The sequence below is a fragment of the Flavonifractor sp. An82 genome (genome assembly GCF_002159265.1).
Lineage (GTDB): Bacteria > Bacillota > Clostridia > Oscillospirales > Oscillospiraceae > Flavonifractor.
In genome coordinates this window covers 168,061-225,428 of sequence record NZ_NFHG01000002.1, presented here as the reverse complement: position 1 = coordinate 225,428, position 57,368 = coordinate 168,061, and the positions used below count along the sequence as shown (strand labels likewise).

The following is a 57,368-nucleotide window of genomic DNA, read 5'->3' as shown; positions in this document are numbered from 1 at the left end:
CCTGCTGCAGATCCTCCGCCACCCCCCGGACCAGTTCCACCCGCACCTGGGGATAACGGCTGCGGTACTCCCGCATCAGCTTGGGCAGAAAGTGGCGGCAGGGGCTGTTCAGGTAGCCGATCTTCAAAGACAGGTTGTCGGTCTGCTCCGCCTGTTTCAGCCGGTCCATGGCCCGCTCCTCCAGGTCCAGCATCCGCTTGGCGTCCTCCAGAAAGAGCTCCCCCGCCCGGGTCAGGGACACGTTCCGTGTGGTGCGCAGAAAGAGCTTGACCCCCAGCTCCCGCTCCAGGGCGGAGATCTGGTGGGTAATGGCGGGCTGGGTCATATAAAATTCTCTGGCCGCCTCGGTAAAGTTCCGGTGGCGGGCCACCGAGAGAAAATAGCGCAGCTGCTCCAGATGCATGGCAGTATCCCCTCCTTTCCTGTCACCATTATAAATTGATAAACCTTTTTTATCAATGGTCCAGAAAAGCTGAATTTCTCTTTTTTGTACCAAGGTGTTACCATATCTTGCGTAAATAATTGTGCGAAGGAGCAAGAAACATGGGTTTTCAAGTCATGGGCGTTACTGCCGGCCGGAAAGACAGCAACTGCGAGATCCTGCTCAAGGAGGCCCTGCTGGCCTGTCAGGAGATGGGTGCCGAGGTGCGTATGATCAACCTGAAGGACTACGAGCTGCTGGACTGTGACGGCTGTACCTCCTGCACCATCGGCATGTCCATGGGCAAGAATGTGGGCTGCCCCCTGGACAAAAAGGACGACAAGAAGAAGATCATGGACGTGATGCTGGAGCAGGACGCGGTGATCTTCTCAGCTCCCACCTACGATCTGATGCCTTCCTCCCTGTTCCTCAAGTTCATGCACCGCAATCTGGCCTATGAGTCGGCCTTCCTCACCAAGATCGGCGCCATCGCGCCCCGGGACCGGGTGGGCGGACTGATCGCGGTGGGTGGTTCCACCCGCTCCTGGCAGTCCATGGCCCTGGAGTGTATGCAGGCCACCACCTTCACCAACAGCTTCAAGATCGTGGATATGTACATGGCCACCCAGGTGCCCGCCCCCGCCCAGGTGCTTCTCTACGAGGAGAAGCTGGCTCGTGCCCGGGAAATGGGCCAGAACATCATGAAGGCCCTCAACACCCCTGTGGCTGAGCGTAAGTGGCTGGGCGACCCCGACTACGGCTGGTGCCCCAACTGCCACTCCAACGCCCTCTGCCTGGGCGAGCCCCAGTGGAAGGGCCTCCACTACCCCATCGAGTGTGTGGTGTGCGGCGCCGGCGGTACTCTGGAGCAGACGGAGGACGGCCGCTGGAAGTTCGTCATCGCCGAAAACGGCCTGGAGCGGGACCGCACCACCGAGGAGGGCCGGGGCGTCCACTGCGATGAGATCGCCGAGACCCAGGGCGGCTTCTTTATGGACCCCGCCAAGCGTCAGCTGGTGGCCGATCGCCTGCCCAAGTACAAGAACATCCAGTTTCCCGGTATTGAGTAATTTGAAAGGAGTTCTGAATTATGAAGTTTGAGCATCTGTTTGCCCCCATGCAGGTGGGCAAGGTGACCTACCGCAACCGCATCGTCAGCGCCCCCATGGCCTTCGGCCTCATCGTGCAGAACCCCGCCGCCCGGGACTTCACCTACCGCAAGCTGGAGAGCAGCGCCAAGGGCGGCAACGGCTGCGTCATCGTGGGTGAGACCGACGTCAACTTTACCGACGCCGTTCGCATCCCCGGCTTCCGCCCCTTCGATTTCGCCAAGCCCGAGGAGGACCCCGAGACTTTCGACGCCGTGGGCGAGTACGCCCGCCGCATCAAGCGCCACGGCGCCGTTGCTCTGGCTGAGCTGGTCCACTGCGGCAAGGAGAAGGTGCCCTTCGGCCCCGGTCAGGAGGCCATCGGCCCCATCGAGACCACCAACCTGGCCGGCGTGAAGGTCCGGGCCATGAATGAGGACGACATGGTGCGGGTGGCCCATGACTTCGCCGTCTCCGCCACCTATATGCAGAAGGCCGGCTTTGACGGCGTGCTCATCCACGGCGGCCACGGCTTCATCTTCACCCAGTTCCTCTCCCCCCTGATGAACACCCGTACCGACAACTACGGCGGCTCCCTGGCCAACCGCGCCCGCTTCCCCCTGATGATCCTCAAGGCCGTCCGTGAGGCGGTGGGCCCCGACTTCCTGGTGGAGCTGCGTATCGACGGCACCGACCATCAGCCCGGCGGCATCACCCCCGAGGAGACCGGCGAGTTCATCGCCATGGCCGAGCCCTACATCACCTCCGTCCATGTGACCTGCGGCATCTATGAGGAATCCGTCAAGTCGGGCACCGAGAGCTCCATGTTCCACGCCCACGGCCTGAACATTGACAACGCCGCCATCATCAAGAAGTACACCAAGCTGCCCGTGGGCGCTGTGGGCGGCATCAACTCCCCCGAGATGTGCGACCAGGCCATCGCCGAGGGGAAGATCGACTTCGCCATTCTGGGCCGCCAGATGCTGGCCGACCCCGAGTTTGCCAACAAGGCCCGTGAGGGCAAGGAGGACCAGATCCGCCGCTGCCTGCGCTGCTACAAGTGCTTCCCCGGCTCCCCCGAGGAGGGCTACGACGATCTGCCCTTCACCAGCGAGGAGCTGGCCCTGTACGTGGGCCACTGCACCATCAACCCCCTGGCTCACCTGCCCTTCGACCCCGACACCCTGGCCCCCGCCTCCAAGTGTGAGACCGTCCTCATCGTGGGCGGCGGCGCCGCCGGCATGCAGGCCGCCATTACCGCCTGTGACCGGGGCCAGAAGGTGATCCTGGCCGAGCAGGAGGGCTATCTGGGCGGCCTGCTGCGGTTCACCGACGTGGACACCGACAAGCCCGACCTGCACAACTTCAAGGACCTGCTGGTCCGGGAGGTGGAGCGCCGTGACATCGACGTGCGGTTCAATACCACCGTCACCCCTGAAAACATCGGCTCCTTCGGCGCCGACGGCGTCATCTTTGCCACCGGCTCCCTGCCCTCCTGCCCCCCTGTGCCCGGCATTGAGCATGCCCACAAGGCCATGGATATGTACGACGGCAAGGTAAAGCCCGGCCACAAGATCGTCATGGTGGGCGGCGGTCTGGTGGGCTGTGAGGCCGGTCTGTTCCTCCAGAAAACCGGCCATGAGGTCACCGTGGTGGAGATGCTGGACCGGCTGGCCAACGAGTCCTTCGGCATGTACCGGGAGGCCCTGATCTGGGAGATGGAGAAGTGCAACATGGGCATGATGCCCAAGACCCGCTGCCTGGAGATCACCCCCACCAGCGTGAAGGTGGAGAACGCCGACGGGGTCCAGACCCTGGAGGCCGATACCGTCCTCTTTGCCCTGGGCATGAAGAGCGTGGATATCTCCGCCCTGAAGGAGGCCGCCGAAGCCAAGGGTATGAAGACCTGGGTCATCGGCGACGCCATCCAGCCCGGCAAGGTGGATCAGGCCACCCGCAGCGGCTATCTGGCCGGTATCGAGATCGGCAAGTAATCCAAACATCTGTCCGGTTTCCCTTGGAAGGCGAGCCTTCCAAGGGAAACCGTTTTATGCTAAAACCATCCGTAATATCAGAAAGGAAGGGATCATCATGCCCGAACGCAAGCCCCTCACCGCCGAAGAGCGGGCCCTGCCCTACGCCAAGTTCTATGATCTGCCCATCACCCCCATCCCTGAAGAAAAGCTGGCCGTGCTGGCCGGCGGCCCCATGGACCCCGCCCTGGCCCTGAAGATCGAGGACCGCAACGACCTGTTCCTCCCCGGCGATCTGCCCTGTGAGATGGGCTACTGCGTCATGGACAACGGCGTCGGCTTCCTGGCCAACCGCACCTTCATGCCCGGGATCACCCCCGAGATGTTCGACTGGTGGTTCGCCTGGCACAGCCTGGAGGACCTGCGCTACCGGATCTGGGACCCCGAGGATCACTTCTACGCCCGCCAGCAGAACCGGGAAAAGACCCTGGATCAGTCCCTCCCCATGCGGGAGCGCACCTGGGGCACCCAGCACGTGGTGCTGGAGGACATCGGCGGCGGCCCCGATCCCCTGATCCTCAACTTCCGTTACCCCCACGAGATGGGCTACGATGAGTCCAAGGTGAGCACCGAGGCCTGCGCCACCATGATGTGCGCCAACGGCCACGGCCCTGTTCCCGGTGAGGGCGTGGCTGCCATCATGACCCACTTCGTTCGCGAGGTGGAGGGAGGCATCGTGCTCCGCTCCCGGTTCTGGATCGGCTACGGCCTGGTAGACGGCCAGCTGGTGAAGCTGGTGCCCGACGGTGTATCCGTGCCCCTGGAGGTGGTGCAGGGGCTCTTCGCCCACAATCTGAAGGAGTTCGGCCACCTGGCCGCCATCCTGCCCCAGGTCTACGCTGAGAACAAGGACAACTGGTAATATAAAAGAAGGGCATGCTGTGCAGCACGCCCTTCTTTTATTCTGCCATAAGCTTGGCCATGTCTGCCGGAAGGGGCGCCCGCCAGTGCATGGGCTCCCCCGTGATGGGATGTGTCAGGAACAGCTCCGCTGAATGGAGGGCAGGCCGCCCAATCAGGCTTTTATCCTCCCGCCCATAGAGAAAGTCCCCGGTGAGGGGGCAGCCCAGGTGGGCCATGTGGACCCGGATCTGGTGGGTACGCCCGGTCTCCAGCTCCAGCTCCAGCAGCGCCCGGCCTCCCACCGTCTCCAACGCCCGGTAACGGGTGGCGGCCTGCTGCCCCGCAGGGTCCACCCGCCGCTCCACTAGGGAGTCCGGTACCCGGCCGATGGGGGCGTACACCCGCCCCTGCCGGGGTTTGGGCACGCCGTCACATACCGCCAGGTAGATCCGTCGGAACCCCTCCGTGTGGAGCTGACCCTTCAGCTTCTCCTGGGCCACCGGGTGCTTGGCCACCACCAGCAGACCGGAGGTCCCCCTGTCCAGCCGGTGGGCCGGATGGACCCCGGAACACTCCCCCCGCTGCCGGTACAGCCAGGCGATGTGGTTACACAGGGTATCCGTTCCATTGCCCGGCCCCGGATGGACCTGCACCCCCGGGGCCTTGTTGACCACCAGCAGGTCCCCGTCCTCATAGACCACATCCACCGGTCCCGGCGTGGGGGTGGGCAGCTCCGTCTGCGCCGGGTCGGCCACCCGGACGGTGAGGGTCTGGCCCGCCCTTACCCGCTGGCCGGTGATGGCCCGGACACCATCCAGCAGGATGCCGTCCTCCAGCCACTTGATCCGCTTGATGACGGTACCCGACAGCCCCAGCTCCCGCCGCAGCAGGGTGTCGATCTTCTCGCCGTCCCACGCCGCCGCCACCGTCAGCGTCAGCCGTCTGCCTTCATTTTCCCTCATGGCCCTCCCCCTTTCCTGTTTTTTTCAGTATAGCATGGCCGTCTATGCTTTTCAAATCACGGATTTTGTTGTATAATAAGGGTTACTGTTTTAGCTGAGGCTCAATCGAGGCTATTTCTGTATCCCGATTGCCGTACCCTTCAGGAAGCGAGGCACCGTCTATGGCAGATAAGCTGGGCATCTACATCCACATTCCCTTTTGCCGCAGCAAATGCGACTACTGCGATTTTTACTCTCTGGCCGGCCAGGAGGGGCGGATGGACGACTACCAGAAGGCCTTAATCACCCACATGAAGGAGACCGCCCCCCAGACCCGGGGGTATCAGATCGACACCGTCTATTTCGGCGGCGGCACTCCCAGCTACTATGGGGAGAAGCGGCTGCGGGAACTGCTGCGGCTCATCGCCAAGCGGTTCGATCTGGCCAAGGACGCCGAGATCACCGTGGAGTGCAACCCGGACAGCGTGGATCTGAAAATGCTCCAGTCCCTCCGCCGGGCCGGTGTGAACCGGCTATCCCTGGGGGTCCAGTCCGCCTGCGACCGGGAGCTGGAATGTCTCCACCGGCCCCATACCTTTGCCCAGGCTGTGGCGGCAGTGAGCGCCGCCCGGGCAGCCAAGTTCCAGAACATCAGTCTGGATCTGATCTACGGCCTGCCCGGCCAGACCATGGAGGGCTGGCAGGACACGGTAGAGCAGGTACTGGCCCTGAAGCCGGAGCACCTGAGCTGCTATGGGCTGAAGGTGGAGTCGGGCACCCCTCTGGACTACCGGGTCTCCCGGGGCGAGCGGCTGCCTGACGACGACCAGCAGGCCGACATGTACCTGTGGACAGTGGACCGTCTGGCGCAGGAGGGCTACCGCCAATATGAGATCTCCAATTTCGCCCGCTCGGGCTTCCAGTCCCGCCACAACCTGAAATACTGGATGGGACACCCCTATATCGGCTTCGGCCCCGGGGCCCACTCCGACTTCGGCGGCCGCCGTTACTCCTTCCTCCGGGATCTGGAGGGCTATATCTCCGGGGTGCTGGAGGGAGGCGCTGTCATCGACTCCTCCGACCTGATTCCCAGCCGGGAGCGGGGCAGCGAATACCTGATGCTCCGCCTGCGTACCACCCGCGGTATTGAGGAGTGGGAGTACCGGCGGGAGTTTTTCCTCAACTTCGACCCCATTGAGCAGAAGCTGGAGGACTATGAGCGTCACGGCTGGGCGGAGCGCCACGACCGCCGCTGGAACCTGACGCCCAAGGGCTTTCTGGTGTCCAATCAACTCATTGGCGATCTGCTTACCATCCAGGAGGAGGCCACCCTGGAAAAGACCCTGCCCCGTCTGCGTCAGGGCCGTCCGGAGGAGCCCCAACCATAACTGATCCCATATTAAAAGCCGCCGCTGGTTTACAAGCGGCGGCTTTTGTGTTAACATAACGTATGTATCGATCCGTAAACCGACTTCAGGAGGACAATGATGAAGCATTTTATCCGGCGAGGCGCCGCACTGGGTCTGGCTCTGGCCCTGACCGTCACCGCGGCGTCCGCCTCCTATGCCCTGGGCTGGGATGTACACACCGCTCAGGTCCCGCTGTCCCAGGGCGCCACCCTTGGCAAAAACATTTTCTGGAGCGACAGCTACTCCGACCTGCGCCATGAGTACTACATATCCTACAGCCCCAACGAGAATGTGGTACCCACCGTGGCCTACGGTGATAAGGTACTCAACCGTCAATCCCTGTCCACTATGGCCAAGGGCCTGGAAAATCAGGGCAAGCGGGTGGTCTCCGGCATCAACGGCGACTGGTACGTGCTGAGCACCGGCTCCACCGTGGGCCTGCTGGTCACCGACGGCGTGGTACGGGCCACCCCCTACTACAACACCGCCTGGGCCGTGGGCTTTTATGAGGACGGCACCGCCTTCATCGGCCAGCCCGCCCTTTCCACCACCGTCACCTTTGGCGGGGAGACCTTTAAGCTCAGCGGCGCCATCAACAAGGTCCGCAAAATTACCGCCAGCGACACCAGCGGCGGCCTGACCCTGCTCACCTCCGACTTTGCCACCACCACCCAGAACGCCGACGCTGGTGTGGACGTGATCCTCACCCCGGTGGACGACGGCAGCGGCAGCGCCACCCAGCCCACCATCGGCCAGCAGGTCCAGTACCAGGTGGAGCAGGTGCTGGAATCCACCGGCAGCATCGCCATTCCTGAGGGGAAGGCGGTGCTCACCATGAACGCCAAGGATAACGCCGATATTCTGGCCAAGCTCCGGGCACTTCAGCCCGGCGATACGGTGACCTTGTCCGTCACCAGCACCGACGAGCGCTGGAATACTGTGGACCAGGCCATCGGCGGCACCTACAAGATCCTCTCCGGCGGCACGGTCAACTCCGGCCTGCCCTCGGAGCGCACCGCCTGGACGGCGGTGGGTGTCAAGGCCGACGGCTCCGCCATCTTCTACACCATTGACGGCAAGCAGTCGGGCTACAGCGTGGGCTGTACTCTGACCCAGGTGGCCCAGCGGCTGGCCGAGCTGGGCTGCGTGGACGCGGTGGCCATGGACGGCGGTGGCTCCACCACCATCGGCGTCACCTATCCGGAGACCGACGGCATGCAGGTGATCAACCGGCCCTCCGACGGCTCTCAGCGCGCCAACAGCACCGCCATTTTCCTGACCACCACCCTCCAGCCCACCGGTCAGCTGGACAGCTACTATGTGACCCCCACTGACTCCATGCTGCTCTCCGGGGCCACCGTCCAGCTCTCCGCCTCCGGTCTGGACACCAATTACTACCCCACCGACAGCAACGAGGTCACCTGGTCCGTGTCAGAGGGAGGGGGCACCGTGGATCAGAACGGTCTGTTTACCGCCGGCAGCCAGAGCGGCTTCTCTCAGGTCACCGCCTCCGACGGCAGCGCCTCCGGTACCGCCTACCTGACCACCGTCTCCACCCCGGACTCCATCACCATCACCAATGAGTCCACCGGAGCCAAGGTAAGCTCCCTCAGCCTGGACCCCGGCCAGCAGGTCAGCCTGAAGGCCACCGCCATCTACCGTTCCCTGTCCCTCTCCTCCCAGGATACCTGCTTTACCTGGTCCCTGGACCCCGCGCTGGGCACGGTGGATGCCAACGGTGTGCTCACCGCCGCCTCCACCAGCGGCAGCGGTACCCTGACCGTATCGGCCGGCGGCAGGAGCGTCTCTATCCCGGTGACCATCGCCGGCCACGTCAAGACCCTGGATTCCTGCGAGGGCAGCCTGTCGTCCTTTACCAGTACGGCCACTGCCACCGCCTCCGGGGAAATTTCTTCCGACTACATCCACAACGGCAAGCAGAGCCTGAAGCTGTCCTATAACGCTTCCAGCGGCGCCGCCTCCCTGTCCACCTCCCTGTCCATCCCCTCCGGTGAGAGCTGGCTGGGTATGTGGGTGTACGGCGACGGCTCCGGCAATACCCTGATGGCCAGCGTTCTGGATTCCAGCGGACAGGTCCAGCAGTTCCTGCTCACCGGCCTGGACTTCACCGGCTGGAAGTATGTGATGGTCCAGCTGCCCGCCGGGGCCACCTCCCTGCTGAGCCTGGATGTGATCTACGGCGGCAGCAAGACCTCCGGCGCCATCTGGCTGGATCAGCTGGTCACCGCCAATCAGAAGGTCACCGACACCACCGCGCCTACGGTGAAGGTCTCTGTGAAGGGCACCCAGCTCACCGCCACCGTGCAGGACGATGTGGACGCCTCCATCCCCCAGAGCCAGGTGACCCTCACCTATGATGGCACCGTCATGACCGGTTCCTGGAATGAGGCTTCCGGCACCCTGACCGCCACCCTCCCCTCTGCCGACAACGGTTATCACCGGGTCACGGTCACTGTCTCCGACGCCAGCGGCAACCTGGGCCGGGCCTCGGCGGACATCAAGCCCGCCTCCAGCCGCACCAGCCCCTTCTCCGACATGACCGGCCACTGGGCGGAGCCCTACGCCACCTTCCTGTACGACCAGGGAGTCTCCCAGGGCACCGGCGGCGATACGCCTCTGTATCAGCCGGACAAGAACATCACCCGAGCGGAATTCTTCGCTCTGGTGGCCCGGTGGATGGATCTGGATCTGGCCAACTATGCCAGCGTGCAGCTGCCTTTCGCCGACACCGCCAGCATCCCCTCCTGGGCTCTCACTGAGGTCAAGGCCATGTACAGCCTGGGCATCCTCCAGGGCGCCTCCAGCGGCGGCCAGCTGCTGGCCAACCCCTCGGCCACCATCACCCGGGCCGAGGCCATGACCATTCTGGGCCGCACCCAGGCCAAGGGCTTTGCCCAGGCCGAGCTCACCTTCAGTGACGCCGGGCAGGTCCCCTCCTGGTCCCTCTCCTACGTCAAGACCCTGGTGGCCCAGGGCGTGGTCAGCGGCAACAACAACCAGATCCGCCCCTCCGACTCCATCACCCGGGGCGAGGTGGCCAAGCTGCTGTACGCCATGCTGTAATTCCAGCTTAGAAAAGAAAAACGTGCGCCTTACGGCGCACGTTTTTCTTTATTCCTGTTCCGGCAGGCGGCCATACAGGGCCATCTGGCGGCGTAGCCGGGCCGCCAGCTCCGGGGAGTCAAAGCCCGCCGGGGCCCGCCAGGTCCAGTTTTTGCCCCCCAGGGTGGAGGGGATATTCATACGTCCCTCCCGGCCCAGGCCAAGCACATCCTGCATCTGCACCACCGCGCAGCGGCCCACGCTGGCCCACACCGCCCGCATCATGCCCCAGTGCTCCCCCTCCCGGGGGTCCAGGCGGAGATATTCCCGGGCATGGGCCACATCCTCAGGATGTGCGGTTTCCAGCCAGCCCACGGCAGTCTCGTTGTCGTGGGTGCCCACATAGACCACGCAATTGGTGGGATAGTTATGGGGCAGATAGGCCGGTCCGCCACCGTCCCGCCGGTCGAAGGCAAACTCCAGCACCTTCATACCAGGGAAGCCCGTCTCCTCCCGGAGCCGGTGGACCGACGGGGTGAGGAAGCCCAGGTCCTCAGCGATGATCTCCTTTTTTCCCAGGGAAGCCTCCACCGCCCGGAAGAGCTTCATCCCCGGTCCCTGCCGCCAGCGCCCGTTCTGGGCGGTGGTCTCCCCGTAGGGAATGGCATAGTAGGCGTCAAAGCCGCGGAAGTGATCGATACGCAGCACGTCATAGATCTCAAACTGGTACGCGATGCGGCGCACCCACCAGGCAAAGCCGTCCCGCTCCATGGCCTCCCAATTGAAGAGGGGGTTTCCCCACAGCTGACCGTCGGCTGAGAAGCCGTCAGGCGGACAGCCCGCCACCTCGGTAGGCCGCCGGTGCTCGTCCAGCTGGAACTGCTCAGGATGGGCCCACACGTCCACGCTGTCGGCGGAGACATAGATGGGCAGGTCTCCGATGATGCGCACGTCATGCTCATTGGCATAATCCTTCAGAGCGTTCCACTGCCGGAAGAAGAGGTACTGCACACTGCGCCAGAAGGCGATATCCCCCTCCAGGGCCCGGCGTACCCGGTTGAGAGCTACCACCTCCCGGTTCTGGATGGCCTGCTCCCAGTCGGTCCAGGGCTCGCCGCCGTTGGCCTCCTTCATCGCCATAAAGAGGGCGTAATCCTCCAGCCAAAAGGCGTTTTTTTCACAAAAAGACCGGTAGTCCGCAGTGGGCGCGGCCAGCAGTGCCCGGCAGGCCTTCCGCAGCACCGGATAGCGGTTCTGGTAGAGCTTGCCGTAGTCCACCATCAGCGGGTCCCCGCCCCAGTCCAGCCCCGCATAGTCTGCCCGGTCCAGCAGCCCGTCGGCGGTCAGATCGTCCAGATCGATGAGATAGGGATTGCCCGCGAAGGTGGAAAAGCTCTGATAGGGGGAGTCCCCGTAGCTGGTAGGACAGATGGGCAGGATCTGCCACAGGGACTGCCCTGCCGCCTGCAGAAAATCCACGAAGTGGCGGGCGCTCTCCCCCATGGTGCCCACGCCGTAGGGGGAGGGCAGGGAGGTAATGTGCATCAGGATGCCGCCGGTGCGCATAATCTCAAGTCCTTTCCTTTACACTCTCTCCGTCAAGAAGGATATGGGGCAGCAGTTCATGGACGGGGCCCCCGCCATCCCGGATCTGGTGGATCAGAATGTCCACGCTCCGCTCTGCCAGCCGTTGGGCGTCCTGACGGACGGTGGTGAGCCGGGGTACGGCGTACCGCCCCAGCTCGATGCCGTCATAGCCCAGCACCGAGATGTCCTCCGGCACCCGCAGGCCCCGATCATGGAGGGCCCGCATGGCACCCAGGGCCTGCACGTCGGACATGGCAAACAGGGCAGTCATCCCGGGCAGCTTATCCAGCAGTCGCTCTACGGCGGCATAGCCGCCGGACAGGTCGAATCGGGCAGTCTCGCACTGCCGCTCCTCGTCCAGAACCAGCCCCCGGGCCCGGAAGGCCTGCCGCACTCCCTCAAGACGGGCCTGGGCGGCGTTGGACTGCTCCGCCCGGCCGCCCAGAATACCGATGGTGTGGTGGCCCAGCTCCATGAGCCGCTCCACTGCCCGGCGGGCGCCGTCGGTGTCGTCGGTACTGACGCTGGACAGGTTGGGCAGGTCCAGCCCCGCCGCTGAGTTGGTCACCAGCACACAGGGAATGGTGATCTGGGAAAAGCCGGTCTGAAACAGGCTCAGGTTGCTGCCCAGGAAGAGAATGCCCATGGGTCGCCGCTCCCGGCATACCTGAATAGCCTGCTTGATCTCATTATCATCCTCGTCGATATAGTAGATGAGGCTGGGGTGGCCGCTGTCCCTGATGCGGGTCTGAATCCGTTCCACCAGGTCGGCAAAGAGCATGTTCTGTGTGCCCTTGACGATAAGCGCCACACCGCTGCTGGCCTGCTGCTTCAGGTGCTTGGCGTTGCTGTTCAGTTTGAAGTTGTTGGCCTCCACCACCGCCAGCACCTTGGCGCGGGCCTCCTCGGACACATCCGGACGGTTATTCAGCACACGGGATACCGTACCCACCGCGTATCCGGACAGCTTTGCTATGTCCTTGATGGTCAAAGAAATTCACCCCTTGTCGTCTGCTCCGGCGCTTATCCCTTGACTGCGCCGGCAGCCACGCCTTTGATGATGTACTTCTGGCAGGACAGGTAGAACACCACTACGGGGATCACCGCCATGATGAGGGCGGCCATGATGGCGCCCATATCCACCCGGCCATAGGATCCCTTCATGTACTGGATGACAATGGAGATGGTCTTGTACTTCTTGATGTCCAGCGTCAGATAGGGCAGCAGGAAGTCATTCCAGATCCACATGGTCTCCAGAATACCCACCGAGATATAGGTGGGCTTCATAATGGGGAGCACCACAGAGAAGAAGGTACGGATAGGGGAGCAGCCGTCGATCATAGCAGCTTCTTCAATCTCAATGGGGATGGACTTGACGAAACCGCAGAACATGAATACCGCCAGGCCGGCGCCAAAGCCCAGATAAATGATGATGAGGCCCCAGGGTGTGCCCAGACCCAGCCGGTCGGTGACCAGGGACAGGGTGAACATGACCATCTGGAAGGGGACCACCATGGAAAACACACACAGGATATAGATGCCCTTGGTAAAGCGGTTTTTCACCCGGGTAATGAACCAGGCACACATGGAGGTACAGATCAGAATGACCAGCACCGAGCCCACGGTAATGAACACCGTCCAGCCCACCGCCTCCAGGAAGCCATATTGGTCGATGGCAGTGGTATAGTTGTCCAGGCCGGTGAAGGTAGTCTCATTGGGCAGCTTGAAGGGCTCCAGGTTGATGTAGGATTTTTTCTTGAAGGAGTTGAAGAGCACCACCACAATGGGCAGTATGTAGAAAATACTGATGAAGGTAAAGATACCGGTTCCCAGCCGGTTCATACGCTGTTTCCGCTTCATTACTGCTGCACCTCCTTGGAACGGGTGGCCCGCAGCTGGATCAGTCCGATGGCCACCACCAGCACAAAGAAGATCACGGCCTTGGCCTGGCCCACGCCCTCCCAGCCGGTGCGGCCGTAGAAGGTGGTGTAGATGTTCATGGCCAGCAGCTCGGACATCTTGGCGGGCTCACCGGCGGTAAGGGACAGGTTCTGGTCAAAAAGCTTGAAGCCGTTGACCACCGACAGGAAGGTGCAGATGGTGATAGAGGGCATCATCATAGGGATGGTGACCTTGAACAGGCGCTGGGGACCGCTGGCACCGTCGATGGCGGCGGCCTCCATCACGTCACCGGGGATGGACTGGAGCCCGGCGATATAGATGATCATCATATAGCCGATCTGCTGCCAGGACACCAGGATCACTAGTCCGGCAAAGCCGTACCACTCGTTGAGGTTGAGGGCGGTGGAATAGACAGCCAGAATACCGTTGAAGATGAGCTGCCAGATGTAGCCCAGCACGATACCGCCGATCAGGTTAGGCATAAAGAACACGGTACGGAAGATGTTGGTGCCCCGGATCTTCTGGGTCAGGGCCAGGGCAATGGCAAAAGCGATCACATTGATGACCACCAGGGAGACCACCGCAAAGAGGGCGGTATACCAAAAGGCGTGGCGGAAGATGGTATCCTGGAAGGCCTTAATATAGTTGCTCAGGCCCACGAAGGTGGCGTCCGTCACGGTGGTGAATTCACAAAAAGACAGCCAGATACCCATAATAAAGGGCACGATAAAGCCGATGGTAAACGCAGCAAGGGTCGGAATGAGGAAGATAGGAAAATATCGCTTGATCGCCTTTTCCAAAGCTCCGGCCTCCTCTCTCAGATTTCAAAAACAGGGGCAGCGGACGGGCAGAATGCCCGCCCGCTGCCCGATCAGCAGTTTCAGTTGCAGTTGCTCAGCTGTTGACGGCAGCAGCCTCGGCAGCCCAGCCATCCACAAAGGCGGACACCACGGCGTCCCAGTGGGCGTCGCTCTGATCGGCGGCATAGCTGGTGAGGGCGGAGCCCACACCGTTCTTCCACTCCTCAGAGGGCATGGTGGGGAAGTTCCAGGACACGGAGGTGTAACCGTCGGCCACATACTGGCTGGCGATGTTCACCAGGGGGTTGGTGGACTCCAGGTTGCCCTGGAAGGGGATCACGAAGCCCATGCCGGGCTGGCCGGAGGGCATGGCGCCCTCGCCGCCGCACATGGCCTGGACGCCGGTCTCGGAGGTGACGCACCAGTTCATGAAGTCCAGGGTGGCCTTGATATCGGCCTCGGAGGCGTTGGCGTTGACGCACCAGTAGTTTTCGCAGCCGGTGCACAGGCCCTGGCTCTCCTCGCCGTCCACACCGATGTAGATGGGCAGCATACCCAGATTCTCGTCGCCCAGCTCGGCCACGTCGTTGTAGGCCCAGGTGCCATTCTGATAGAACACGGCCTGACCGGTGACAAACTCAGCCACGGCGTCATCGCCGGTCTTGGTGGACAGCAGGGTGGGCTCGCAGGTGGCATTGTTGATGTACAGATCCCAGATCTGGCGGTAGTTGTCCAGATAGGTGCCCTTGATGGCGTCGGTGGTGCCGATACCGTCGGCCTTGTACTCATAGTAGATGGGCAGGTTGGCCAGGTGGGTCTTGAAGCGCCAGTCGGAGGAGCCGTCCATGCCGGCGGAGGTGAAGGCGGAGAAGCCCAGCTCGTCCTTGCGGGCGGTGATGTCCTCGGCCACCTTCTTCAGGTCGGCGAAGCTCTTGATGTCCTCGGCGGAGTAGCCGGCCTGCTCCAGCAGCGTCTTGTTGTAGATGATGCCGTAGGTCTCGATGACGTAGCCGATGCCGGCCATCTTGTCCCCGTCCATCAGGGCGAATTCGTCGCTGGACAGCTCGCCGGCCACAGCCGAGCCGGTCAGGTCATAGCAGTAGTCCTTCCAGGCGGCCAGACCCACGGGGCCGTTGACCTGGAAGAGGGTGGGGGCGTCGGTCTTGGCCATCTCGGACTTCAGAGTGGTCTCATAGTTGCCGGAGGCAGCAGTGAGGACGGTGACCTCCACGCCGGTCTCCTCGGTGTACAGCTCAGCCAGCTCCTGCCACTGGGCGTCCTGCTCCGGCTTGAAGTTCAGGTAATATACCTTGCCGCCGGTGGCATCTCCACCGCCGGAAGGAGAGGAATCGCCGGAGGGAGTACCACCGCCGCCGCAGCCGGTCAGCATACCAGCTACCATGGCGCCGGTCAACGCAAGCGCAAACAGACGTTTCTTCATTCTAAGTTCCTCCTGTCAAAGTTGATTCGTGGTTTGGCTGGAAACGTTTCATGGAAACGTTTCCAACTCGGTGTAACTGCATCTTACTCCTTTTGGTTTCCAATTTCAAGCATCTTTTTGGCAAACTGTCCAATTTCGGCTTTGCGCTCAATTTATACGCAGTTAATTTGTACAATATGCCAACATTCTAAACCGCTCAGTCTGTTTTTTGCAGCAATTCCAGCAGCTTCTCCCGCCGGTTGTCCTCCGGGTGCTCCAGCACATGGAGGGCCAGCCTGCGCTGGGCAGCGCCGATCTCCCTCCCCCGCAGTCCCATGGCCGCCAGTTCTCCACCGGACAGGGCCAGACGGTGCAAAACTTCCTCCTCCGGATGGCGTACACCCCGGCGCAGGGCCCGCTCCACCGGCAGCGTTTCCAGGGGAAAGCCCGTTTCTCCGCAAAAGGCACGCCACCGGGGAATGGGTTCCGGGGGCACAGCCCCCAATTTATCCAGATCCGGACAATCCGTCACCGGCCACAGGTGGGCCAGCAGGCCCCAGCGGATCAGATCCCCCGCTCGCTCCGGGTGGGGTGAGAGCAGGGTCTTCTCCAACTCCGCCTTGATCCGCTCCCCGGATACCTGGCTCACCCGCCCGGCATTCCTCAGAATGGCCCTCCCGGTCTCGGGCTCAATGGCAAAGCCCAGCTGGGCGGCAAACCGCACCGCCCGCAGCATCCGCAGCGCATCCTCTCCGAACCGCCGGTCGGGCTCCCCCACGCACCGGATCAGGCCCTCCCGCAGATCTGCCTGCCCGCCGAAGGGGTCCACCACTTCCCCCTGCTCCCCCAGAGCCATGGCATTGATGGTGAAATCCCGGCGGGCCAGATCCTCGGTCAGCCCTACGTCAAAGGTCACCGCGTCGGGATGCCGTCCGTCGGCGTAGCCCCCCTCCCGGCGGAAGGTGGTCACCTCTACCGGTCCGTCCTCCGTCAGAACGGTGACCGTCCCATGCTGAATCCCGGTGGGGATGGCCCGTTCAAACAGGTCCATGACCTGCTCCGGCCGGGCGGAGGTGCACACGTCATAGTCCCCCGGCCTCCGCCCCAGCAGCAGGTCCCGGACGCAGCCTCCCACCGGATGGGCGGCCTGCCCCACCCGCCGCAGGACCTCCAGACAGCGGTTTACCCCCGCCGGTATGGGCCATTTCCCCATTTTCTCCACCTCCTCCGGTATGTTTGGCTTGCCATTTACCTATAATGGACTATAATATAGTGTTGACCTTTTATCATTATAATCTGTAGAAAAGGGTGTGTAAACCCATGACCAATTCCAATATTCACGACTATCTGACCCCCGGCCGTACCGCCCATCTGGTGGGCATCGGCGGCGTCTCCATGTCGCCTCTGGCCGAAGTGCTCCACAAGATGGGGGTCAAAATCACCGGCTCGGATATGAACGACAGCGCCACGGTGGAGCACCTCCGCTCCCTGGGCATTCCTGTGGCCATCGGCCACCGGGCGGAGAACGTGCAGGGCGCCGACCTCATCATCCGCACCGCTGCCGTCCACGATGACAATCCGGAGATCGCCCAGGCCCACGCCCAGGGCATCCCTGTCTTTGAGCGGGCCCAGGCCTGGGGCTCCATTATGCGGGGCTACAAAAACGCCCTGTGCATCTCGGGCACCCACGGCAAAACCACCACCACCTCCATGTGCACCCACATCATCATGGCCGCCCAGATGGACCCCACCGTCATGATCGGCGGCACCCTGCCTCTGCTGGGGTCGGGCTACCGGGTGGGCCACGGGGACACCATCATTCTGGAGAGCTGCGAGTACTGCAACTCCTTCCTCTCCTTCTTCCCCACCGTGGCGGTCATCCTCAACATTGAGGCGGACCACCTTGACTTCTTCAAGGACCTGGACGACGTGGAGCACTCCTTCCGGGCCTTTGCCGACCGGGTACCGGAAAACGGCGTCATCGTGGCCAATGCCGACGACGCCAACACCATGCACACCCTGAAGGGGGAGACCCGTCCCATCCTCACCTTCGGTCTGGAGGAGGGCGACGTTCACGCCGCCAACCTGACCTGGAACCGTGGTCTGCCCACCTTTGATATCATCTACCGGGGCGAGGTCTTTACCCGGGTGGGTCTGCGGGTCCCCGGCGAGCACAATGTGAAAAACGCCCTGGCCGCCGCCGCCGCCGCTATCTCCCTGGCGGTCTCTCCCAAGGCGGTGAGCGAGGGTCTCAACGCCTTCCGGGGCGCAGGCCGCCGCTTTGAGCATAAGGGCACCTACCACGGCGCCGAGGTCTTTGACGACTACGCCCACCACCCCGGCGAGCTCCAGGCCCTGCTGGCCGCCGCCCGCACCCTGGGCTATGAGCGGATCATCTGCGCCTTCCAGCCCCACACCTATACCCGCACCAAGGCCCTCTTCGATGATTTTGTCAAGGTCCTCCGCCAGCCCGACATCACCCTGCTGGCCGAGATCTACGCCGCCCGTGAGACCAACGAGCTGGGCATCTCCTCCCAGGATCTGGCCGACCAGATCCCCGGCAGCATCTACTGCCCCACCCTGGCCGATGTGACCGACAAGCTGAAGGAGCTGGCCCGGCCCGGCGATCTGATCCTCACGGTGGGGGCCGGCAATATCTATACCGCTGGTGAGTCCCTCCTGCAGGGCTGACGATCTCTTTTGCTCGCTAAAGTAAAAAATGGATTATACCACAAATTTCCGCTGTTGACAAGGCTGATAAAGAGACGTACAATGTCTTTAGTATCCTGTCCCTTTTGTTCTCTTTTCACAAATATGAATAAGGAGTGGAATCGACATGGAAGAGAAAAAGTACACCTCGATGATCCGCCTGCGGATGTCCGCCAAGGACGCTCACTACGGCGGAAATCTGGTGGATGGCGCCCATATGGTACATCTGTTTGGCGACGTGGCCACCGAGCTGCTGATCCAGTGTGATGGCGACGAGGGCCTGTTCTGCGCCTACAACAACATTGAGTTCAAGGCGCCTGTTTACGCCGGTGATTTTATCGAGGCGTATGGTGAGATCACTCACATCGGCAACACCTCCCGCAAGATGAAGTTCGAGGCCCGCAAGGTTGCGGTGCCCCGCCCCGACATCAGCGACTCCGCTGCCGATTTCCTGGATGAGCCCATCGTGGTGGCCATCGCTGAGGGCACCTGCGTGACCCCCAAGAAGTGCCAGCGCAAGGAGCATTGATCCCCCCTTTCCTGTAAAAAAACCGCCGTGAAGCGTGGCTTCACGGCGGTTTTTTGTTTCAGTGTCCGGCGGGCGTTCCACACCGCTCGGCCAGGATGCGGGGGAAGAAGCGAAGGAACAGGATGGAGGTGACCGTGGCTGCAATGGCGTCGGCAATGGGCTCGGACAGGAAGGTGGCCTCTGCCGACACCAGGGCGGGCAGCAGCAGCAGGCAGGCCAGGAACACCGACTTACGGAACAGGGAGCAGAACAGGGCCAGCCGCACATGGCCCAGGGCGGTGGTCTCGTCCACCAGGGGATACTGGATGGCCAGGGGCAGGATCATGGCGGTAAAGACCTTGATGTAGCCCACCGACCGGTCGATGAGCTCCGGGTTCTGGGTAAACAGCCCCACAAACACCGGCGACAGGGTATAAGTCACCACCGTCATCAGACCACAGAAGGTAAGGCACAGCCCCACGATGGACTTCATGGCCCGCTTGATGCGCCCGGCATTGCCCGCTCCGTAGTTGAAGCTGATCACCGGCTGGGTACCCAGGGTCAGACCGCCCATAGGCATGGTGATGAGCAGCAGATAGCTCTGTACGATGGTGGCGCAGGTCACCAGGGTGTCTCCCAGCTCCGGGCCGCCGTAGCGCTGGAGCACGGTGTTGAGCACGATGAGCAGCACGCTGTCGGTGGCAATGATGAGGAAGGGGGACAGGCCGAAGGTGACGATGCGCATCATGATGCGCTTGTCAAAGCCGCCCCACTTCAGACGCACCGGCATCTTTTTGCGCAGCAGGGAGCAGAGCACAAAGGCACAGGAGGCCATCTGGGAGATCACTGTAGCCAGGGCGGCTCCGGCCACGTCCAGCTTCAGGCCGAAAATAAAGATGGGGTCCAGCACGATATTGAGCACCGCCCCCAGCATGACGGTGGCCATGCCCAGCCCGGAAAAGCCCTGGGCAATGAGGAAGCTGTTCATACCGGTGGCCATCAGGGCAAAAAAGGTTCCGGCGGTGTAGATAGTCAGATAGGTATCGGCGTAACCGAAGGTAGCCGGGCTGGCGCCGAACCACTGGAGCAAATGCCCTTTCAGCAGCAGAAATAGCCCCGTCAGCCCCACCGACAGCACCAGCAGCATGAAAAAGCTGTTGGACAGCACCCGGCTGGCCTCCTTCTGGTTGCCCTCCCCCATGCGCATGGCCAGAATGGGGGAACCACCCAGGCCCACCAGAGAGGCAAAGGAACTGAGCAGGGTGACGATGGGGCCGCACACACCCACTCCTGCCAGAGCCAGATCTCCGATCTGGGGAATGTTGCCGATATAAATGCGGTCTACGATACTATATAATACGCTGACCAGCTGGGCCAGCATAGTGGGAATGGCCAGCTTGCACACCAGGCGAAAAACCGGGTCGTTCCCCAAGTCGTTGGTCCGTCTCATGTCTCTCCTCCTTCAGGCAATCCACGGCATTATACCTCTTTTTTCTTCACTCGTAAAGGGGGTAAGCGCAAGCGATCCCTCCCCTACACGAAGGGTTTAGCACTCTCATGATATGAGTGCTAAAAATTCACACTCCGTTCATGATTTTTGGGGTACAGGGGACTATACTGAGGACAAACAAAAAGCTGCCCCTTGAAAGGAGTGTTTTTTATGAATGCACAGAAGTATACCCAGAAATCTCTGGAGGCCGTTCAGGCTGCCCAGAGTCTGGCTACCGAATATGGCAACCAGCAGATCGAGCAGCCCCATCTGCTGCTGGCACTGCTCAGCGACGAGGCCGGCCTGATCCCCCAGCTGCTGGGGAACATGGGCCTCACCGTGCCCTCCTTCACCGCCGCCGCCAAGGCGGAGGTGGAGAAGCTGCCCCGGGTGTCCGGCTCCGGCCGGGAGCAGGGCAAAATCTATGTGGCCCAGGACGTGGATAAGTGCCTGAACACCGCCGAGTCCATTGCCGCCTCCATGAAGGACGAGTACGTCTCGGTGGAGCACCTGCTGCTGGCCCTGATCGACACCGCCAACCGGGAACTGAAAGAACTCTTCCGCACTTATAATGTCACCAAGGAAGGGGTACTTCAGGCCCTTACTGCCGTCCGGGGCAACCAGCGGGTCACCTCCGACAACCCGGAGGAGACCTACAACGCTCTGAAGAAGTACGGCTCCGATCTGGTGGAACGGGCCCGGCAGAACAAGCTGGACCCGGTCATCGGCCGTGACGACGAGATCCGCAACGTGATCCGCATCCTGAGCCGCAAGAGCAAGAACAACCCCGTGCTCATCGGCGAGCCCGGCGTGGGCAAAACTGCCATCGCCGAGGGCCTGGCCCAGCGGATCGTCAAGGGCGATGTGCCCGGCTCCCTGAAGGACAAGACCATCTTTGCCCTGGATATGGGCTCCCTGATCGCAGGCGCCAAATACCGGGGCGAGTTTGAGGAGCGTCTGAAGGCTGTCCTCAACGAGGTCAAAAAGTCCGAGGGCCGCATTATCCTCTTTATCGACGAGCTGCACACCATTGTGGGCGCCGGCAAGACCGAGGGCGCCATGGACGCCGGTAACCTCCTGAAGCCCATGCTGGCCCGTGGTGAGCTCCACTGCATCGGCGCCACCACCCTCAACGAGTACCGCCAGTATATCGAGAAGGACGCCGCCCTGGAGCGACGGTTCCAGCCCGTCATGGTCAACGAGCCCACAGTGGAGGACACCATTGCCATCCTCCGTGGTCTGAAGGAGCGCTACGAGGTGTTCCACGGCGTGAAGATCCAGGACGGGGCCATCATCGCCGCCGCCACCCTGTCCGACCGCTATATCACCGACCGTTTCCTGCCCGACAAGGCCATCGACCTTATTGACGAGGCCTGCGCCATGATCCGCACCGAGATCGACTCCATGCCCACCGAGCTGGACATCATCCAGCGGAAAATCATCCAGCACGAAATCGAGGAGGCCGCCCTGAAGAAGGAGGACGACGCCCTGTCCCGTGAGCACCTGGCCGAGATCCAGAAGGAGCTGGCCGAGATGCGGGACGAGTTTAACGCCAAGAAGGCCCAGTGGGAGAATGAGAAGAACGCCATCGGCAAGGTCCAGAAGCTGCGGGAGGACCTGGAGGCCGCCAACGCCGAACTGGAGAAGGCTCAGCGGCAGTACGACCTGAATAAGGCCGCCGAGCTGCAGTATGGCCGCATCCCCGAGCTGCGCAAGCAACTGGAGGCGGAGGAGGCCATCGCCAACGAGAGCAAGGCCAGAAGCCTGCTGCGGGACAAGGTCACCGAGGAGGAGATCGCCCGCATCATCGAGCGCTGGACCGGCATCCCCGTGGCCAAGCTGATGGAGGGCGAGCGGGAGAAGCTGCTCCACCTGGAGGATATCCTTCACCAGCGGGTAGTGGGCCAGGACGAGGCCGTGCGCCTTGTCAGCGAGGCCATCCTGCGCAGCCGGGCCGGCATTGCCGACCCCGACCGGCCTATCGGCTCCTTCCTGTTCCTGGGCCCCACCGGCGTGGGCAAGACCGAGCTGGCCAAGACCCTGGCCGAGGCCCTGTTCGACAGCGAGAAGAATATGGTGCGTATCGATATGAGCGAATACATGGAGAAGTTCTCCGTGTCCCGCCTTATCGGCGCCCCTCCGGGATATGTGGGCTATGAGGAGGGCGGTCAGCTCACCGAGGCCGTCCGCCGCCACCCCTACTCGGTGGTCCTCTTCGACGAGGTGGAGAAGGCCCATCCCGACGTGTTCAACATTCTGCTTCAGGTGCTGGACGACGGCCGCATCACCGACAGCCAGGGCCGCACCGTGGACTTCAAGAACACCATTATCATCCTGACCTCCAACCTGGGCTCCCAGTACCTGCTGGAGGGCATCGATGCCAATGGCGAGATCACCGAGGAGGCCAAGAGCGCCGTGCAGGAGCTGCTGCGTCACTCCTTCCGGCCTGAGTTCCTGAACCGTCTGGATGAGATCGTGTTCTACAAGCCTCTTACCAAGGACAACATCACCCACATCATCGACCTGCTGGTGGGCGAGCTCAACCGCCGTCTGGAGGAGAAGCAGCTGAAGGTGGTCCTCACGGAGGAAGCCAAGCGCTTCATCATCGACAGCGCCTACGATCCCGCCTTCGGTGCCCGGCCCCTGCGCCGCTTCGTGCAGCACGGGGTGGAGACCCTCATCAGCCGGAAGATCATTGCCGACCAGGTCCAGCCCGGCGACACCCTCACCGTGGACTGCGTGGGCGGCGAGCTAACCGTGGATGCCAAAAGCGTCCTCTCCGGCCAGGTGGTGGACCAACCCTAAATAAAAAACAGCGGATGGGGATTTCCCCATCCGCTGTTTTTTGCTCTCACAGCAAGGCCAGTCCGTTGATCACCAGCTTGAACTGCAGACCCAGGTACTCCGCTGCCCGGCGGCATAGGAGCATACGCTCCAGGAAGATCTCAAAATAATCCATCACCGCGCAGAATTCCGTATTGATGGTCAGGGTGAGCGTGAAGGTCCCGGCGGCCCGGTCCAGGGCCAGGTCGGAGCGCTCAGCGGCGTAGTTCACCCGGTCGTGGATGTCAAAGCTCTGGTGCTCCTTGTTGCGTACCCGGCTGCGGCGCACATCGGTCTTATCCGCCAGAATCAGGGCAGCCGCCACCGGATTCACCGGGAAGGCGGTGGCGTCGTCGTGGTGACCGATGGCGGTGATCACCGCCGCCACATCCGCCGGCTCCATCCCCATCTTGTCCAGAATACGAAAGGCCATCACTGCCCCGGTCTGGGCGTGGTCATGGCGGTTGACCACATTGCCGATGTCATGCATGAAGCCGGCAATCCGTGCCAGCTCCTGCTGGTGAGCGTCAAAGCCCATCTGGTCCAGAATGTCCGCCGCCACCTGGGCGCAGCGGGTCACATGGGCAAAGCTGTGCTCGGTAAAGCCCAGGGCCAGCAGAGACTGGTCGGCCTGGGTAATATAGGTGCGAATCTCCTCCGACTCCCGCACCATTGGAAACGTAACGCGCATTTTTTCCGCTCCTTTCCGGCGGCGTGACCGCCTGTTTCATCATAGCCAAGGCGCTGTCTCTTTTCAAGCCTCCCCTGATCAATTTCTTTTTTATTCTTTGTAAAAAAGCGTTGACAAACCGCCCGCCATATGCTACTATATTCTGGCTGACGTACTTAGTGGTGGTCAGCGCCCATGCGGGTGTAGTTCAATGGTAGAATCCCAGCCTTCCAAGCTGGTCGCGTGGGTTCGATTCCCATCACCCGCTCCATACGCGCCTGTAGCTCAGGTGGATAGAGCAACTGCCTTCTAAGCAGTGGGTCAGGGGTTCGAGTCCCTTCAGGCGTGCCATCGTCTCCCTGTGTGAGACGCGAATCAGTTCTATGGTGGATGTAGTTCAGTTGGTAGAGCATCGGATTGTGGTTCCGAGTGTCGCGGGTTCGAGTCCCGTCATCCACCCCATAAAACGCATGGCGGAAGGGCCGGAGCGTCCGCTCCGGCCCCTTTGCTATTAACCAGCTATGTTGGGGTGTAGCCAAGTGGTAAGGCACGGGACTTTGACTCCCGCATTCGCTGGTTCGAGCCCAGCCATCCCAGCCATATGACTCGTTAGCTCAGTCGGCAGAGCAACTGCCTTTTAAGCAGTGGGTCCGGGGTTCGAATCCCCGACGGGTCACCATAAAATCAAAACGGTATAGATGCCACTGGCGAAAAGCCAGTGGCATCTACCGTTTCCGGGCTTTTTTCGCTCAGAAATTTACGAATGAATCCATAGATGCCAACCACTGTTTCCCCCTAACTGGTGGGATTCGAACCCCCTTTTTTCGGTGATTGGCAAATCCGAAACCATGTGGCGCCCTTTTTGAAGCGGTTATTTTCAAAAAGGGCGCTATTTTTCTATCAATAGAATACACAAAATTTGAGGCGTCAATTTGTTGGTCACGACGGGCCATCGAATTGGCGCCCTTTTTGTTTTCAGACAAATTCAAAAAGGGCACTGAATGTCAGGAGGTAGTAAATGAACCGAGAACAGTTTTTTCAGGAGCTTCGCACCGCTCTCCACCGCGAGGGATTCACTCCGCAGCCGGAACAGGATGAATTGCTTCCTGTGGAGTGGGATGGTCTCCCTCTCTGCCGGATCACAGCGGACGGAGGCGTTCGCTACTGGCAGGAGGATGTAGCGATGCCGGAACGGGAACGGGCCTGTGAGCGAGCCACCGATCTGGCCTGCACCGTGCGGGAGTACATGACGCTGCTTGAACAGGCTCCGCCCCTGCAAGCCCAAAGCCTGACTGGTGACTACCGCCTGCTGGCTGACTTCAATGGAGCCGTGCTGGCTGCCCATCCCACCCGGCTTGGCGTCCAATTCGTCACATGGGACTGGAGCTTCGACCGCACAGGTCTCAATCAGGGCAATTACTTTCAGGAAAACTATGTAGGTGCCAAGCAGGACTTCGCCATCCGCGCCGGCCTCATTTCCAAACAGCAAATCTTCAATCAGGAACAGCTTATCGAAATCTACCGGTGCTGCTCTGACACCTTAGACGCTGGTTTTGATTTGACTGCCGAGCAGGAAAAGTGCATCCGGGGCATTCAGGAGCAGATTGCCATTGCAGCTCCCGATGCTCTGGATCGCATAAGGGAGCAGGAGCAGCACCTCATGGAACCCTATAACCAAGAACCGATCATGTAATATTCAAGCGCCGGAGTTTTAGAAATAAGACTCCGGCGCTTTTTTGCTTTACTGAAAGGAGCACACCACTAATGACACGCTACTTCATGCGGGATACACCGCTGTGCCAGATGGAACAGCAGATGATGACCCCGCCCTATTTTAAGCCCAGAGGCCATGGCCGATACTATCCCGGTTTCCAATATAGCAGAGATGACATGGAGTGCCCATACTGCATGAACTTCAGACGCAATCATCCCTGCCCTTTGGAGCAGTGTGTCTGTCTGGATGAACGGATCGTGGCCGGTGCGATTGACCTCAACGAGTTTGTCAGGGATTGCTTCTTCCCTGAAGCGGGAGTGCAGCTTCAGGCCCGCTTAGAGAGGAGTTTCAATGGCTGCTCCATTGGATTTTTCCTGAGAGATAGTCATCGGGAGCGTTGGCAGCACTGGCGTGCGCGCTGCTATCGAATGTCAGGCCGTAATCTGGCCGCGCTGTTTCTCCTCACGGCGTATGGGGACATCTGGCGCAGGATGATCTGGAAGTTTGATGCCAGTGGGTTTGACTTCCAATCTGTCCAGCTCGCCGGCATCCAACCGGAGCTGTACAGTGTTTATCAGGCGGCCAAAGCCATCTCCACCGGCAGCCGCAATATCACTCTTGCCGATCTCGCATCCCCCGAATTGGTCACAGATGAGGCGTTCCACCTGATTGTCTGCGCTCTGCTTCTGGCCAAGTACGGAGATGCGATTTTGAATTTTGAAGGAAAGTAAGATAGCCGTTACCGAAGAACACCATAATCAGGCCAATCAGGAAACCCATGATTGCGGTCATCCCGAATTTTTTAGCCTTTGTAACATACAGCATATAAGGGATGCCGCCAATCAAAGGGCACAGCACCGCCATCAGCGGAATAAAAATGGGAATAAAGCCAATCATCGCCACCAACATAACAATGACGACATAGATAACGGTGTAGATGCCGATGGTGATTAAGTCTTTTCCCTCAAGCCGGGAAGTTTTTTTCTGGGAACTCATACCAGTCTCCTCCTTATCTCTGAGAAAATGAAAATATGGTGCAGTTAGCATTACCTAACCGCACCACATAGAATATCAGTTATCGTAGACTAATCCAACCCAAAACCTACCCGTTTTGACCCAAAAACAGTCAGGCTTCTTTTTTTGTGCTATCGAACCGGCTTTCTCGGTAATTTTTTGGCGCCACTCCATATCTCTTTTTGAAGGCGGCTGCAAAATTACTGGCTTTCCCATATCCGACTATCGTAGCAACCTCACTTACATTCCAGTTGCCTTCCAAAAGCAACTGTGCCGCCTGTGCCAAACGCTGCTCTATAATATATTGATGGATCGGCATACCGTAGAATGATGAGAACCCGCGTGTCAACTTCGTCATGCTCAAGTGTACCATACGAGATAATTCCTCACACGAAGGAGCAAATGCAAGCTGACCGTCTATAATTCTCTTGGCTTCCATAATGGCGGTCCTCTCAGTCCGAGACATCGAAATATCGTTGCCCATCAGGATGTCCAATTCAAGCACTTCGCTTAAATAAATAGAAAGCAGTTCCAGCAGCTTGCCATCTAAATATAAATAGCCAAGACCGCCGCGATACTGTGTGAACCGGCTTGTCTCCGCTAAAATTTGCTCCATAACGGGTGTTACCGGGACTTTAGAAATCCCGTTAAGAAGTTTCTTTTCATAAGCAGTTACTTCCTGCCCGTCAAAGTAATCTGCAAGAAGGCGAGAAAAATAGGAAACAGGGATTTTTATGCTCTTGAATAAGAAATTGCTGTCTTTTTTGTAGCAAATGTATTCTGTACCCCCGTGCCCAGCATAAATACAGGACTCATTCTTTTGAATAGAGACAGAACGCCGTTCATCCATGATGCCCCAGGAAATTCCGTCATTCAGGCAGAAAATAATTTGCATATACTCCTTGCTGACACATCCCTGCACATTCATATCAGAGCGGTAGTTTAATTCCCAATCAGAAAGAATCACCCCATGCTTAATTTTTGTTTGAGTAATACGTCCGCTCCCTAATTCATTGGGGATATCCAAAGCAATAGTTTGTGGAGAATTGGAAAGCAAATCATTATAGAGTTGATTGAGGTAACAATTATCATAGATCATGGGGAGATTTCACCTCTTTTCACATAAAAATTTCTATAACTTCAACTGTACCATCTTCACCATACCGAACCGGTCTGAAACCGCCATGCTGACCTTAGTGGACAGCTTCAATCCGGTTCGGGGGATATGGCGGTAATAAGGCTCCTCAGCCAGCACCCTGACCCCGCTGCCGATTTTTCCGGCCAGCACCGATGCGGAATCCACATAGAAGAACATCTGCGCATCCCCGTGGCCCACTTGCTTCATGTACTTTTTTCGCATCATGGCCATACCGCTTTTACTCACGGAGTCAAAGACGATTTCAATCTCTCCAAACCCCGTGAGCATCCGCAGGAGGCCCACAACCTTGCTTTCCTCAAAATAGTGGAACAGGCCTCCGGCGGTGACCAGAATAGGAGCATCCGGCACATCGGCACGGATCTGCCTGATCCAGTCCTCAGCAAAGGCATCTCCGGCAAGATAGGTCTCCCGCTCCGGCTCCGGCAGCAGCTCTCGCCGGTACTCCACCACATGGGGCAAATCCACGGCATACCAGCGCGACCTTCCGTTGTCGCAGCGGGAATATGTCGTCTCCAGACCGCAGCCGAGCTGAACGACCACGCCGTTCGACCTGTGCTCCAGAAACGCCCGGATGTACCGATCCATATTGGCGGACCGGGCGGCGGAGGCCAGCAGAGTATACTGGCTCTGTCCGTCCTGCTCCGGCAGGCTGGAAGGCAGTTTCTTTTTCAGTTCCAGCGCCTTTGGATCGTACAGGATCTGCGGGCAGTACTCGCTGGCATAGATCCTGCCCAGCATGGGGACAAACAGCGTGTCCTCTACAACACCCAACTTGGACATGATCAACCCTCCTATTTGGACGAATTACTTTCTGCCCACAAGCAGCCGGGAAGAGCCCAGCATCATCATGGCAGCCCGGCGGTGGGAGCCGAAGGCTTCTTCTGCGGTATCAATGAGCCGGACGTCCTGATAGCCCATCTCCCGCAGTTTTTGGGCAAAGACATCCATATCGCCGTACAGCTTGGGCTTCATGTCATCATTCAGAGCAAAGACGCCGCCTTTTTTCAGCACCCGCAGGCTCTCCAGCAACAGTTTGTGCATATCGGCTCCCATGACATTGTGGTAGACATAGTTGCTGATGACCGCGTCAAAACTCTCATCGGGGAAATCCAGATGATTGGCGTCACCATGCCGGAACACACACCGGGAGGTCACGCCTTCACTTGCGGCGTTTTTCTCACAGAGGGCCTTGCTGTAATTGTAAACAGCTCCCCAGTAGTCCATGCCAGTGACCTTTGACTCCGGCCAGGTCAGGGCCGCACGAATCGACAGGGCTCCGGAGCCGCAGCCGACTTCCAAGAGACTGCCCTGGCCGTCATAGTCCAGATGAGAGAGAACGACCCGGTGAACCTGTTCCATGATCCCGCCGCCGCCAAAGGCATACTGGCGCCTGATCCATGTGATCCAGACCAGCAGGGCTGCCAGCGCCGCCGTAACAACTGAGAGCAGAACGCCGAGAGCTGTGATGTGGAACACCGAAAAGGAGAGTATGGCCAAAACCACGGCCAGAGCCGTAATGCCGCCGATAATATAGAACACGGGATTGGACATCCAGCTCCCGTAGTCTTCGCCGTGACTGCCGAGACGAATTTCTGCTTGTTGATTACGCTTTTGCTGCATTTGATTTTCCTCCTGTTGTTCAATATTTGTGTACAATTCGTTTACGGGTGTTTCTCCTTCGCCTTCCGGCAGACAAAAGAGGCTATGCTCTGAACGGTGCGGACCTTTGTCGGCCCGAATGTTTCCTCCAGACGATGCCGCAGGCTCTCCGCCGTCTCAAAGGGCGGGGTGAACCAGCCCTTTGGCACATACAGCCTGCGGATTAGCCAGTCCGTGCGGCGGTTTTGTCCCCGCACATAGAAGCAGCCGCAGAAAACTCCGCCGGGCCGCAGTACACGAAAGATCTCCCGCCAGGCGGCCTCCTTGTCCGGAAACGCATGAAAGCCGTTGAGTGAGAGTACGATGTCGAAACTGCCGTCCCCAAAAGGCAGCCCCCCAACATCCCCCTGCTGAAAACGCACATGGGAAAGTCCCTCACCCCGGCATTTTGCCCGTTCCAGCATCTCCAGCGAGTAATCCAGGCAGGTGATCTCCGCCTCCGGCATTTCCCGGTAGAGGGGCATGGTCAGGATACCGGTACCCACGGGGACTTCCAGCAGACTCCCGGAAAACCCCTCCGGTATCCCGGCAAGGGCGGCGCAAAGGTAGTCCCGGGTTTCCGCCCGGCCCATTCCCCATACCAGGCGGCATACCGCCCGGCCTGACAGGGTGGAACAGGTGATCATGCCATCATAAAATGTCCGTTTGCCTCCCAATCCCCGGTAGGCGTTTTGAATCCGCTCTTCTTGTCCCTTTTTTTCACCTTCACTCACTCAAGCACCCAGCGCCACATCCAGCGTCATCATGAGGGCAGAGCTGGTACCAAACAGTGCGGGCCCCACATTGGAGCGCTTTTTCACTGATATCTTCGGAATCATGTCATCGAATGCCGCTGAAAGCCACACTCTTCATTCATCTTTTTTCCCTTCCTCCAGCGGCCCCTCTGGGGGTATGGGAAACAATTTTTGTACCCCATCATCTTGACTGCCGGACTGATGATTTGAAAAGGAGCAGTCATGCGGCACATCTTGTTTTCTTACCGTTCACCAAAATATATCGATGAGCAGCCCCAGCCCTGCCTGGGCTGCCGCCAGGATGGGACACATCAAAAACGGCCACTGGAGCAGGTGCTCCGGCAGAGCGTAGTCCTTCATCCAGGCGTTGAACCTGTAGCCGGGGTGCCCTTCGGTCCCCGGAATGATAAACCGTCTTTTCGCCTTCCTCTGAACCAGCCAAAAATCCAGAAAGAACAGGTCGCAGAAATTGACCATCATCCACTGGATATACCCGGTCAGAGCCAGAGGCCAGAACCCTGTTGTCCCACCCTCCATGGTACTGACCGCGCCATAAAGCAGAAGGGGCAGCAGCTCCCCAAAACAGATCCAAATCCAGTAAAAGCGGTTTTCCGCACTGGTGGGCGGATCTTTTGCCGCCTTGATGATGGCGGGCGGATAACCGGGGAACATCAGCCGAGGCTTATACAGCGCCACCAGTCCGGCAAACAGGTTAAAGTAGGCCGCCATAGCGAACCCGTCCAAAACGGTGCGCGTCCAGTTCATACACATCCCCTATCACGATCATCTGCTCGTATTCTGGGTGGAAAAAATCGGTTAGGTATCATCATTCTGCAAAGTCAATCCGGACGATCTGGAGGCGCATCGGTCCGTCGGCCAGCTTCGCCAGCAGCCGGTGGACGGGGCGAACCGCCGGATCATGAAGCGATTGATAGCCCAGCATATAGCCCCGGCTGGAAACAGAAAACAGCGGCGACCAGGGCTCCAGCTCCCCCTTGGCGTCCTTGACGGAGAAATAGGCCCCCACATCCCGGATGCCCGCCTGCTTCACCCAGGTTTTCAGCATCAGCCGGACAGCCGTTTGCCCGGCCGCGTCAAAGACCAGCCGCCCTCCTGGGAAGCGTTTTGCGATGCCTGTGACCAGAGCTTTCACCTCTTCTGTCGTGAAGTAATAGAAGACTCCGGCGGCAAACAGCACCACCCCATCATCAAGATCATTGCGGACGGCATCCATCCAGCGCGGGTCTTTCAGATCAAAGGTCAGGTTTTTCTCCCGCTCTCCGGGCGGAAGCAGGCGATCCCGCAGTTCAATCACATCCGGCAGGTCGATATTCCAGATGCTGCACCGGCCGTTGTCACAGGCCCGCCCGGTGTTGTCCAGACCGCAGCCCAGATTGATGACGGCCGCTCTGGGATGGGCATTCAGATAGTCCCGCACCTCCCAGGCGAGGTCATTCTGGCGCATGGCGACCTCCAGCGCGCCGAAGGTCTGCATCAGACCGTTTGCCCGCCGCTCCAAAGGGGAGAAGTCGTAGTCCACCTTCTCCATCAGTATGGCCGCCGCGGCATCCTGATACAGTCCGGGGAACCGCCGCGAGAAGATCCACCGGCCATACAGCGGGATGATGAGCGTCTCCTGCACGGAGTCCTTCTCGATTTTGTACTTCTCCATAGGCCCTCCTCAAAAGACACGGTACTCTACGCTTGATTATAGTTAGCAAACGCTAACCAGTCAAGTGATTTTCCATTTTCAGTATCAATTGCCCCTTCAAGCGCAATCTCCCGGACACAACAAGAGTGCCGCCGCCGGAATATATCCGGTGGCGGCACTCCTCTTTTCATGATGGTTTGGGCGTTCCTCCTCTCAGAGCTTCCACTGGCCGGACTCTTTACGGCCAGATACGAACGCTTGATACAGGCCCTCCTGGGCCATGAGCTGGCTGTGGGTGCCCCGCTGAACGATCTGTCCGCCGTCCAGCACCAGGATCTGATCCGCATTGCGGACCGTCTTCAGCCGGTGAGCGATCATCAGGATAGTCTTATCCCGGGTCAGAGCTTCGATGGCCTTTTGCAGTCGGTCCTCATTCTCCGGGTCTACATTGGCGGTGGCTTCATCCAGAATCACGATGGGAGCATCCTTCAGGATAGCCCGGGCGATGGAGATTCGCTGCTTTTCGCCGCCGGAAAGACTGGAGCCACCTTCGCCGATGACGGTGTCATAACCTTGGGGCAGGGTGAGAATGAAGTCGTGGCAACAGGCTTTCTTCGCCGCGGCCACCACTTCCTCGTGGGTGGCATTTGGGCATCCAAACTTGATGTTGTTTTCCACCGTGTCGGCAAAGAGATAGACCTTCTGGAATACCATGGAGATCTGATCCATCAGGCCCTCCAGGGTATAGTCCTTCACATTCTGACCGCCCACCAGGACGGCGCCGCTCTCCACATCCCAGAACCGGGCGATGAGATTGCACAGCGTGGTTTTCCCGGAGCCGCTGGGGCCCACGATGGCGGTGGTGGTTCTGTCCGGGATGGCGAAGGATACATCCCGCAGGATAGGCCGCTGGTCATAAGAGAACGAAACATGGTCGAAGGTAATGCCGTGCTCCCTGGGCGTGCCGGCCCGACCGGTCTCTGCCAGCTGGGGCATGGCGTCCGTCTCATCGGCATGGGCCATGCAGCTGCTGACGATACGCAGCAGGGACATGCCGCTGCCCGCCGAGGAGATCTGAGCAAAGACCAGGAAGGACATGATGACCACCATCAGAGCGTTGGCCAGAATCATCGTTCCGGAGAGATAGAACCATACCGCCGCAAGCATCATGGCCACGCTTCCCAGCTGGAGCGCGATCCCCTGCGCCATAATATAAGGGGTGAACATCTTTTCGATGTTCAGGTTGCTGCGGCAGTTGTATTCCAGTGCTTCCTGCAAGGTGCGGTCACCCCGTCCGGTGAGGTTGAAGGACTTCACCACGCTCATGCCCTGCACATACTCCAGCACCGCCTCCACCAACTTGGCCTCGGACTTCTGACGGTGCGGGGCGAGGGCGGCGGATTTTTGCTCCATGGCCGAGGTGATGAACAAATAAACTGCTGTGGCCGCCACCACAATGAGACCGATCCGCCAGTCAAAAATCAGGATCATCACCGTAAAGACCAGAGCGTTGAGCATCCCGCCCAGCATGGTCACCAACACCATGGGGGCCACAGTCTCCACATTGTCCAGTACAGTAGTGCAGACCCCGGTGAGCTCTCCCAGGCTGTTGTCGTTGAAGTAGCCCATGGGGACGGATTTCATCCGCTGCCCGATGGCCACGCGCTTATTGGCCGCCATGAAGTACCCGGCGTGGGTCTGCTGGAGTTGGGAGAAATACTTGGTCACGGCGCTGCCCAGAATACTGACTGCCAACAGACCCAGCGCCTGCCACGCCGTGGCAGGGCCGGTTTTTCCATCCAGCAGAGCCAGGATGGTGTAGTAGATGGCGGCAATCTCAAACATATGGAATACCGCATTGAAAAAGCAGGCGATCACCGAGCGCCGGATGTTGCGCTGTTCCTCACCGGCAAACCGCCAGATACCTCTGAATGTCTCGATCATACCGTTTCTCCCTCCTTTGCGCCCATGTGAGCCTGCCACAGATCGGCGTACAACGGACAATGGCGCAGCAGGTCTTCATGCCTGCCCTGTGCCTCGATGCTTCCATCCTTCACCACCACGATCTGATCCGCGCCGGTGATGGTGGACAGGCGGTGGGCAATGACGATGACCGTCTTACCCTCCACCAGTTTTGCCACTGCCCGCTGGACCACTGCTTCATTCTCCGGATCAATGTAGGCGGTGGCCTCGTCCAGAATCACCACGGGGGCGTTTTTCAGCATAGCCTGGGCGATGGCGATACGCTGCCGCTCTCCTCCGGAGAGATGGGCGCCTCCGCCGCCCACCCGGGTGTCATAGCCATGCTCCAACTGGCGGATGAAACCGTCGCATCCGGCGGATTTGGCGACTTGTTCCACTTCTTGATCCGTGGCATTTACCCGGCCCATGCGGATATTTTCCCGGATGGTATCGTCAAAGAGGTAATTGTCCTGAGAAACAAAGGCCACTTGGTCGTAGAGTTGTTCCAGCGGGATACGGCTTTCCTCCACGCCGCCCAGGGTGATGCGGCCCTCGGTCACATCCCAGAAACCGGCGATGAGCTTGGCAATGGTGGACTTGCCCGAACCGGAGGGTCCAACCAAAGCGGTGAGGCTGCCGGCCGGAATGGTGAGGGAGATGTTGTGGAGGATCTCCTTGTCCTGGGCATATCCAAAGGAAACATGATCCAAGGCGATATCCGGTCTTCCCAGCTGTGCCGGCTGTGTTCCGTGATCCTGCTCCGGCTTCAGGAGGATCTCGTCCACCGAGCCTACGATGGTACCTACCTTGGCAAGATTATCCACAAAGCCCATGGCGGCAATGAGAGGTCCCACAATACTCAAGGACAGGATGATGGTGGTGAGAAATACCTCTGCGGACAAGCTGCCGTCCGTGTAGAAGATCCAGCCCACAGGCAGCACCGTAATAAGGGTGGTGGGCGCGATGGCATAGGCCAGCGCCATTCCAAACTGGCATTTCTTCATCCAGTTGTAGTAGTAGGCAGCATTGGCTCGTACCCGGGAGGAGAACTTCTCATAGGAGTTCTTTCCCTGATTGAAAGCCTTGATGACCTCAATGCCGCCGATGTACTCCACAATGGTCTCGTTCATGGCCTGGGTCGTCTCCACCGCACCCTGATAGTCCTTGCCATAGCTGCCCATGATGGCCATCATAAAAGCCATGCCCACAGGAATGGACACCAGACTCAGCAATGCCATGCGCCAGTCCAGCGTAAACAGATACACGAGAACGCATACCGGCGCCAGCAGATTGGAGGTCATCTCCGGCAGCAGGTGGGCCAGTGTCGTCTCCATACTCTCCACCTGATCTACCACGATCTGTTTGAGCCGTCCGCTGGAGGTGTCCAGAATGTCTCCCAAGGGTAAGCGGGGCATTTTGGACAGAACCATCTTCCGGATGTCCCGCAGGATCTGGAAGGTGGCCTTGTGGGAGAGGGAGAGCGCCAGATTGTAAAGCAGAGTTTTGGCCAGATAGCCACCAAGGGCCACCATGCACCACAGAAGATAGAAGTTCCAGTCCCGCTGCCCGGTGAGAAGCGCTACCAGGATACGCCCTGCCGAGAGATACGGCAGCAGACCCAGCAGGACACCCGCCACCGCGCAGAAGATGGCGGCAATCAGGCCACCGTGATGTTCCCTGCCCAGCTGCCACAGCCGCAGCAGCGGGCTTTGTGTTTGCTGCATAAATAAGCCCCCTTTAGTTAGTTATTGCTAACCTTTGGTTCTATGAAAAGGCCGCCGGAAAAGCGGCCTTTTGCACTACCGGAAGTTTTCGGGATGAAAGATCGTCTCAAATCCTGCCATGTGATAGCGGTTGAGCTGGCGGACATAGTGGAGCGCCCGGGCCTTATCCATGCGGTGCCGCACCGGCTCAAACATTCCGTTGAAGTAGGCGGTGGTAACGATATGGATCAAGTCCTCGGTGACCTGACCGGAGCGGACGCTCTCACAGCCGATGACCTCCATGTATTTGTAGGTGTAACTGACTTCGATCTCCACCAACTCGTCAATATAGTGGGCGTATTCCGTCCCGGCGGCCCGGCGGAGCAGCAGTTCAAACTCCGGCAGGTGCTCATAGATGTAGTCAAACAGTCCCTCCTGGGCATGGGCGGTGTAACGCCCCATCTCCTCCTGCTGGGTTGGGCCGTCAAACTGGTGAAAAGACTCCTGAATCTCCAAAAAACGGCGCTTCAGTTCTCCCGCGGCAGGCTCCACCAGGGCCCGGAACAATCCCGCCTTGTCAGTAAAGCGGGTATAGATGGAGCCGGTGCTGGTTCCCGCCGCTTTGGCGATGTCCCGCAGGGAGGCCAGAGCAAAGCCTTTTTCCAAAAATTCCTGACGGGCGCAGCGGAGTACATTTTCATAGACCCCTTCGATCTGCTTTGCCATGGTATCGCCTCACAATTCAAAACAGTGTTTTATAACGATATTTTGAATATACAACCAAAGAGCGAGTTTGTCAAGAGAGGATTTCCCCTTGACAGGGGCAGAAAGGGATGCTATATTGATAATTAGATTATCGGTAATCAAATTATCATTTGTCGGGAGGGGTGTTATGGCAAGACCGGATACTTCCATCGACCCTCGGATCATGGACAGTGCCAGAGAGGAGTTCCTGGCGCTTGGCTTTGAGAGGGCTTCCCTGAAATCCATCTGCCAGCGAGCGGGTGTGACAACCGGGGCTCTTTATAAGCGTTACGCCGGAAAAGAGGAACTGTTTCGCGCTGTGGTGGCGGATACGGTGGCGGATTTGGATGCTGTTTATGAGGAGCGGACGGCGGTGCCGGCATCCGCCCTCTCCGACGAAGACCTGATCCGGGCGTGGTATATGGATGAGGAATACATGCTGTGGTGGTTCCGCTTTCTCAATGAGCGGCGGGATGGCTTTGTGCTGCTGCTCACCGGAGCGGAGGGCACCGCTTACGCCAACTTCCAGCACGACTGGGTGGAGAAAATGACGGAAGGCACCTGGACCTACTACGCCGAGGCCAGACGCCGGGGCTTGTGTACTGTGGATATGACGCAGGAGGAGCTCCATGTAGTCCTGTCCGCCTTCTGGACCACCATTTACGAGCCCTTTATCCACGCCTCCGCCTGGCCAGAGATCCAGCGCCACTGCACTTTGGTCTGCCGTCTCTTTAACTGGTACGCTGCCCTGGGATTCCCCAAGGGATGAAAAACGCCTCTGCGGAGGCTTTTTTCTCGCTAATAAGTTAGCAATAACTAACCAAAAAGGAGTGATACTGTGTTTCAAAAAGTCCTGCGCTACACTGGACGCCACCGGAAGACGACTTATGCCTCCATTCTGGTACTGGTGGCCGGCGTGGCCATGAGCGTGCTGCCCTATTTCTTCCTCTACCGCCTGCTGAGACCCCTGCTGACTGGGGGCAGTCTCACATTGGAGGAAACCCTGTTCAACGCCGGGGCCATGGCTCTGTGCATGGTCCTCTACGGCCTTCTCTATGTGGAGGGGCTGGCTCTGTCTCATCGCTCCGCCTATCATACTTTGGAAAACCTCCGGCTCCATCTCCAGAGCAAGCTGGAAAAGCAGCCCCTGGGCGCGATCCAGGAGAAGGGCGTTGGAGTCTGGAAGAAGATGTTCATTGACGACATTGAGAGCATGGAACTTCTGCTGGCCCACGCCCTGCCGGAAGGGTTGTCCAATCTGGCGGTGCCGGTTGTGGTATTTGCGGCCATGTTCCTCACGGACTGGAAGCTGGGTCTGCTTTCCCTCTGCTCCCTTCCGCTGGGCGTACTGGCCATGGGCATGATGTACCGCTCCGGCATGAGCAAGATGGGAGACTACTACGCCGCCGGGCAGAAAATGAACAACACCATCGTGGAGTACATCAACGGCATGGAAGTCGTGAAAGTCTTCAACCGGGACGGAGAGTCATATCACCGCTTTGAGACCGATGTAAAAAACTACCGTGATTTTACTCTGGATTGGTTCCGGGCCTGCTGGCTGTGGATGGCCCTCTACACTAGCATTTTGCCCTGCGTGGCGCTGGTGCTGCTGCCAGCCGGCGGCTATCTGGTACTCACCGGCGCCTCTACCTTGCCGGATTACGCGCTGGTATTGTGCATGTCTTTTTCCGTGGGACCGCCTCTGATCCGAGCCATGAACTTTATGTCGGTGCTGCCCCAGCTGAGCTACAAGATTGACCAAATGGAATCTCTGTTCAATATTCCGCCCCTGAAAGAAGGAAAAACGGATTTCAACGGAAACGATTTGCAGATCCGCTTTGAGAATGTGCGGTTTTCTTATGAAAAGGACGAAGTCCTCCACGGCATCTCCTTCTCTGTCCCACAGGGGAGCCTCACTGCTTTGGTGGGAGAATCCGGCAGCGGGAAGTCGACCCTTGCCAAGCTGCTGGTCCACTTTTACGATGTGACGGACGGACGCATCACGCTGGGGGGGCAAGACCTGCGAGAGATGTCCCTCGCCTCTCTGAATGAGCAGATCTCCTTCGTCGCGCAGGAGCAGTTCCTGTTCAACACCAGCCTGTTGGAGAACATCCGGCTGGGAAGACCCGGCGCCACCGACGAGGAGGTGCTGGCGGCGGCGGAACGGGCTCAATGCGGAGAGTTTCTGAAACGGCTGGAAAAAGGAATCTATACCATGGCCGGCGACGGAGGCAAAGGGCTTTCCGGTGGGGAACGGCAGCGGATCGCACTGGCCCGGGCGATTTTGAAGGACGCTCCCATCGTGGTGCTGGACGAGGCCACCGCTTTTTTGGACCCGGAGAATGAGGAGAAAATGAACGCCGCCATTGCCGAGGTGATCCGGGGCAAGACGGTCATCGTCATCGCCCACCGGCTTCAGTCCATTGTAGGCGCCGATCAGATTGTGGTGCTGGATCAAGGAAAGGTGGCAGGGATCGGCCGCCACGATACATTGCGAAAGACCTGTTCCGCCTATGAAAAATTGTGGCGGGCTGCTGAGGGAGCCGCTGCCTGGCGTGTCTCCGCGGAGAAAGGAGGCGACGAAGCATGATCACGCTGATGAAACGAATCCTGTCCGTATCCGGCCCCTACCAGGGGCGGATCAAACTGGCTTTCATCTTTGCTTTTTTGAAGGCCATGCTGTCCAAGGCTCCGATAGGCTTGTCTTTCCTGTCCCTGAGCGCTTTTCTCCAGGGAACCATGACGGCACGGCTGTGCCTGTGGCTGGCGGTGGGCACGGTGGGCTGCGTTCTGCTGGAGTGCCTGTGCCAGAACATCGCCGACCGGCTCCAGGCCGCGGCGGGCTATATGGTATTCGCCGATCTGCGCATGGAGCTGGGACGGCATCTGCGCCGCCTGCCCATGGGCTATTTCACAGAGGGCAACATCGGCAAAATCAGTTCCGTTCTGTCCACCGACATGGTGTTCATTGAGGAGAACTGTATGCACGACATTGCCGACATGATGAGCTATACCTTTGCCCAGGCTATTCTTGTGCTGTGGCTGGCCTTCCTGAATCCCTGGCTGGGACTGGCCGCCTTGGTGGTGGTAGGGATCATTTGGCAGCTGGGCCGCGCTTCCCTGGGGAGTACCCTGGCTCACTCTGATGTCCGACAGGAGCAGAGCGAGGCTCTCACACGGGCAGTGCTGGACTATGTGGAGGGCATTGGTATTGCCAAGACCTTCAACCTGCTGGGAGAGCGTTCCGAGCAACTCACCGAAAATTTCGCCCGGAGCCGCAAGGTCAGCATCGAGTTCGAGGAGAGCCAGGCTCCCTGGATGCGGGCCCTCTATCTGGTGTGCGGTCTGGGCTCGGTGCTGATAATCCCCCTGTCACTCTGGCTCTATGGCCGTGGGCAGTTCTCCATCACCTTCCTGCTGGGTGTCTTGCTCTTCGTCTTTGACCTCTTCGGCCCCATTAAGGCACTCTACAGCCAAGCCACCCGCCTGACGGTGATGAACGCCTGCATGGACCGGATCGAGGCGGTACTGGCCCAGCCAGAACTACCTGACCGGGGCCGGGAGACCTTACCCAAAGCCGGCGGTGCCCCGGAGGTGGAGTTCCGAAATGTCACCTTCGCCTACGGGGAGAAAGAGGTACTGCATGATGTCTCTTTCACACTGGAGAAAAACCGGATGCTGGCCCTGGTGGGGCCCTCTGGCGGCGGTAAAAGTACGGTAGCCAACCTGCTCTCCCGGTTTTGGGATGTCAAACAGGGCCAAATCTTAGTGCGGGGCAGGGATATCCGCGATATTCCTCTTTCTGATCTGATGGATCAGATCTCTATGGTGTTCCAGCGGGTCTACTTATTCCAGGATACCGTCTATAACAACATCGCCATGGGGCGGACAGACGCCACACGGGAGGAGGTTTATGAGGCGGCCAGAAAAGCCCGATGCTATGACTTCATCATGGAGCTGCCCGACGGCTTTGACACGGTCATCGGCGAAGGTGGAGCCAGCCTATCCGGCGGAGAGCGACAGCGGATCTCCATTGCTCGCTGCATTCTGAAGGATGCTCCCATCGTCATTCTGGATGAGGCCACTGCCAGCGTGGACGCCGACAATGAGAGCTACATCCAGGAGGCCATCACCCAACTGTGCCGGGGCAAGACCCTGCTGGTCATTGCCCACCGGCTCAATACCATTCGTCACGCCGATGAGATCCTGGTTATCGACCAGGGGCGCATCGTTCAGGCCGGCGCCCACGACACACTTATGGAGGAGGAGGGCATTTATCGCCGCTTCATCACCGCCCGCTCCAATCCCACCAGTTGGTGCCGGTAAAGGCAGAGGCGCGAAAGAAAAGAATGACCGGGATGCATGTCCCGGTCATTTTTCGTTCCAGCTTCTTCCCTTGATTGATCCCGGGGGGCATACAAATCCAATATAGTGGCATCTTGCAATTTCATGCGACAAAGAGTATGATGTAGTTAGCAGGAACTAACCATCATTGAGGTGACCATACTGTATGGATGACAACAAGCAGTTTTGGGAGCGGTTTTCACGGCATTACGCCGACTTCATGCGCCGCTCTCAGGCGACCTATCAGCAGATCTGCAAAGCAATGCGTCCTTTTCTGAAACGGGACATGGATGTGCTGGAGTTGGCCTGCGGAACAGGCCAGCTGTCCGTGCCGCTGTCTCCATGTGTCCGGAGCTGGGAGGCAACCGACTTTTCAGCTGAAATGATCCGTCAAGCCAAAAAGCAGGTTTATTCGTCCCGGCTCCATTTCTCCGTCCAGGACGCTACCAAGCTGCTCTACGGGCCGGAGAGCTTCGATGCGGTCGTGATCTCCAACGCCCTCCATGTCATGCCTCACCCGGAAAAGGCTCTGGCGGAAGCCTGGCGGGTTCTGAAGCCGGGGGGATGGCTGTTCGCCCCCACCTTTGTCTGGGGCAAAAGCCGAAGCGCCAGACTCCGGCTCTGGTTCATGGGGCTGTCAGGCTTTCGGGTGTACCATGTTTGGACTGCCGGGGAGCTGATGGCATACCTGTCCGAGTGCGGCTATTCCATCGTTCGCCATCCACTTCTCGGAAGTTCGTTGGCGCCGCTGTGCCGTCTGATGGCCAGGAAGATCCCGGATGAACGGACTGCGGCACGGCAGGCTACCGTCCGGTCCGCACAGCACGATGATCCAAAAGTCAAGAAGGAGTGATAGAACATGTGGAAGTACACAGTGGAAGTCAACGGAATGATGTGCGGGATGTGCGAGGCTCATGTCAATGACGCCGTGCGCAAAGCCTGCCCTGTCAAAAAGGTGAGTTCTTCCCGGAGCAAAAACCAGACCGTGATCCTCTCTGAAACAGAGCTGGACACGGAGGTGCTCATGAACGCCATTCGCGGCACGGGGTATGAGGTCGGAGCGATCCAGAAGGAGCCGTACAAAAAAAGAGGACTATTCGGTTGAGTTCATTGGCGGCAGCGGTCAGAAAAGAGGCGTGAATATGAACACGGCAATGCAGTCGTTTGGATATGGATTAGCGGCTCTGCTGTTTTGCATCGCTATTCTTGGCGTGTGCCATAATATCAAAAAAGCCGCCCGAAAGGTTTTGAAAAGCCAGCAGACGCATAAGGATGAGCTGCCGTAAGCGTTTGGAGCTATGGAGCAGGTACGCTTGGCGGTGAACTTACACAGCAGGTCGCTCCTGATTTAAAAGCGCAGATCACATAAAATGCGGTGGAGGCCATATCCAGGCTCCACCGTATTTGATATTCCGTGCCAAATGGCAGGTATTCACTTATCGCGTTGCCGCTCGATAGCAAAGTCCGCCAAATTTGCATAGGCTCATTGCCCGTGCGCATCTTCCCGCATTTTCGTTACCTGCTCCAAGTGCGCCTGCACCGCCGCAAAGGATTTTTCGCTGATCACATGCTCGATCCGGCAGGCATCTTCGGTCGCAGTCTCTTCGTCCACGCCTAATTCCATCAGCATCTGGCTCAACACCGTGTGGCGGGTGTACATCGTCTTAGCAATGGCAAGCCCGGTCTCCGTCAGGGTGATCGCACCGTCAGCATCCACATTCACATATCCGTCCTTTTTCAGAATGGACATGGCTCTGCTGACGCTGGGCTTGGTAAAGCCCAACTGCGCTCCCACATCGATAGCTCGAACGAAGGTGCTGTTCTGTGAAAGAATATAGATGGTTTCCAGATACATCTGGCCAGACTCGTGAATCGCCATAGGAACCTCCAAAAAACGGGCGTTTTGCTTATTATAACACAGGCGTCCGACAAGCGCCATTTTTCTGTCAACAAAATCCATCCGTCCTCTTGACAAGCGAATTTGTCCTGTATATAATTGCGTTAGTTAGCTACCGCAAACTAAAAGGCGGCGGCTATATATTTAACGCATTGGTTAGCAATAGCTAACTACATTTACTGTCAGTTTTTTTATTTCGCCGTACAGTCTTCGAATGGACATGATTTTGTGAGGGAAACGCCTATGTCAGAGGATCTGCTGATTCGCCATTGTTCTCCCACCCTGGCCGGGATCAAGACGGGAAACCTCTTTTCCTGCGCCTGCCCCAGCCGGAAGGATCTGACGCGAGACTTGTGCCGGCTGAACAAGAAACTGGTGCCCAGAGGAATACGCGTCCTTCCGCTCCGGGTTCGCAAAGGCCGCGCTTTGATCTATGCCTACCGGCCCAATGCATTGGAGAGCGATCTGACCGATCAGCGGGCCAGAGCCTTGCTTCTCAAATACGGCTATGTGCCGGAAAACCCCAATGGCTGCGTGGTTCACCTCATCCACCGGCTCCGGAGCGAGGGGGAATTCCCCCATGAGATCGGCCTGTTTTTGAGCTATCCCCCTGAGGATGTGCTGGGCTTCATCTGCAATCGGGCGTGCAATCACAAATGCGTGGGCTGCTGGAAGGTCTACGGCAACGAACAGGCCGCCAGAAATATCTTTGAGAAATACGAGATGTGCAGCAAAATCTACTCCCGGCAGTGGCAGCAAGGGAAATCCATCGAGCAGCTCACCGTGGCTGGTTGATGTTTCTACCATAACAAATCCAGAAAGAAAGGTCGCTAAAGTCTTATGAGTAAAGTTGCAGTTGTGTATTGGAGCGGCACGGGAAACACCGAGGCCATGGCCATGGCGGTGGCCGAAGGCGCCAAGGGCAAAGGCGCTGAGGTGTCTGTGATTACCGCCGCAGAGTTCTCGCCGGAGCAGGTCGGCGAGTATTCCGCCATCGCCTTTGGCTGCCCCTCCATGGGGTCGGAGCAGCTGGAGGAGAACGAGTTCGAGCCCATGTTCACCGCCTGTGAGGGCAGGCTGAGCGGAAAGAACATCGCTCTGTTTGGCTCCTACGGCTGGGGCGACGGCGAATGGATGCGCAGCTGGGAGTCCCGCTGCAACGACGACGGCGCCAATCTGGCCTGCGAAAGCGTGATCTGCAACGAGGCTCCGGACGATGACGCTCTGGCAGCCTGCCGCGAGCTGGGCGCGTCGCTGGCCTGACAAAAGCACCGCAGAAGGCAGGAGGATCTCGTCTCCTGCCTTCTCTCTGGTTCCCCGGTCAGCATAGGTAAAACCAATTTCGAACTCAGAGAAACAGGTCGTGAGAAATATGCTGAAAGAATACTTATTGAGGCAGGGCTCCGGCACGGGCCGCTGGGGCCACGGTATGCCGGGGGTGCAGATCTGCCGATTTTCCCTGCCGGAGCCGGAGCAGGAACCTCTGCGGTCTGTCCCAGTGTGCGGCGCACCGCTCCAGTTTGAGGCGCTGTTCTGCATGACTGGCCGCCTTACTGTCCGAGCGTTACAGGGTGCTTCCTGCATGGTGGAGGCTCCGGGGATCTTCCTCCTCTCCGACAGCTCCGCTCTCCGCTCGTGTCAGTGTAGCGGAAACCTGGGCGGCGTTTTGATTGCCGTAGACGCCAAAGCCGCAAAAGAAAGCCTTGTGACGGTCTGCGCCACCCTGGGGATGAGGTTGGACACCAGGATCGTCAAGGAGAAGATGACGGCGAGGAACGGTTGCATGGCTCTGTGCGGCACACCTTGGACGCAGTCATTTTTTGAAACGGTTCGCTATCTGTCTGAGCAGGAGCAGGAACGCTACTGTGTTTTCAAGTCGGTGGAACTGCTGTATCTACTCTGCACCGAGGTATCTGAATCGGACGAATCTTTCTCCGGCTCAGGCTGCCCAGTATCCCACAGTCTGTTGGAAGTCAAGGCATACATCCAGACGCATCTGTCTGATAAGCTTACCATTGCGTTCCTCTGCAAACAGTTTTCGCTTTCCCCGACCTTCTTGAAAGAAGGGTTCCGCCGCACCTATGGCATGCCGATTCACAGCTTTTTGGTTCAACAGCGCCTCCGACGGGCACAGGAGCTGATCTGCACCACCCGGATGCCCATTCAGCAAATTGCACAGGCTGTAGGGTATGAGGGTATGAGCCAGTTCAACGCAGCATTCAAGCGGGCGTATGGCATGACTCCCGGCCAGTACAGAAAAATGTCGGAAACCGCAACTCCGCGTCCGTTTTGACAGCGACAAACACCCACCTTTTCTGCTACAATGATCAGACATTCCAAAGCATTCAGAAGGAGTGACAGCGATGAAACAGCATCGTTTTTGGGCGTGGGGCGCTGTGATCTGCATGATTATGGTCATGGTCACCGGCTACAAACGGAAATAAGGGAAAGGAAGGATCACAATGAGCGTTTATACGAAACTTGCCTGCTTTGCGGGTGGTGCGTTGTTTGGTTCTTTTGGCATCAAGCTGCTGTCCAGCAAGGACGCCAAGAAAGCCTATGTCCATGTCACGGCCGCCGGCCTGCGGATGAAGGATTCGGTCATGGGGACTGTGACCACGGTGCAGGAAAACGCCGCGGACATTCTGGCCTCCGCCAAGGAGCTGAATGAGGACCGGGCTGCGAAGGAAGCGGAGGAAGCCGCCGCTGCCAATCTGGAGAGCGAAGAAGCCTGATTGACCCAGAGGGAGCCGCCAGCGGCTCCCTCTTTTCGTGAAGGAGGAACCTATGAACGCAACCATATTGCACGAAAGCCGGGGGCGCATCCGGTTCCGGCTGCGGCAAAAACAAATGACACTCGCTCAGGCGGATCTGCTGGAGGCATGGATTCAGGGAAAATCATGGTGCCGGCAGGTCACCGTCCATGAGCGAACCTGCTGCGTCATCCTGTACTACGATGGGACTCGCCAAGCCGTGCTGAACGAAATTCGGCATTTTTCCTGGCAGGAGGCGGAGCGGACCACCGCGCTGCCCGCCCACAGCAGCCGGGCGCTGAACCGGGAATTTGAGGAGAAGCTGGTGGCAAAGGTGGTGTGCAAGGCCGCCTGCACCCTGTTTCTCCCGTCTCCATTGCGGATTGCCCGCATTCTCTGGCACATGATCCCCTTTGTGCGGAGAGGACTGCGCTGCCTGCTGCGCCGCCGCATCAAGGTGGAGCTGCTGGATGCCCTGTCTATTTCCATTTCTGCCTGCAGAAGGGACTTTGGAACCGCCGGAATGGTCATGTTTCTGCTGGAGGTGGGCGAGCTGCTGGAGGAGTGGACAAGGAAGAAATCTGTGGCGGATCTGGCCCGGTGCATGTCGCTGAATGTGGACCGGGTCTGGCTGCGCACAGCCCAAGGCGAAGTGCTGGTTCCTGTGTCCCAGATCCAGCCGGGGGATGCAGTAGTCGTCCGCGCCGGCGGCATCATCCCCGTGGATGGTCTGGTGCTGGAGGGGGAGGTCACTGTCAACCAGGCGTCCCTCACCGGAGAACCCATCCCGGTACCCAAGCGCCCCGGCGGCGCGGTCTATGCCGGCACCGTGGTAGAGGAGGGCGAATGTGTGCTGGAGGTAAAGCAAGCCTCCGGCCAGAGCCGCTATGACCAGATCGTTCACATGATCGAGCAGTCGGAGCAGATGAAGTCGGAGGCTGAGAGCAAGGCTGCCAATCTGGCGGACAAGCTGGTGCCCTATACCTTCGCCGGGAGCCTCATCAGCTTTGCCCTCACCCGGAATGTGACACGGGCTCTGTCGGTGCTGATGGTGGACTTCTCCTGCGCCCTGAAGCTGGCCATGCCTCTGGCCGTCCTCTCCGCCATGCGGGAGGCGGGACGCGCCCACATCACCGTCAAGGGCGGCAAGTTCCTGGAGGCGGTGGCTGCCGCCGACACCATCGTTTTCGACAAGACCGGCACCCTGACCCACGCCTGCCCCCGGGTGGCTCAGGTGGTGTCCTTCGGTGGCAAAGAGGAATCCGAAATGCTGCGGCTGGCTGCCTGTCTGGAGGAGCACTTCCCCCATTCCATGGCCAACGCCGTGGTGGAGGAGGCCAAGCGCCGGGGCCTGCGCCACGAGGAGTACCACTCTAAGGTGGAGTATCTGGTGGCTCACGGCATCGCAAGCACCGTCGATGAGGAGCGAGTCCTCATCGGCAGTGCCCACTTCGTCTTTGAGGATGAGCGTTGCGTCATTCCAGAGGGCGAGCAGGAACGCTTTGATGCCCTGCCGCCGGAGTATTCCCACCTGTATCTGGCAGTAGGGGGGCAGCTGGCCGCTGTGATCTGCATCTCCGACCCGCTGCGGGAGGAGGCGAAGGAAGTTCTGTCCACCCTCCGTGCTCTGGGGGTCACCAATACCGTCATGCTCACCGGCGACAGTTACCGCACCGCCGCAGCCATTGCCGCCCAGGTGGGAGTGGATGACTTCCGCGCTGGAGTCCTTCCGGCGGACAAGGCGGAGTATGTGGCACGGCTCCGCCGGAAGGGGCATACCGTCCTGATGGTGGGCGACGGCATCAACGACTCGCCGGCCCTGTCCGAGGCGGACACGGGCATCGCCATTAGCGACGGGGCCGCCATCGCCCGGGAGATCGCGGACATCACCATCGCTGCCGACAGTCTCTGGGAACTGGTAGAGCTGCGCCGGATCGCCATGGCTCTAATGGCGCGCATCCACTCCAATTATCGTTTTGTCATCGGCTTCAATGGTGCGCTGATCGCTCTGGGCGTAGCCGGAGTCCTGCCGCCAGCCACCTCCGCCACGCTGCACAATTTCTCCACCCTGGGCGTCAGCTTGCGGAGCATGAGCCGGCTGACTACTCAGACACAGCCCGTTCAGAACAACAATTTGCAGAATGGCTAAAAAACACATTCTTTCCGTTTGGTAGCTTGTGCTTTTTGCGTGGTTGCACATAGCTAACTCGATATGCTATAATAAGCTCACGATGCGCAGTGCGTGATGCATGGCAAGTCCAATCGCCGCTGCGCATTGCTTATGGGATGCGGTTAGCTATCGCTAACCGCCAAAAAGAAGGGAGAGGATTTTATCAGACCGTATCGATCTACCATCGTTCTTTCTGCTCTGCTGCTTATATTGTCTTGCTGTTCACTGTTTGTGGGCGTGATTGACCTGACACCCGGTGAGCTACTCGCAGGCAATTTTGAGCAGCTGGAGATTTTCCTGATCTCCCGGCTGCCGCGCCTGCTGGCCATCCTATGCACCGGCATTGGTATGAGTGTGGCGGGACTCATCATGCAGCAGCTGTGCAGCAACAAATTCGTGTCCCCAACCACCGGGGCCACCATCTCCTCGGCCCAGTTTGGCATCCTGCTGGCGCTCCTGTTTATGCCGGCCTCCACCCTATGGAGCAGGGCTATCTTCGCCTTTGCCACGGCGATTCTGGGCACTTGGATCTTCGTCTGGTTCATTCAGCGCATCCAGTTCAAGGATGTGGTCATGGTCCCACTGGTGGGCATTATGTTCGGCAATGTCATCGGCGGCATTACCAACTATCTGGCTTACAAATATGAGATGACCCAAGCTCTGTCCTCCTGGCTGGTGGGCCACTTCTCGCTGGTGCTGAAAGGCCGGTATGAGATCGTCTGGCTGACGGTCCCGCTGGTGGTGCTGGCCTTCCTCTTCGCCAACCATTTCAACATTGTGGGACTGGGCAAGGATTTTTCCAAGAACCTGGGTGTCCCGTATAACCTGGTCCTCTTTTCCGGGCTCACCATCGCTGCCATGATCACCGCCAGCATTGTGGTGGTGGTTGGTTCCATCTCCTACATCGGGCTGATCGTGCCCAATGTGGTGGCCATGTACAAGGGAGACAAGATCCGGGGCACGCTGGTGGATACCGCTCTGTTCGGCGCCATTTTTGTGCTGGTATGCGACATGATCGGCCGGATCGTAATCGCCCCCTACGAGCTGCCCATCGAGCTGATCGTGGGCATCCTGGGAAGCCTGATCTTTATCGGCCTGCTCTTTTACCGGCTCAAGCACGGCCGAAAAGCCATCCGTCTGGGCAGCGCTGGAACAGGCTGCTGCTCCGCCATGCCTAATCTGAAGGGAGGTGCGGACCAGTGAACACCGCTGCCGTGCGCGCCAACCGGCGCAAACTCCTGATCCTGGCTGCGATTGTTCTTCTTTGTGCAGCAGGATATATGTTGGTGGAGGTCAACTTTTCTAATCCCAAGCTTCTGGCCTACGCCATGAAGATCCGCACCCCCAAGCTCATTGTCATGCTCATTACCGCCTTTTCCATCGGCGGCGCCTCGCTGGTGTTTCAGTCTATCATCAACAACACCATCGTGACCCCCTGCCTGTTGGGCATGAACTCCCTGTACACTCTTATCCACACGGCGGTGGTGTTTTTCCTGGGGTCCGCCAGCGTGGTGGCCTCCAATGCCAACCTGTCCTTCGCGGTGGATGTGGTGCTCATGGGCATTACCGCTACCATTATCTACAGCTGGATCTTCAAAAAGACCAAGCACAATGTGCTGTATGTGCTGTTGGTGGGCACAGTACTAACTTCGTTTTTCAGCAGCATTCAGACTACTCTTACACGGGTCATGGACCCCAATGAGTACGACAACCTGCTGAATACTCTGGTGGCAAGCTTCAGCAACATCAATTCCGAGATCATCGTCTTTTCCCTGATCCTCTTGGCGAGCGTCATCTTCGCACTGCGAAAGGAGCTGGCCCTGCTGGATGTGCTGACTTTAGGCAAGGAGCAGGCCATCAATCTGGGGGTGGACTACGACCGCTGCATCCACCGCCTGCTGCTGGGCGTGACTCTCTGCATCGCCGTGGCCACCGCCATGGTAGGACCCATCTCCTTTTTGGGGCTCATCATCGCAAACCTGTCCCGTCAGCTGCTGAAAACCTTCCGGCACACCCAGCTGGTGCTGGGCTCGGCCCTGTTCGGCATGATCGTGCTGGTGGGCGGACAGCTCATTGTGGAGCATGTGTATTCCTACTCCGTGCCGGTGAGCGTATTCATCACTGTGGGCGGCGGCCTTTACTTCCTCTATCTCCTCCTGACAAGAAAGAAGGTGTGACCATGCGCGTACAAGAACTGACAAAACAGTATGATGGAAAAACCGTAGTGGATGGCGTGAGTTTCGCCATCCCCAAGGGTAAGGTGATTTCTCTGATCGGCCCCAACGGTGCGGGCAAATCCACCGTCATGGGCATGATCTCTCGGCTTATCGCCCACGACAGTGGACTGGTAGACTTTGAGGGCAAGGACATCGGCAAATGGAAAAGCAAGGAGCTCTCCAAGCGCCTTGCCATCCTAACCCAGTCCAATAATATCCAGATGAAGCTGACTGTGCGGGAGCTGGTGACCTTCGGACGCTTTCCCTATGGCGGTACTTACGCCCACAAGGAGATTGCCTTTGAGTTTGCCTCTTGGATCTCTGTCGAATTCAAATTGTATCTGGTCAAGGAGTTTGAGCGGCTCAAGACCGAGGAAATGAAACAGCTTGGCTGGGACATCAAGCGAAACCTGGTCAAGATCAATTACCGCATCCATACAGATGCCATCAAGGAGAACCTGATTCCGCCGGAGCTTTCCGCGAAGCAGGTTTCCATGGTGTATGCCAGTGAAGCCGATGTGTTGAACATGGCCCTGTTCGGTATGACCGCAAAGCAGTGGCGGGACAGCCATCCCGATCTGAAAGGGAATATCCGTGACTACGCCAATGTCTCTCAGCTGGTCTGCCTTTCCAATCTGGAGAACCTGAATGCCGTGTTCATCAGCGAAGGAATGTCTCAGGCCGAACGGCTGACAAAACTCAATGCCATCGCTATAAGCCAGATGGAGATCCTGACTCAAGATCACCGAATCGAAGCTCTGGAGGCTCATAGCGAAGACCTATCTCCTATGGAGTAAAAATATAATCGGCAGGACGCTTGCGAACGGGCGAAGGCCGTGGCATCTATAGTGTTGCGATGTTCCAAAAAGAAGGACATCCGAAAGGATGTCCTTCTTTTTGGGTTTCGGCACTAAAGGCCGCCTCCACCCCTTCGATTCAAATGCTTGTACGGCGCAAAAGCGCCGCCCCACCCTGTGGGGCCCTATTGCTCACCTTTCTCAATTATTTGCCAACCTAAAAAGAAGGATACGACTATGCCGTATCCTTCTTTTTGAATTTCAACAGGGGGGCGCGACTTTGTCGCGCCCCCCTGTTTCCATTGATTTACCGCTTGCTCAGCCGGAGTACCAGCGCCGTGCGGTCATCCGCCGTCTCTGTCTGCTGTTCACTCTCATCAATGAGGGCCTGGGCCAGTTCCCGGGGGCTGGCGCCGTCAAAGGCGGACAGCTTGTCCCGCACCCACTGATCGGCCTGACCGCCGGTCACCCCGTCGGTGACCAGCAGCACACAGTCCCCCGCCTCCAGCTTCAGATGGGTCACGTCGGGTGATCCCCCCTCTCCTCCTGCCAGTCCGGCAGGCAGGGCACAGCCGGTGACCCGGCTGACAGCGTTCCCCTTCTTGACATAGCTGGGGGCCGCACCGTACTTGTAGATATCCCCCTCGCCGGTGAACAGGTCCACCCGCAGCAGGTCGATGGTGGTGAATCCGATTTCCTCCTCTCCCCGGAGGGCCAGGGCCGCGCTGAGGGTACGCAGGGCATTTTCCGGTCGCACCCCGGCCCGGAGGAATTGCTCCAGCAGCCGTACCGCCAGGGTGCTCTCCCGCTCGGCCAGCCGGCCGGAGCCCATACCGTCGCACAAAAGCACATAAAGGGCCCCGTCGTTGTGCTTGAACCAGGCCCCCGTGTCTCCTGACACCGTCTGCCCGTCCTTCTTCCGGGCTGCCACGCCCGCCACCGCCATCAGGGGCTCGCTCTGCACCAGTACCAGCTTGTCCCGCCGGTCCCCCTCCACCAGTCTCAGGGGAAAGTTCATCAGTTTGGACAGCTTTTCCACCTGGGCGCTCTGCCGCAGGGGAGAAAGGCCCGCCCCCTCCAGCTCCAGCCGCAGGTGGCCCGCCTCGTCGTAATAAACCGCCAGTTCGCACTCGATGCCCTGCGCGGTGAGGTACTGACGCAGCCGCTTCTCCCGCACCGGGTCCGGGATCAGCTCCGCGCTGAGCTCGGCGGCCGCCGCCCCCAGTACCTCGGCCAACTCCCCATACTGGCGGCACACCGCCGCCCGGTTCTCCTTCAGCCGGTTCTGATACTGCCTCCGGTAGAGCAGGGCCGCCAGTTCTTCATTCACGGCGGTGAGCAGCTCGGGGAATTTCATGCAGCGGTTGGAGAAGTAGGCGGGAAAATCGCCTCCCTCCCCCCTGCCCCGCTCCAGCATGGCGGGCAGCGCGTCGTTAAGGGCGTTATAGGTAGACACATAGTCCCGCTGCCAGCAGGAAGTGTTAAGGGGACAGCGCTTGCACACCCGGTCCGCCGCCCGGTCAAAGACGGAGGCGGAGTCGTTGTCGTTGGGGCTGACAGGGCGCAGAGTGCCCCGCATGGACTCATACAGACTTTTAAACGCGGCCGCCGTGTCCTCCATCCGGCTCCTGACATAGGCCATGGCCCGCTCCTGAGTGCCGTGTCTGGGCTCCCGAGCCACCAGTGCCCCTACCTGCCGCAGCAGCTTGTCGGGCAGCAGCATGAAAACCACCGAGGCGGCAAATACCTCATAGAGCAGAGGGATATAGAGGCCGTCCTTCCAGTTCCACAGCACAGCCATGGCGTTGGCCAGCACATAGGCCAAGGTGGCCGCCAGCTTGCTCTGACGGTGGAATACCCCGGTCATCACTCCCGCCAGGGCGTAGGCCATGGCGTAAAAGGGCATCCCCCCGGTGGACAGATCCATCCCCAGGCCTACCGCCACACCAGCGGTGGCCCCCGCGCTGACGCCCCCCTTATAGGCCACCGCCATCACCGCCACAGCGGCGGCGAACCGGCCCACAGACAGGTCCCCCAGCAGAGTCAGCTTGGACAGGGTGAGCAGCAGGGTCCCCAGCAGCAGCAGCAGGCTGATGGTCTGCCGGGCGGTGAGCCCCTCCTCCTCCCGCTTCTCCGTCCAGGGGGTAAAGGCAATGCGGTAGAAGTACACCGAGGCGCCGCACAGCAGCAGCTCGGTGGCGAAAAAGACCAGGCTCTCCGGCGTCCACCCCTGGTCGGACAAATAGATGAATCCGGTGACTCCGTCAATGGCAGCGGCGGCCAGGGGCATGAACCAGCTTTTCCGGTAGGCCTTCACGTCAAAGAAGGCAAAGGCCACCGAAAAGACCAGCACGCTGGCCGCCACATACCGCAGGCCCTCCACCAGCCCCTCCATGGTGAGGTAGCCGAAGCAGGCCCCCATCAAGGCGCAGAAGCCGTCCAGCCCCGAGCCGGAGGCACCCACCAGCCCCAGTCCGAAGGGGGCGTAGCCCCCAAAAATCTCCGCGCCCGCCAGCAGGGCCCCCAGCAGGAAGCGGATGACGCACTCGGCAAAGCGTACCAGCGCCGGGGCCCGGAACACCACCTTCCCTGTCTCCCGGGCCTCCTCCCGCAGGCGCGCCGCCTTGGTTTTCAGCTTTTCCTTTGTGGCCATGGTCCCTGTCTCCTTTGCTCCCGGGGCTTGTCCCCCGGCGTGTCAGAGACAGTATAAACCATATATTGGAAAAATCAGGTCGGATTACGCTGTCTGCGCTTCTTCCTCCCTGGGAGAAACCAGTACAGTCGCTCCGCTAGTGTTTATCCCATCGGGTCAGCCGGTAGAGACGAAGGGCCAGCTCCAGTTGGAACCGCTGGGTGGGCTGGTGTACGTCCAGACCGGTGATCTCCCGGATACTCTTCAGGCGATAAACAATGGTGTTATAGTGGGCGTACATCTCCTCCGACATCCGCTTCAGATTGCCGTAGCACTGGAAGTAGGTCTCCAGGGTGTGGAAAAGTTCCGCCCCCTTTGCCTGGTCCCGGTCCAGCAGCTTGCCCAGGGTCTCCTGGATGAAGGCGTCGATCTCCCGGTCAGGCTCATTGGTGTAAATGAGCCGCAGCAGGCCCAGATTATCAAAGCAGGTCAGGCCCTCTCCCCGGGACAGAGCCGCCCGCAGAGCCATTCGGGCCTCCTTGTCGCTCTGGATCAGGCCGGTCAGGCCGGAATGGGGCCGTCCGCAGCCGGCGGTGATCAGCAGGCCGGCGTATCCCTCCATCAGATGGTCTATGAGCTCAGGCAGCCGATCCACGATGGGGGACAAGTTGCGGCTCTCCAGAGAGGTGCTCATTACCATCAGGAACTCATCGGAGGAGTTGAGAAAATAAAGAATAAAGCCCAAATTGCTCAGGGTCGTACGGATATCGTTGACCAGAAGGGTCCGCTGAAAGACCCCGGCATACCCGCTCTCCCCGCCTGGACGTTCCGTGATCCTGGCCCGGAGCACAATGTGGTTCTGGGTCAGATCCAAACCGTAGGCCGCAGCCCGGGCCATCTCCAGATGCTCGTCAGAGATGGGATCTGAGAGCAAATGCAGGAGAAACTCATTGAAGTGCTGGTCTCCCCGCTCACGCACCGTGCGTTCCCGGGCAATCTCCAGGGGGATGGTCTGCAGTACCTGGGCCATGATTCCGTAATCCAGCTCCTCATAGCCGGGGTCGGAATTATAGATGTACAAAAAGCCAAAGGAATGCCCGCCCACCTCCAGCACGTGCATTCTTGCCCCGGCGATCAGATCCCGGCAGAGCTTTTCCTCCGTCAGTTCCGCAAACCGGGCGCCATCCGCCTCGGTCAGGCAGTAGGTCCGCCGGTTATTGATGCTGTCCAGGATCAACACGCTGGAGCCGGTCAGATCGGACACCATATGGGCGATCTCATCCAGATTGGCCCCCTCCACGATGGTGCGGGTCAGCATCTCATTCACCGTCAGCGTACTGCGGAGCAGGGCAGTCTGCCGCCGGATCAATTCGTCGGAGATGGCCTTGGTGATATCGGAAAAGCGTACGCTTTCAGGCAGCTCCACCAGGGGAAAATCCAACTGCAGGGCACTGGCCAGCATCACCGGGGGGACCTCGCCCAGATAGGTCCCCGGCTTGAGCAGCAGTCCCGACATACCTTTGGAGGCCAGCGTGGGGACAAAGTCCGCCAGAGCAGCCGGGTCATTGCGTATGGAGTAGCAGGTGGTCACCATCAGCTCTCCGGGGGAGAGCCACTTATAGTACTCCGGCGTATCGCTGAGGTTTACGCCGGAGACGCCGCGCTCCAGGCAGCCGTGGCCGGCCAGCAGCCGACTGCCTTGAAATACATGAAGGCCTAGTAATTCGGACAGGGATGGTTGGACACTCAGGGGTACAGCTGGGGCCACATGGGTCACCTCCAAAATGGAAATGGGAACAGACTATCATTCCTTACCAAGAGTATAGAAAAGTCTTTGTCAATAGTCAACATAGAAAGAGAAACTATATAGTATTATAATGTGTAATGTAAACAAAGGCAAGAAGTCACCGTCCATAGACCAGAGGTACACATCCATCAACTGTAAAGGAGGAAACAGGAATGGCAATCGTCGACAAAATGGAACAGCAACTTCGTCCCCCAACGATCGGTCTGAAGCCCTATGAAGCCAAAGTCATCCCCCTGACCAGCGGTGAGGATATGCTGGTGCGGGAAGCCACCTGGGATGAGATCCCCCTTCTGATGGAAACCATCGAGCCCCTCATGAAGCAACCCAAGGACTTTTACGACATTGTGGCCTCCCGCATCTACGCGGAGCTGCTGGGCATGCTCCGCTACCGTGTGCGGGACGAGTACGTATTCGTGGGCGCCATCGACGGTGAGATTGCCGGCATCGTGAACGGCCGTCTGGTAAACGAGAAGGTCGGCATGAGCTATCACACCATTACCCTGAAGCGCGGCGCCCGGGTCGGTGCCCACCTGTTTGCCGCCAAGATGGAATATCATCTGGATGTCATGGACCAGGATGAGGTCTGGATCGTGGCTGAGAGCCCCAACGGCTTCAAGCGCTGGATGATCGAGTACGAGCTGGAGTCCCGTCCCGACTGCCCCCATGAGCTGGGCGGCGTTCCCACCTATGTGCTGACCCGTGAGCTGTGGGAGAAGCACAAGGGCAGCAAGTGCACCGGCATCCGTCCCGCCTTCGAGGACGTGATCGAAGCCAATAAGATCCTGCGCAAGCCCGCCGTAATCAAGGTCTGATCTATCATGAGCCGGAAAGGATGGTGCTGACATGCGTGAAGTAGGAATCGTTGGCGTAGGCCATACGAAGTTCGGAAAATCAGAAGTGTCCTTCCTGGAGATGCTCACCCAGGCGGCGCTGGAAGCAATGGATGACGCCGGCGCCAAGACCGGCAAGAACAACGTAATCGATCAGGTGTTTGTGGCCTCCATGGGCGCCGGCATGCTCAACCGCATCAGCGGCTCGGCCTCCGCTCTGGTGGACACCCTGAACATTCGTCCCGCCATGGCCGAGTGTATTGAGAACGGCCCCGCCTCCGGCGCCTCCGCCATCAAGCTGGGCTACATGGCCATCGCCTCCGGTATGTGCGACTGCGTACTGGTGGTAGGCGGCGAAATGATGCGCGTGGTGTCCGGCTGGGAAGCCACTGACTTCGTGGCTACCATGCTTCACCCCACCGGAGAGTATCCCTACGGTCTGACCCTTCCCTCCTTCGCGGGCCTGTTCACCCGCCTGCGCTTCGAGAAGTACGGTGAGACCAGCGAGGATCTGGCCCGCATCTCGGTCAAGAACCACGCCAACGCCATGCATAATCCCTGCGCCCACATCCAGCGCAAGGTCAAGCTGGAGCGCATCAGCGATCCCCGCTATGTGGACGCCACCAGCCCCATGGTGGCCGACCCGCTGCGTCAGTTCGATATGTGCCCCGTCTCCGACGGCGCCGCCGCCGTGCTGCTGGTGGCCAAGGACAAGCAGGAGGAGCTGGGCTTCGGTCACAAGACCTTCGCCCGCATCGCCGGCATTGCCTCCGCCACCGACACCCACTATGTGGCTGACCGCGCCGATCCCACCGAGCTGCTGGCCGTCCGCACCGCTGCGGAGAAGGCCTACAAGATGGCGGGTATGGGCCCGGAGGACATCGACTGCGCCGAACTCCATGACGCCTTCCTGATCCTGGAGCTGGCGGAAAGTGAGGAGTGCGGGCTCTTCCCCAAGGGTGAGGCTCATCTGGCTGTCCGCCGCGGAGAAACCGAGATCGGCGGCAAGATCCCCATCAACACCTCCGGCGGTCTGAAGGCCAAGGGCCATCCTCTGGGCGCCACCGGCGTCTCCCAGGTGGTGGAGCTGGTCCGTCAGGTCCGCGGCGAGGCGGAAGGCCGTCAGGTGGAAGGCGCCAAGACCGGATTGGCTGTCAACTTTGGCGGCTTCGGCAACAACGTGGTTGCCACCATTATTACTACGAAGTAAGGAGGGTCTGTCATGCAAGAGATGTTTGCCTATCGCTGCGATAAATGCGGCAAGCTTCACCATCCCCGCTATGCGGTCTGCCAGAATCCGGACTGCGACGGCCGCTCCTTCACTGAGGAACCTCTGAGCGGCCACTGCAAGCTGCTGACCTGGACCCGGGTGTTCAACCTGCCCGAGGGCTATATGAAAGCCTGGCTCAATTTCGGTATCGTGCAGTTTGACAACGGCGTCACCGCTACCGGGCAGATCGGCTTTGACGAGCGCCCCGAGATCGGCATGGACCTGGTGTCCACCGTGGGCGTGGTCAAGGAAGGCGTAGGTAAGGACTACTACGGCTTCATCTTCCAGAAGCCCTGACGTCATGGGGGGGCAGGGTACCATTCAGGCCGGAAGGGTCTGCGGTGCAATGATCGATGCGTTGTGCGGAGAGGTTCTCTCCGTTGAGATCCATTCTCAGTTCCAGAACGCGATCAATCTGAAGACCTCCCTTGGATTGATCACCCTGCTGGCGCCCGGCCGGTGCCTGCAGCCCTACTCAATGGTCCTACAAGAAAGTATGGAACAGCTCTCCCTGGAGCCGAGCGCCTTGGCGCTCGGCTCCGGGGGACTGTGGTCGGACGGCGCACTTGCAGTTGATTTCGCGAGTGCGCCTAAGGTGGATTTATT

General features: G+C 59.2%; 51 protein-coding genes and 5 tRNA genes (2 of these 56 only partly in view). 33 read left to right on the top strand and 23 right to left on the bottom strand.

The features are described from left to right. On the bottom strand, positions 1 to 403 hold the 5' portion of the coding sequence (locus tag B5G34_RS04725) for a LysR family transcriptional regulator (RefSeq protein ID WP_087334740.1). The gene continues 503 nt to the left of window position 1, outside the view; only the first 403 of its 906 coding nucleotides appear in the window; its start codon is at positions 401 to 403; the stop codon falls past the left edge of the window. Positions 404 to 543: 140 nt separating this feature from the next. On the opposite strand from B5G34_RS04725, the gene B5G34_RS04720 reads away from it, so the two are divergent. From B5G34_RS04720 to B5G34_RS04710, 3 genes are all read left to right on the top strand, one after another. Next, positions 544 to 1,491, top strand: coding sequence for a flavodoxin family protein (locus tag B5G34_RS04720; RefSeq protein WP_087334738.1), 948 nt, complete (start codon positions 544 to 546; stop codon positions 1,489 to 1,491). Positions 1,492 to 1,511: 20 nt separating this feature from the next. Next, positions 1,512 to 3,503, top strand: a complete 1,992-nt coding sequence (locus tag B5G34_RS04715; protein WP_087334736.1) for an FAD-dependent oxidoreductase — start codon at positions 1,512 to 1,514, stop codon at positions 3,501 to 3,503. Between the two features lie 97 nt (positions 3,504 to 3,600). Further along, positions 3,601 to 4,404, top strand: coding sequence for a phloretin hydrolase (locus B5G34_RS04710; RefSeq protein WP_087334734.1), 804 nt, complete (start codon positions 3,601 to 3,603; stop codon positions 4,402 to 4,404). A gap of 37 nt (positions 4,405 to 4,441) precedes the next feature. Here the strand turns inward: B5G34_RS04710 and B5G34_RS04705 are convergent, their stop codons facing one another. Beyond that, positions 4,442 to 5,347, bottom strand: coding sequence for an RluA family pseudouridine synthase (locus B5G34_RS04705; protein ID WP_087334732.1), 906 nt, complete (start codon positions 5,345 to 5,347; stop codon positions 4,442 to 4,444). A 161-nt stretch (positions 5,348 to 5,508) separates the two neighbouring features. Between B5G34_RS04705 and hemW the strand changes: the two genes are divergently transcribed. Further along, a complete protein-coding gene (gene hemW, locus B5G34_RS04700; RefSeq protein ID WP_087334730.1) occupies positions 5,509 to 6,714 on the top strand; it encodes a radical SAM family heme chaperone HemW in 1,206 nt (401 codons plus the stop codon). Between the two features lie 99 nt (positions 6,715 to 6,813). Continuing rightward, on the top strand, positions 6,814 to 9,819 hold the full coding sequence (locus B5G34_RS04695) for an S-layer homology domain-containing protein (protein ID WP_087334728.1): 3,006 nt from the start codon (positions 6,814 to 6,816) through the stop codon (positions 9,817 to 9,819). A 48-nt stretch (positions 9,820 to 9,867) separates the two neighbouring features. Here the strand turns inward: B5G34_RS04695 and malQ are convergent, their stop codons facing one another. The 6 genes from malQ to B5G34_RS04665 form a co-directional block, all read right to left on the bottom strand. Further along, on the bottom strand, positions 9,868 to 11,364 hold the full coding sequence (gene malQ / locus B5G34_RS04690) for a 4-alpha-glucanotransferase (protein ID WP_087334726.1): 1,497 nt from the start codon (positions 11,362 to 11,364) through the stop codon (positions 9,868 to 9,870). Between the two features lie 4 nt (positions 11,365 to 11,368). Beyond that, on the bottom strand, positions 11,369 to 12,376 hold the full coding sequence (locus tag B5G34_RS04685) for a LacI family DNA-binding transcriptional regulator (protein WP_087334725.1): 1,008 nt from the start codon (positions 12,374 to 12,376) through the stop codon (positions 11,369 to 11,371). Between the two features lie 32 nt (positions 12,377 to 12,408). Continuing rightward, entirely contained in the window at positions 12,409 to 13,245 is an 837-nt protein-coding gene (locus tag B5G34_RS04680; protein WP_087334723.1) for a carbohydrate ABC transporter permease, read from the bottom strand. Continuing rightward, a complete protein-coding gene (locus B5G34_RS04675) occupies positions 13,245 to 14,087 on the bottom strand; it encodes a sugar ABC transporter permease (protein ID WP_087334721.1) in 843 nt (280 codons plus the stop codon). Before B5G34_RS04675 ends, B5G34_RS04680 begins: the two co-directional genes overlap by 1 nt. 94 nt (positions 14,088 to 14,181) lie before the next feature. Continuing rightward, positions 14,182 to 15,528, bottom strand: coding sequence for an ABC transporter substrate-binding protein (locus B5G34_RS04670; protein ID WP_087334719.1), 1,347 nt, complete (start codon positions 15,526 to 15,528; stop codon positions 14,182 to 14,184). A gap of 196 nt (positions 15,529 to 15,724) precedes the next feature. After that, complete coding sequence (locus B5G34_RS04665) at positions 15,725 to 16,720, bottom strand: tRNA nucleotidyltransferase (RefSeq protein WP_087334717.1); 996 nt, start codon at positions 16,718 to 16,720, stop codon at positions 15,725 to 15,727. A gap of 107 nt (positions 16,721 to 16,827) precedes the next feature. On the opposite strand from B5G34_RS04665, the gene murC reads away from it, so the two are divergent. Together murC and B5G34_RS04655 are read left to right on the top strand one after the other, a co-directional pair. After that, positions 16,828 to 18,198: a UDP-N-acetylmuramate--L-alanine ligase gene (gene murC, locus B5G34_RS04660; protein ID WP_087334716.1), complete on the top strand. Its 1,371-nt coding sequence runs from the start codon at positions 16,828 to 16,830 to the stop codon at positions 18,196 to 18,198. A 145-nt stretch (positions 18,199 to 18,343) separates the two neighbouring features. Continuing rightward, a complete protein-coding gene (locus tag B5G34_RS04655; RefSeq protein ID WP_087188213.1) occupies positions 18,344 to 18,745 on the top strand; it encodes a hotdog fold domain-containing protein in 402 nt (133 codons plus the stop codon). Positions 18,746 to 18,803: 58 nt separating this feature from the next. On the opposite strand, the gene B5G34_RS04650 is transcribed toward B5G34_RS04655, so the two are convergent. Then, positions 18,804 to 20,174, bottom strand: coding sequence for an MATE family efflux transporter (locus B5G34_RS04650; protein ID WP_087334714.1), 1,371 nt, complete (start codon positions 20,172 to 20,174; stop codon positions 18,804 to 18,806). 210 nt (positions 20,175 to 20,384) lie between these two features. Between B5G34_RS04650 and clpB the strand changes: the two genes are divergently transcribed. Then, positions 20,385 to 23,018 carry an ATP-dependent chaperone ClpB gene (gene clpB, locus B5G34_RS04645; protein ID WP_087334713.1) on the top strand — a complete coding sequence of 878 codons (2,634 nt, stop codon included), beginning with the start codon at positions 20,385 to 20,387 and terminating at the stop codon, positions 23,016 to 23,018. Positions 23,019 to 23,064: 46 nt separating this feature from the next. Here the strand turns inward: clpB and B5G34_RS04640 are convergent, their stop codons facing one another. Continuing rightward, a complete protein-coding gene (locus B5G34_RS04640) occupies positions 23,065 to 23,727 on the bottom strand; it encodes an HD domain-containing protein (RefSeq protein ID WP_087334711.1) in 663 nt (220 codons plus the stop codon). Positions 23,728 to 23,903: 176 nt separating this feature from the next. On the opposite strand from B5G34_RS04640, the gene B5G34_RS04635 reads away from it, so the two are divergent. The 7 genes from B5G34_RS04635 to B5G34_RS19070 all read left to right on the top strand — a co-directional run bounded on the left by B5G34_RS04635 (position 23,904) and on the right by B5G34_RS19070 (position 26,151). Then, a tRNA-Gly gene (locus B5G34_RS04635) sits at positions 23,904 to 23,977 on the top strand. 3 nt (positions 23,978 to 23,980) lie between these two features. Then, positions 23,981 to 24,057 (top strand) — tRNA-Arg (locus B5G34_RS04630). 35 nt (positions 24,058 to 24,092) lie between these two features. Continuing rightward, positions 24,093 to 24,168 (top strand) — tRNA-His (locus B5G34_RS04625). A gap of 63 nt (positions 24,169 to 24,231) precedes the next feature. After that, a tRNA-Gln gene (locus B5G34_RS04620) sits at positions 24,232 to 24,306 on the top strand. Between the two features lie 3 nt (positions 24,307 to 24,309). Continuing rightward, positions 24,310 to 24,385, top strand: a tRNA-Lys gene (locus B5G34_RS04615). Between the two features lie 339 nt (positions 24,386 to 24,724). Beyond that, complete coding sequence (locus B5G34_RS04610; RefSeq protein WP_204245906.1) at positions 24,725 to 25,399, top strand: hypothetical protein; 675 nt, start codon at positions 24,725 to 24,727, stop codon at positions 25,397 to 25,399. A gap of 71 nt (positions 25,400 to 25,470) precedes the next feature. Then, positions 25,471 to 26,151: a hypothetical protein gene (locus tag B5G34_RS19070; RefSeq protein WP_162609412.1), complete on the top strand. Its 681-nt coding sequence runs from the start codon at positions 25,471 to 25,473 to the stop codon at positions 26,149 to 26,151. Here the strand turns inward: B5G34_RS19070 and B5G34_RS04605 are convergent. From B5G34_RS04605 to B5G34_RS04560, 10 genes are all read right to left on the bottom strand, one after another. Then, entirely contained in the window at positions 26,066 to 26,416 is a 351-nt protein-coding gene (locus B5G34_RS04605; protein ID WP_242956835.1) for an MptD family putative ECF transporter S component, read from the bottom strand. The two genes, B5G34_RS19070 and B5G34_RS04605, sit on opposite strands and share 86 nt — an antisense overlap. Positions 26,417 to 26,546: 130 nt before the next feature. Beyond that, on the bottom strand, positions 26,547 to 27,533 hold the full coding sequence (locus B5G34_RS04600) for an AraC family transcriptional regulator (protein WP_087334709.1): 987 nt from the start codon (positions 27,531 to 27,533) through the stop codon (positions 26,547 to 26,549). A 33-nt stretch (positions 27,534 to 27,566) separates the two neighbouring features. Further along, a complete protein-coding gene (locus B5G34_RS04595; protein WP_087334707.1) occupies positions 27,567 to 28,373 on the bottom strand; it encodes a class I SAM-dependent methyltransferase in 807 nt (268 codons plus the stop codon). A 24-nt stretch (positions 28,374 to 28,397) separates the two neighbouring features. After that, the gene (locus tag B5G34_RS04590; protein WP_087334705.1) at positions 28,398 to 29,213 is read right to left on the bottom strand and encodes a class I SAM-dependent methyltransferase; all 816 of its coding nucleotides are present in this window, start codon (positions 29,211 to 29,213) and stop codon (positions 28,398 to 28,400) included. 41 nt (positions 29,214 to 29,254) lie between these two features. Continuing rightward, a complete protein-coding gene (locus B5G34_RS04585) occupies positions 29,255 to 29,965 on the bottom strand; it encodes a class I SAM-dependent methyltransferase (protein ID WP_087334703.1) in 711 nt (236 codons plus the stop codon). 270 nt (positions 29,966 to 30,235) lie between these two features. Next, positions 30,236 to 30,751, bottom strand: a complete 516-nt coding sequence (locus B5G34_RS04580; RefSeq protein WP_040646834.1) for a hypothetical protein — start codon at positions 30,749 to 30,751, stop codon at positions 30,236 to 30,238. A 61-nt stretch (positions 30,752 to 30,812) separates the two neighbouring features. Then, on the bottom strand, positions 30,813 to 31,658 hold the full coding sequence (locus B5G34_RS04575; RefSeq protein WP_087334701.1) for a class I SAM-dependent methyltransferase: 846 nt from the start codon (positions 31,656 to 31,658) through the stop codon (positions 30,813 to 30,815). A gap of 192 nt (positions 31,659 to 31,850) precedes the next feature. Next, positions 31,851 to 33,581: an ABC transporter ATP-binding protein gene (locus B5G34_RS04570; RefSeq protein WP_087334698.1), complete on the bottom strand. Its 1,731-nt coding sequence runs from the start codon at positions 33,579 to 33,581 to the stop codon at positions 31,851 to 31,853. Continuing rightward, positions 33,578 to 35,323: an ABC transporter ATP-binding protein gene (locus B5G34_RS04565; RefSeq protein ID WP_087334697.1), complete on the bottom strand. Its 1,746-nt coding sequence runs from the start codon at positions 35,321 to 35,323 to the stop codon at positions 33,578 to 33,580. Before B5G34_RS04565 ends, B5G34_RS04570 begins: the two co-directional genes overlap by 4 nt. Positions 35,324 to 35,398: 75 nt before the next feature. Beyond that, positions 35,399 to 36,028 (bottom strand): TetR/AcrR family transcriptional regulator, encoded by a 630-nt coding sequence (locus tag B5G34_RS04560; RefSeq protein WP_006572684.1) that lies wholly within the window; start codon positions 36,026 to 36,028, stop codon positions 35,399 to 35,401. A 166-nt stretch (positions 36,029 to 36,194) separates the two neighbouring features. Here B5G34_RS04560 and B5G34_RS04555 point away from each other — a divergent pair, with 166 nt between their 5' ends. From B5G34_RS04555 to B5G34_RS19065, 6 genes are all read left to right on the top strand, one after another. Next, on the top strand, positions 36,195 to 36,815 hold the full coding sequence (locus B5G34_RS04555) for a TetR/AcrR family transcriptional regulator (protein ID WP_087334695.1): 621 nt from the start codon (positions 36,195 to 36,197) through the stop codon (positions 36,813 to 36,815). A 69-nt stretch (positions 36,816 to 36,884) separates the two neighbouring features. Beyond that, the gene (locus tag B5G34_RS04550) at positions 36,885 to 38,636 is read left to right on the top strand and encodes an ABC transporter ATP-binding protein (RefSeq protein WP_087334694.1); all 1,752 of its coding nucleotides are present in this window, start codon (positions 36,885 to 36,887) and stop codon (positions 38,634 to 38,636) included. Beyond that, positions 38,633 to 40,372, top strand: a complete 1,740-nt coding sequence (locus tag B5G34_RS04545) for an ABC transporter ATP-binding protein (RefSeq protein WP_087334692.1) — start codon at positions 38,633 to 38,635, stop codon at positions 40,370 to 40,372. Before B5G34_RS04550 ends, B5G34_RS04545 begins: the two co-directional genes overlap by 4 nt. A 184-nt stretch (positions 40,373 to 40,556) precedes the next feature. Further along, positions 40,557 to 41,243, top strand: a complete 687-nt coding sequence (locus tag B5G34_RS04540) for a class I SAM-dependent methyltransferase (protein ID WP_087334690.1) — start codon at positions 40,557 to 40,559, stop codon at positions 41,241 to 41,243. Between the two features lie 6 nt (positions 41,244 to 41,249). Continuing rightward, the gene (locus B5G34_RS04535; protein ID WP_087238112.1) at positions 41,250 to 41,495 is read left to right on the top strand and encodes a cation transporter; all 246 of its coding nucleotides are present in this window, start codon (positions 41,250 to 41,252) and stop codon (positions 41,493 to 41,495) included. 37 nt (positions 41,496 to 41,532) lie between these two features. After that, positions 41,533 to 41,676, top strand: a complete 144-nt coding sequence (locus tag B5G34_RS19065) for a hypothetical protein (protein WP_242956833.1) — start codon at positions 41,533 to 41,535, stop codon at positions 41,674 to 41,676. 197 nt (positions 41,677 to 41,873) lie between these two features. Here B5G34_RS19065 and B5G34_RS04525 read toward each other — a convergent pair whose 3' ends face one another. Further along, positions 41,874 to 42,269 (bottom strand): metal-dependent transcriptional regulator, encoded by a 396-nt coding sequence (locus tag B5G34_RS04525; protein ID WP_164475022.1) that lies wholly within the window; start codon positions 42,267 to 42,269, stop codon positions 41,874 to 41,876. A 261-nt stretch (positions 42,270 to 42,530) separates the two neighbouring features. Between B5G34_RS04525 and B5G34_RS04520 the strand changes: the two genes are divergently transcribed. From B5G34_RS04520 to B5G34_RS04485, 8 genes are all read left to right on the top strand, one after another. Then, a complete protein-coding gene (locus tag B5G34_RS04520; protein ID WP_087334687.1) occupies positions 42,531 to 43,082 on the top strand; it encodes a DUF3793 family protein in 552 nt (183 codons plus the stop codon). Positions 43,083 to 43,127: 45 nt separating this feature from the next. Beyond that, positions 43,128 to 43,550, top strand: coding sequence for a flavodoxin (locus B5G34_RS04515; RefSeq protein ID WP_087334685.1), 423 nt, complete (start codon positions 43,128 to 43,130; stop codon positions 43,548 to 43,550). 109 nt (positions 43,551 to 43,659) lie between these two features. Next, positions 43,660 to 44,580, top strand: coding sequence for an AraC family transcriptional regulator (locus B5G34_RS04510; protein ID WP_087334683.1), 921 nt, complete (start codon positions 43,660 to 43,662; stop codon positions 44,578 to 44,580). A 169-nt stretch (positions 44,581 to 44,749) separates the two neighbouring features. After that, on the top strand, positions 44,750 to 45,022 hold the full coding sequence (locus B5G34_RS04505) for a DUF6110 family protein (protein ID WP_006575244.1): 273 nt from the start codon (positions 44,750 to 44,752) through the stop codon (positions 45,020 to 45,022). A gap of 52 nt (positions 45,023 to 45,074) precedes the next feature. Continuing rightward, a complete protein-coding gene (locus B5G34_RS04500) occupies positions 45,075 to 47,189 on the top strand; it encodes a heavy metal translocating P-type ATPase (protein WP_087334681.1) in 2,115 nt (704 codons plus the stop codon). A gap of 231 nt (positions 47,190 to 47,420) precedes the next feature. Next, complete coding sequence (locus B5G34_RS04495) at positions 47,421 to 48,413, top strand: iron chelate uptake ABC transporter family permease subunit (RefSeq protein ID WP_343207422.1); 993 nt, start codon at positions 47,421 to 47,423, stop codon at positions 48,411 to 48,413. Continuing rightward, positions 48,410 to 49,387 (top strand): iron chelate uptake ABC transporter family permease subunit, encoded by a 978-nt coding sequence (locus B5G34_RS04490; protein ID WP_087334679.1) that lies wholly within the window; start codon positions 48,410 to 48,412, stop codon positions 49,385 to 49,387. Before B5G34_RS04495 ends, B5G34_RS04490 begins: the two co-directional genes overlap by 4 nt. Before the next feature lie 2 nt (positions 49,388 to 49,389). After that, entirely contained in the window at positions 49,390 to 50,223 is an 834-nt protein-coding gene (locus tag B5G34_RS04485; RefSeq protein WP_087334677.1) for an ATP-binding cassette domain-containing protein, read from the top strand. Positions 50,224 to 50,530: 307 nt separating this feature from the next. Here B5G34_RS04485 and B5G34_RS04480 read toward each other — a convergent pair whose 3' ends face one another. Together B5G34_RS04480 and B5G34_RS04475 are read right to left on the bottom strand one after the other, a co-directional pair. Continuing rightward, positions 50,531 to 52,876: a SpoIIE family protein phosphatase gene (locus B5G34_RS04480; protein WP_087334675.1), complete on the bottom strand. Its 2,346-nt coding sequence runs from the start codon at positions 52,874 to 52,876 to the stop codon at positions 50,531 to 50,533. 136 nt (positions 52,877 to 53,012) lie between these two features. Continuing rightward, complete coding sequence (locus B5G34_RS04475; RefSeq protein WP_140397193.1) at positions 53,013 to 54,623, bottom strand: PucR family transcriptional regulator; 1,611 nt, start codon at positions 54,621 to 54,623, stop codon at positions 53,013 to 53,015. Between the two features lie 191 nt (positions 54,624 to 54,814). Here B5G34_RS04475 and B5G34_RS04470 point away from each other — a divergent pair, with 191 nt between their 5' ends. From B5G34_RS04470 to B5G34_RS04455, 4 genes are all read left to right on the top strand, one after another. After that, a complete protein-coding gene (locus B5G34_RS04470) occupies positions 54,815 to 55,474 on the top strand; it encodes a hypothetical protein (protein WP_087334671.1) in 660 nt (219 codons plus the stop codon). A 31-nt stretch (positions 55,475 to 55,505) separates the two neighbouring features. Next, positions 55,506 to 56,702 carry a thiolase family protein gene (locus B5G34_RS04465; RefSeq protein ID WP_087334669.1) on the top strand — a complete coding sequence of 399 codons (1,197 nt, stop codon included), beginning with the start codon at positions 55,506 to 55,508 and terminating at the stop codon, positions 56,700 to 56,702. Positions 56,703 to 56,714: 12 nt separating this feature from the next. Further along, entirely contained in the window at positions 56,715 to 57,059 is a 345-nt protein-coding gene (locus B5G34_RS04460) for a hypothetical protein (protein WP_087334667.1), read from the top strand. 307 nt (positions 57,060 to 57,366) lie between these two features. Beyond that, a protein-coding gene (locus tag B5G34_RS04455) for a DUF2877 domain-containing protein (protein WP_162609419.1) crosses the window boundary here: on the top strand, positions 57,367 to 57,368 show a 2-nt sliver of it. 568 nt of this gene lie beyond the right edge of the window; just 2 of its 570 coding nucleotides fall inside the window; its start codon straddles the right edge of the window (only 2 of its three bases are visible, at positions 57,367 to 57,368); the stop codon falls past the right edge of the window.

Excerpts from the sequence above, each read along its gene's own strand:
- B5G34_RS04570 (WP_087334698.1), bottom strand. The coding sequence starts at position 33,581 with ATGATCGAGACATTCAGAGGTATCTGGCGGTTTGCCGGTGAGGAACAG.
- B5G34_RS04715 (WP_087334736.1), top strand. The coding sequence starts at position 1,512 with ATGAAGTTTGAGCATCTGTTTGCCCCCATGCAGGTGGGCAAGGTGACC.
- B5G34_RS04600 (WP_087334709.1), bottom strand. The coding sequence starts at position 27,533 with ATGATCTATGATAATTGTTACCTCAATCAACTCTATAATGATTTGCTT.
- B5G34_RS04470 (WP_087334671.1), top strand. The coding sequence starts at position 54,815 with ATGGCAATCGTCGACAAAATGGAACAGCAACTTCGTCCCCCAACGATC.
- B5G34_RS04655 (WP_087188213.1), top strand. The coding sequence starts at position 18,344 with ATGGAAGAGAAAAAGTACACCTCGATGATCCGCCTGCGGATGTCCGCC.
- B5G34_RS04520 (WP_087334687.1), top strand. The coding sequence starts at position 42,531 with ATGTCAGAGGATCTGCTGATTCGCCATTGTTCTCCCACCCTGGCCGGG.
- B5G34_RS04555 (WP_087334695.1), top strand. The coding sequence starts at position 36,195 with ATGGCAAGACCGGATACTTCCATCGACCCTCGGATCATGGACAGTGCC.
- clpB (WP_087334713.1), top strand. The coding sequence starts at position 20,385 with ATGAATGCACAGAAGTATACCCAGAAATCTCTGGAGGCCGTTCAGGCT.
- B5G34_RS04720 (WP_087334738.1), top strand. The coding sequence starts at position 544 with ATGGGTTTTCAAGTCATGGGCGTTACTGCCGGCCGGAAAGACAGCAAC.
- B5G34_RS04505 (WP_006575244.1), top strand. The coding sequence starts at position 44,750 with ATGAGCGTTTATACGAAACTTGCCTGCTTTGCGGGTGGTGCGTTGTTT.
- B5G34_RS04540 (WP_087334690.1), top strand. The coding sequence starts at position 40,557 with ATGGATGACAACAAGCAGTTTTGGGAGCGGTTTTCACGGCATTACGCC.
- B5G34_RS04465 (WP_087334669.1), top strand. The coding sequence starts at position 55,506 with ATGCGTGAAGTAGGAATCGTTGGCGTAGGCCATACGAAGTTCGGAAAA.
- B5G34_RS04670 (WP_087334719.1), bottom strand. The coding sequence starts at position 15,528 with ATGAAGAAACGTCTGTTTGCGCTTGCGTTGACCGGCGCCATGGTAGCT.
- B5G34_RS04535 (WP_087238112.1), top strand. The coding sequence starts at position 41,250 with ATGTGGAAGTACACAGTGGAAGTCAACGGAATGATGTGCGGGATGTGC.
- B5G34_RS04480 (WP_087334675.1), bottom strand. The coding sequence starts at position 52,876 with ATGGCCACAAAGGAAAAGCTGAAAACCAAGGCGGCGCGCCTGCGGGAG.
- B5G34_RS04650 (WP_087334714.1), bottom strand. The coding sequence starts at position 20,174 with ATGAGACGGACCAACGACTTGGGGAACGACCCGGTTTTTCGCCTGGTG.
- B5G34_RS04545 (WP_087334692.1), top strand. The coding sequence starts at position 38,633 with ATGATCACGCTGATGAAACGAATCCTGTCCGTATCCGGCCCCTACCAG.
- B5G34_RS04595 (WP_087334707.1), bottom strand. The coding sequence starts at position 28,373 with ATGTCCAAGTTGGGTGTTGTAGAGGACACGCTGTTTGTCCCCATGCTG.
- B5G34_RS04485 (WP_087334677.1), top strand. The coding sequence starts at position 49,390 with ATGCGCGTACAAGAACTGACAAAACAGTATGATGGAAAAACCGTAGTG.
- B5G34_RS04510 (WP_087334683.1), top strand. The coding sequence starts at position 43,660 with ATGCTGAAAGAATACTTATTGAGGCAGGGCTCCGGCACGGGCCGCTGG.
- B5G34_RS04640 (WP_087334711.1), bottom strand. The coding sequence starts at position 23,727 with ATGCGCGTTACGTTTCCAATGGTGCGGGAGTCGGAGGAGATTCGCACC.
- B5G34_RS19065 (WP_242956833.1), top strand. The coding sequence starts at position 41,533 with ATGAACACGGCAATGCAGTCGTTTGGATATGGATTAGCGGCTCTGCTG.
- B5G34_RS04515 (WP_087334685.1), top strand. The coding sequence starts at position 43,128 with ATGAGTAAAGTTGCAGTTGTGTATTGGAGCGGCACGGGAAACACCGAG.
- B5G34_RS04525 (WP_164475022.1), bottom strand. The coding sequence starts at position 42,269 with ATGGCGATTCACGAGTCTGGCCAGATGTATCTGGAAACCATCTATATT.
- B5G34_RS04695 (WP_087334728.1), top strand. The coding sequence starts at position 6,814 with ATGAAGCATTTTATCCGGCGAGGCGCCGCACTGGGTCTGGCTCTGGCC.
- B5G34_RS04575 (WP_087334701.1), bottom strand. The coding sequence starts at position 31,658 with ATGGAGAAGTACAAAATCGAGAAGGACTCCGTGCAGGAGACGCTCATC.
- murC (WP_087334716.1), top strand. The coding sequence starts at position 16,828 with ATGACCAATTCCAATATTCACGACTATCTGACCCCCGGCCGTACCGCC.
- B5G34_RS04580 (WP_040646834.1), bottom strand. The coding sequence starts at position 30,751 with ATGAACTGGACGCGCACCGTTTTGGACGGGTTCGCTATGGCGGCCTAC.
- B5G34_RS04560 (WP_006572684.1), bottom strand. The coding sequence starts at position 36,028 with ATGGCAAAGCAGATCGAAGGGGTCTATGAAAATGTACTCCGCTGCGCC.
- B5G34_RS04460 (WP_087334667.1), top strand. The coding sequence starts at position 56,715 with ATGCAAGAGATGTTTGCCTATCGCTGCGATAAATGCGGCAAGCTTCAC.
- hemW (WP_087334730.1), top strand. The coding sequence starts at position 5,509 with ATGGCAGATAAGCTGGGCATCTACATCCACATTCCCTTTTGCCGCAGC.
- B5G34_RS04665 (WP_087334717.1), bottom strand. The coding sequence starts at position 16,720 with ATGGGGAAATGGCCCATACCGGCGGGGGTAAACCGCTGTCTGGAGGTC.
- B5G34_RS19070 (WP_162609412.1), top strand. The coding sequence starts at position 25,471 with ATGACACGCTACTTCATGCGGGATACACCGCTGTGCCAGATGGAACAG.
- B5G34_RS04680 (WP_087334723.1), bottom strand. The coding sequence starts at position 13,245 with ATGAAGCGGAAACAGCGTATGAACCGGCTGGGAACCGGTATCTTTACC.
- B5G34_RS04605 (WP_242956835.1), bottom strand. The coding sequence starts at position 26,416 with ATGAGTTCCCAGAAAAAAACTTCCCGGCTTGAGGGAAAAGACTTAATC.
- B5G34_RS04610 (WP_204245906.1), top strand. The coding sequence starts at position 24,725 with ATGAACCGAGAACAGTTTTTTCAGGAGCTTCGCACCGCTCTCCACCGC.
- B5G34_RS04565 (WP_087334697.1), bottom strand. The coding sequence starts at position 35,323 with ATGCAGCAAACACAAAGCCCGCTGCTGCGGCTGTGGCAGCTGGGCAGG.
- B5G34_RS04590 (WP_087334705.1), bottom strand. The coding sequence starts at position 29,213 with ATGCAGCAAAAGCGTAATCAACAAGCAGAAATTCGTCTCGGCAGTCAC.
- B5G34_RS04710 (WP_087334734.1), top strand. The coding sequence starts at position 3,601 with ATGCCCGAACGCAAGCCCCTCACCGCCGAAGAGCGGGCCCTGCCCTAC.
- malQ (WP_087334726.1), bottom strand. The coding sequence starts at position 11,364 with ATGCGCACCGGCGGCATCCTGATGCACATTACCTCCCTGCCCTCCCCC.
- B5G34_RS04500 (WP_087334681.1), top strand. The coding sequence starts at position 45,075 with ATGAACGCAACCATATTGCACGAAAGCCGGGGGCGCATCCGGTTCCGG.
- B5G34_RS04705 (WP_087334732.1), bottom strand. The coding sequence starts at position 5,347 with ATGAGGGAAAATGAAGGCAGACGGCTGACGCTGACGGTGGCGGCGGCG.